This is a genomic window from Actinopolyspora lacussalsi subsp. righensis (assembly GCF_900116555.1).
Taxonomy (GTDB): domain Bacteria; phylum Actinomycetota; class Actinomycetes; order Mycobacteriales; family Pseudonocardiaceae; genus Actinopolyspora; species Actinopolyspora lacussalsi.
The window spans coordinates 55,232-111,515 of sequence record NZ_FPAT01000013.1 but is presented as its reverse complement, the minus strand read 5'-3'; the positions used below and the strand labels follow the sequence as shown (position 1 = coordinate 111,515).

Below are 56,284 nucleotides of genomic sequence, written 5' to 3'. Positions count from 1 at the left end.
GAATGGAAACCCTGGCTCGCTAGTATCTGTAGTGCTACCGGCAGGGTCGTCAATGCCTGGCGAGGCCCAGGAGCGTAGGTTATCAAGTACTTTGCGCACAGTCGTGCCAGCGCCTTGTATTCTAGGCAAGACCTTCATGGCAATAGCTAGGTCTAGTGGGTCAACTGCACCTGAATCACTTGTTGAGAACGATTCAGAACAATCGTTTGCTGCAAGACAAAACATAATAATTTCGTCGCGAACTCGATATCCAAACTGCAACTGAGCAGGCTCAAGAAGTGAATTCACGTGTATTAAGGTTTCAATTATAGACGGAACATCAGGATGTGACACGAGGGGATGCTGAGCAAGCGACACCGCGCGTGGACACCAGTCTTGAGACGCCCAGCGTTTAGCCTGTGCAGGCTCTGTGACTGCCTGAGGGATGGAGGACAAGTCGATTTTTGAAAACTCAATAACAAAAGATCGGTCCAGTACCTTTTTTGAGAACCCGTGTGTGGTCTCATCCATGTTGACAGACCCAACTAGGCACAGGTTGCCAGGCAGACCGACGGAGCTCCAGACATCGTATTCCCCTCCTGCAAGATGAGGGAAAAACGATGAAGAAATAGTTCTCCCCTCCTCCCAGGAACGATCCTCGAGTGTGCTGAGAACCTCGGCCATGTAGTATTCTACGCGGGCTAAATTCATCTCATCGAGAACCACAAAGTATTGCGTGTGCGGGTCATCGGTTGCTTCGCGTGCTATCCGCAGAAGAGGTCCTGGCTGAAAAGATCCATCGATTCGTTCAAAGCCGAGTAGATCGCTACTGTCATTCCAGTCTGGACGAACTGGGATCGTGTAGCACCTACTTCCGGTCGCGTTGGCAACCAGCTTAGTGAGCTGTGTCTTGCCAGTGCCGGATATACCCGCTAGAATTACGAATGGCTTTGTCCGAACTGCGGTAACAAATGCCGACACTTGCCACGGTTCGAAGACGAATCCAATTTTTGACAAGTAGTCGACTACGTGATCGATACCTTCGCTGTATCGTTGTAGAGTGGCTTCTAATAGTTGCTTCGGCTTCGTTGAATGCTGGGACTGTGGCGCCGGTGGCAGATAGTCTTCAGGTGCAGCCGGTTGGTCGGCATAAACGACCGTCATGTGGGTCTCCCTAAGCGCACTGTCATGATGGGTCATACCCCAAATGAACTAATGGAGTGTCTGAAGAAAAAAGCGCTCGAATTTCATTATCGTTGAGTCCTGTGTCATCGATGAACTTGTTAGTAACTTCCTCATCTGTTGGATTGTGATCAAATATGGTATATAGATCTGTAGATCGAAACCACCAAATTGCTGAATCGAGTATTTGTGGTTTATTTTCGCTAGAGTCTGATGACGCGCTAGGCATAAAAAATGATTCGAGATCGTGTGCTTTGGGATTTGCGAAGTAATACTCCTTGGGTTTTGTATTTGGGACTGAGAGGAGCGGGGCTCTACTTCGTTGCTGCCATCGGCTGACAGTGTCAGAGGAACCATTTGAAGGGAACTTTGCCGACCGGTATCCTCGAGTCTTGTCTCGTGTTGATCCGAACGGGATGAAGTATGGGTTATCAACGTCCGATGGAGGGATATCAATAACCCAAAGCGCAAATTCGTTTATGGCGGTAGTGTAGTGGGATGATCTTGTGCCGGTGACAACAGTTTCTGGTGCGGGTTGTGCTGAGTAGCGCGCTTCTGCGATTCTGTTTTGAAGTGCACGTTTGAAGATTAAATAGTCACCGAGATTCGCCGAGGCTGCGCTGGTTCCGAGTCTATCGACAGCTTTCTTCAAACTATGTTTGGCGATATATAGAGGCATCTATATCTCCAGGTCTAACGTGTCTTCGGAGTCTAGGTTTTTCATATGGGATACGGCGTGTTCGCAGTACTCTTTGTTTAGTTCGATTCCTATTGATCGATAACCCTGCTTTCGTGCGAAACTCATGGAAGTGCCGGAACCATTAAATGGGTCGAGGACAATTCCGCCAGGTGGAGTGGTAGTTAAGATTGGAATCCTTACCAGTTCTTCGGAGAAGGCAGCACGGTGCTTTCCTGCACCAGACGAAGGTTTTGCTGCCCACGTGTCCAGAGGGGGTAGAACCCGACCGGATTTCTGTGTACGTCCAACATCTGTCCGATCAAAATAGTACCATCTGCTCTTTGTGAGATGAAATATGTATTCATGCGAAACAGAGCATCGATCTCTAACTTGGTCAGGTACTGGGTTCGATTTTACCCACACATTATCGTTGCGGACCAACCATCCGGCATCTTGCAGAGCTATCGCCAATCGGTGCGGAACTAGGAGCTGCTGTTTAGGTCGGGCCCAGCCTCCGTCACCGGGGCGGTCTTGTGGCCTTAGACCGAAGCGGCGGGCTCCTTGCTTTGTCTCGCCGCTTTTATGGGCCCCTTTTCCGCTCCAATAGGTGTCTCCAATATTGATCCAAAGTGACCCAGTTTCGTTTAGTACATCCCAGCATAGCGAGAATATTTCTGACAGGTTGTCTATAAAGTCCTTGGGGTGACTTTCAAGCCCGAGCTGGCCGTCGATGCCATAGTCACGTTGTCCGTAATAAGGAGGCGAGGTGACTATGCAATCCACCATTAGGTTGGAGTCACGGAGCCGACGAAGCCCAGTTCGAATGTCTTCGTTGAAGATGACAGCTTTTGTGTCGGCATAGTAGGCATGGTCTATCAAGGAAGGTGCGCTGAAGATGGAATCTGGTGTGACGGTAGGATGTAGGGCGCGGTTCGCTGGCGTGTCCTTGAGTTGGCCGTTGGCGATGGACGCGCGTCCAGGGGGGCGGACGGAGGTACCGGATGCGTCCTGGCCAGTAGTGTTCAAAGGCGCCTCCATTGCGGGTTGCTGGTCGTCCACCATTACTCCAGTTCACAACACGTGACTAATCATGCCTCTAGGGGTCGATGCCAGCTGTCGAGGCATTTCGACCGACCTCAGCAGAGCATACGTGGAGGCCACGACATCGTTCCAGGCCAGTGACCTCGGGCCGCGTGAGGCGCGATCGCCGAGCAGTATCGATGCTGGTCAGCGGACTATTTGATCTTGGTCTTCACCATGGCTGTCAAGATGAGTCCTGATGAGAGCTCCGGGCTGGTGCGTCAGAGCAGCCGGTTCCCTTAGCATCTACTCTCGGCGGAGGAGTATGCGCTGAGGCAGCTACCACGTAGGGGCTTCGTCCCAATGCTGTGTGCGGTGGCTCCTCGTCCGATGCGTCTGGGCATGGGGCAATCGCGGAGGTCGAGGGGCTCTCTGGTAACAGGCTTGCTCCCTTGGCTGGGGCTGATCGTTCCTGACCTGACGGGGTGAGGACGTGTGACTTACACGCGGGCTGCAAATCGAAAGGCTTTTCTCGAGTCTGATCCATGCGACCTTGTCGATCATCGTGTACCCAGGCTTTCAAACGTTGTGTCCAACTGTGCGGGTGAACGCCATGCTGCTCGGCTACTACAGCTCACTCGTGATGAGTTCCAGTTTTTCTGCCACGGTGTCGGCCCCGGCGTTGGTGAGCTTCACAAACTTGCCGGGTTTGTTCGCGTAGCCGATCGCGTGGGCGCCGAAGGCGTGCGCGGCCTTGATGTCGCTCGGAGAGTCCCCGATGAGCGTGCAGGCGGCGGGGCTGCTCCCGGTTGCTTCGGCCACACGCCGTAGGAGCCGCGTATCCGGCTTCAGGTGAGCGGCGTCGTCCGGTCGACGTGCCGCGATGGCATCCACCTTGCGGGTAAGCCCGTACTCTGCCAGATAGGCACGCACGGCGGATTCGGCATTGTTGCTGACGATGCACAGCGACCGCCCGGAAGCGTGGCAGCGTTCGATCAGCTCGACAACTCCCGGCGTCGAGGCCGCGTTGGAAACGGCTTCGTTCTCGGCATCGCTGACCACCGCATCGACATCCGGCACGAGTTCGGGGTACTCGGCGGCGATCGATTCCAGTAGATCCAACGGATCACTCGTTTCGCACCGCCGCGCGACGTCGGCATACCCGGCTTGCCGGATCGCATCGAGCGCGCGGGCGGCAACCGTCGAAGCTCCCAGATCCGCGAATACGGCGCAGAGGGGTCCGTCGAAGTCGAGCATGACGCACGAGGTCGCCGCGAGGATCTCGCGCAACCGCTGCTGGTCGGTGCCGTGCTCACTCATGGTTGGATCTCGCGGCTGACGGTGGCCCACATCGACTCGAACCACAGTTGCGACTGCTTGACGTACTGGCTGCCGGTCAACTCCTCGTCCGCGTCCGCGGCGTGTTGGAACAGCGTCGCGTCCTTGCCCATGAGGTCGTAGACCGGTGTGTCCTCTCCTTCCAGCGCAACGACGTGCTCGCGAACCGGGTAGAAACCGAAGAAGATCTCGGAGTTGTTCAGCACGTAGAGCTTGAACAGCGGCGCGGTCGGATGCAGCCGTACCTCGGCGGAAGTCTCCGGCACCAGACCGAACGAGCCGAGCTCTCGCACCGAAGCCATGATCGCCTGGGTGTGCCTGCGCATGATGCCGTCGGCCCGTGCGCGGAAAGCCGGGCTGTCCTCCAAACCGTCGACTTTGCAGGGCAGCGGCATCGGGTTCCGTGTGTCCGGCAACAGCATCCGAATCCGCAGCGACTGCGGCGTCAGCCGCCCCACCCGGATCTTGTCCAGCGGTTCCTGGAGCGCGCCGTGCAGTGTCTCGCCGGAGAACCCGGCGAAGTCGATCGAGATGTGCTCGGCTTCGAAGGCGCGTTCGATGTGTGGGCGCAGCCCGACCGGCCGTTCGGTGCGCTCCCGCACGAACACGCCGCTTCCCTGCCGCGAGGTGACCAGCCCTTCCTCGCGCAGTACCCGTAGAGCCTGCTGCGCCGTCATGCGAGCGACGCCGTATTGTCTGCCCAGCTCGGCGCCGGAGGGCAGCCGGTCCCCTGGCTGATAGGTCCGCGTGAGGATCGCCGCTCGAAGCGCGCTCGCTACCTGCACATAAGGCGGGCGAGGATCGTCGGGATCAAGGCTCATGTGCTCAGGTTAGAGCTCAACCCCGTCTAGTACCTAGCCAGATTGACATGGCTAGCCAGGTTAGCTAGCTTGTTCATGTTGATTGAGTAGCTGCACAGCTTCCGAACGGGGTTGCCTGATGTCAGAAGAGCGCTCTTCTCGCCCGGAGGCGAAGGTTCGAGAGCAAGAGCTGGAAGATTTGGTGGAGCGAGTTCGTACGGTTCGGCGATCGACGCCGCCTCTCCTGGGAGAGAGTGATCCCGAACGGAATCGGCTGGTGAACGACCTCACCCACCAAGTGCGCGAGGTGATGGCACTCAGCGAGTGGTTCGCGGAAGCGCTGGTCTCAGGATGGCTCCGCCCGATCGCCGGGCAACGGGAAGCACGAGCGGAAAGCGTAGTTGTTGAGCGGAGGCGTCATTGTCTTTGAGGCGAGAGTCCACTGAGTCCGTTCCGGGACGGCCGGACGAAACGGATCCGGGAGCGGGCGCGACGACGCCCCAGCCCTGTCGATGTTCCGAGGTGACGGCGACAACGCGTCCCGCCGCGAAGCAGCAGCTCGAAGGTGTGGCGTTCCCGCTGGACCGCGCCAAGCGGTTGTTGATCGTCGATCGCACCTCGTTGATTGGTGAGACGTGGCGCCGGTTCAACCTCGCCGATCTCTACATCGGCGCGCGAACCCCGATCGTGCTCACGATGAGCCGTACCAACCTGTTGCGGCTCAAGGAAACCGTGGATACAGCGGTATCCGAGTTCGTGGTGCGGCCGGAGTCCTCGGCCCTCGCGGACTGAAGCCGCTCCCGGACCAGTCGAGACGAGCTTCGCCACGGAGCTGCACCATGCCGGTTCTTGCTGCCGCAGGCCGCCAACCTTCGCGCACGAAAAAGGCCCAGGCGGAACCCGGAAGTTCCTGGCCTGGGCCTTCACCGTTGGAGCGGGTGACGGGGATCGAACCCGCGTTCTCAGCTTGGGAAGCTGATGTTCTGCCATTGAACTACACCCGCATCGCCCTCAATGCGACGTAATTAAGCCTAGCACGGCGGCCAACGGCGATGTTCACCCACCCACCCGATACGCTGTTTCCGTGTTGCTCAGTGACCGCGACCTGCGTAAAGAGCTCGACGAGGGCCGCCTCGAACTCGATCCGTTCGACGACGCGCTGATCCAGCCGTCGAGCATCGACGTTCGGCTGGACCGGTTCTTCCGGGTCTTCGACAATTCCAAGTACACCCACATCGACCCCTCGCTGCAGCAGGACGACCTGACTTCGCTGGTCGAGCACTCCGACGACGACGCGTTCGTCCTCCATCCGGGCGAGTTCGTGCTCGGCTCCACCTACGAGACGGTTCGCCTTCCCGACGACCTGGCGGGCCGCCTGGAGGGCAAGTCCTCCCTGGGCAGGCTCGGCCTGCTCACCCACTCCACCGCCGGATTCATCGATCCCGGCTTCAGCGGGCACATCACGTTGGAGCTGTCCAACGTCGCGAACCTGCCCATCACCCTCTGGCCGGGCATGAAGATCGGCCAGCTCTGCCTGTTCCGCCTCTCCAGTCCGGCCGAACACCCCTACGGCAGCAAGGCGGCCGGTTCCCGGTACCAGGGCCAGCGCGGCCCCACGCCCTCGCGCGCGCATCTCAACTTCGGCAGGGTCGACACCAGCCGCTGATCCCGATCGAGACCCTTTCGTTACCAGGTCAGACGCAGCTCGCTTCGATTCAGAAACGGTGTGCATCTGAACCCGTCACAGTGGCGAGCGTCACGCTGAATCGTGGAAGTCAAGTGGGCCGAATGTGACTTACGTTGTCGCGTAACCCGTCGTTAACGAGCGATGTGCGACATGGCACATCGGCGATCGGGGGCTCAGGAGTACTTCGATGTCGGTAGATCAGACGAGAGGTCGTTCCACCGATCACCTTGCGCACGTGGTGATGATTGCCGGGGCGGCAGCCCTGGGAGGCTTCCTGTTCGGCTATGACACCTCGGTCATCAACGGTGCGGTGGGAGCCATCCAGGAGAACTTCGGCGTCGGCGCGGCACTGACCGGTGTCACCGTCGCCGCGGCGCTGCTCGGATCGGCACTCGGTGCGGCCATAGCCGGTGGCATAGCCGACCGGATCGGGCGCACCAGGGTGATGCAGGTGGCGGCCGTGCTGTTCATCATCAGTGCCATCGGTTCGGCGCTGCCCTTCACGGTCTGGGACCTCGCCTGGTGGCGAATAGTCGGTGGTGTCGCCGTCGGTATCGCCTCGATGATCGGCCCCGCTTACATCGCGGAGGTCGCGCCCGCCGCGTATCGCGGCAGGCTCGGTTCGCTACAACAACTCGCGATCGTGCTGGGTATCGCGGTTTCCCAGCTGGTCAACTACGCGCTCGCCTCCTCGGCGGGTGGCAGTGCCTCGGCTCAGCTCGGCCCGCTGGACACCTGGCAGTGGATGCTGGCCGTCGAGGCCGTTCCCGCGTTGATCTATCTCGTGCTCGCCTCGGTCATCCCGGAATCCCCGCGGTTCCTCGTCCGTGCGGGCAGGATCGACCAGGCTCGTGGGGTGTTGCAGCGCATCGAGTCCGAGGACGCGGACATCAAGATCGAGGAGATCAGGAACGCGCTCGGTGGCGAGCGCAAGACCAGGCTCAGCGACCTGCGCGGCAAGTTCGGCGTGCTGCCCATCGTCTGGGTGGGTATGGCGATCGCCGCGCTGCAGCAGTTCGTCGGCATCAACGTGATCTTCTACTACTCCTCCACGCTGTGGCAGTCCGTCGGCGTCGAGGAGAGCAACTCGCTGCTGCTGAGTCTGTTCACCTCCATCGTGAACATCATCGGTACGATCGTCGCGATCGCGCTGGTCGACAAGATCGGCCGCAAGCCGCTGCTGGTCGTCGGTTCCCTGGGCATGACCATCGCGCTGACACTGACCGGCTGGGCGTTCAGCTACGCCAACGTCGTCGACGGCGAGACCACGCTGCCCTTCGAGTGGGGTGCCCTCGCGCTGGTCTCGGCGAGTGCCTTCGTGTTCTTCTTCGCGGCATCCTGGGGTGTCGTGATGTGGGTGCTGCTCGGCGAGATGTTCCCGTCGCGCATCCGCGCCGCCGCGCTGGCCCTCGGCACGGCGACCAACTGGATCGCCAACTGGCTGGTCACGGTGACCTTCCCGAGCATGCAGGCCTGGAACCTGCCGGTCACCTACTTCATCTACGCGGCGTTCGCCCTGATCTCGCTGTTCTTCGTGGTGCGCTACCTCAAGGAGACGAAGGGTCGTTCCCTGGAGGAGATGGGCACCAGCTGATCGAGGTCAGCCGTTCGACCTACGGAGTACTCGGCCGGCGGGATCTCCCGCCGGCCCTCGCTCCGGTAGGGGCTGTCCGCTTCGGTGCATCACCGGGAGGGGCGTCGTGTGGACGACGCCCCTCGCTACGTATCCGTGGGTGGACTCCGCGAGTTGGCTCAGCCCCGCGTGTTCGTCCGCCCGTACTCCTCGAAGACCACGTAACCGGTCAGTTCGCCCCGGTCCAGGTTGAGATTCTCGAACGAGCGCAGCACCCCGGTCGTGCTGTCGAACAGCAGCACCTCGGAAACCTCGCCGACGGACGCCGAGCTGGTGAGCCCCACCGCGAACACCGGATCGCCGCGCACCTCGCTCTCACCCCGGAAGCGCACGCCAGGAGTGCGGGCGAGCACCCGCAGCAGCTCCGCACGGACGTCGCGGGGAAGCAGCTCGTGTTTGAACAGCGATACGGCGCTCCGGAACACGTCCCGGGAGTCGTTCCCCCGCACGTTCAGGCACTCCGCGACCCTTTCGGCCCGTTCGGGAACGCACCGCGCCAAATGGACACTGTTCGGGCCGATCCGTTCCTCGCGAGTCCTGCGATGTCCGCTCCAGCCGCTCTGCCGCTTCCAGAAGTTCCGGTCCGAGTCGGAACCGAATTCGGGTGGCCGCGGAACAGTCCGCGTTGTTCCCACGGCCGGCTCCCGCAACCAGGTCTCCCGCTGCCGCGGGTAGTGCGCGCAGTGCTCCACCTCCGAGGAGCACAGCGACCCGGACCACTCGTGGGTGCGGATGTAGCCGAACTCGCCCTCGGCGGTTTCGTAGGGTGCGGTCTCCAACCCGTCCGCCCTGTTGAGCAGCTCGTTGGTGGCCGCTCGCCCGGAAACGTCCGCACCGAGTTCGGTGGCTTCGCGCACCGGCCCGACCTCGGGCGGGCTCTGCTCGGATACGGCCGTCGTGCCGCTCAACAGCGGAACGCTGCCGAGTAGCGCGGCTGCCAGGATCGACGCCGCCACCACTACGAGACGGCGCGGTTTCCCGCCTCGGCGGGTGGGTGACTCGGGCGATGTGGATTCGGTTCCGGCGTGCTCGCGCAGTTCCGCCCGTGCGATCAGATCCGCTGCGCGGGGCCGTTCCGGACCGGACTCGGTGCTTTTGGTCGGGTCGGCGTGGCCGACGAGTTCGCGGACGGCATCGACGTCACGCATGGGACTCCTCCAATGGTTCGATAACTGCCGGGGAGGGAGCTGAAGCGCCGTTTTCCCGGTCCGAAGCGGGGTTTTCCAGGGCTTTCGCCAACCGTCGTCGCGCGCGGAACAGCCGAACCCGTACCGTTCCCCGCGCGCGGCCCAGCACTCGGGCCGCGTCGCCGACGTCGAGGCCCTCCCAACCCACCAGCCGGAGAATCTCCCGGTCGGTCTCGGAAAGCGCGTCCATCGCTCGGTGCACGTCGACGTGCTGTGCCCCGCGCGCCGGGTCCTCCCGCCGGTCGCGCAGCACGTCGTCGCCGGGAAGACTCACCAAGGCGGGTCTCGTCCGGCCCGCTCGGCGGTCGTTGGCCAGTACGCGGCGTGCGATGCCGTACAGCCAGGGCAAGCAGTGTTCCGGTGCCCGGGTGCGACGCCGCCAGGTGATCACGAAGACTTCCTGGGTGAGTTCCTCCGAGGCGCTCGGATCGCGCAGCCTGCGCAGCACGTATCGGCGGACGGCGTCGTAGTGCTCCTCGTAGACAGCGGTGAACCACGCGACTCCCCGTTGGTCGACAGATCCCACATCAATCCCGCCTAGTCGCTGGATGTCGTTTACGCCCTCTCCGTGTCGCGCGACTCGTCGGCGTTACCGCCCGGCGTCGATTTCTCGTGAAATCGTCGTTGTGGTGGGGTGGCGGCGTGGCGGGGAAATTCCGTGGACAGCCCCGACTCGGCCTCGTAGGTTTTCTGCCATGCGGCACACGGTGACGGTCGGCCCGGACTACGAGCTCTGGGTGGAGGAGCGGGGTGATGCGGATGCCCCGCCGCTGCTGCTGATCATGGGGGCGAACTACAGCGGTATGGCCTGGCCCGAGTCGTTCGTGGAGCGTCTGACGAGCAGGTACCGGGTGATCCGCTACGACCACCGTGACACCGGGCGATCGTCGCGGGCCTTCGACGTCGCTCCGTACACGATCGCGGATCTGGCGGAGGACGCGGTGGCGGTGCTCGACGCTCTCGATGTCGACAGCGCACACGTGGTGGGCATGTCGCTGGGCGGCGTCCTGGTTCAGCTGCTGCTGCTCGACCACCCGGAGCGGTTGCGCAGCGCGACCGTCTTCGCGACCTCCGCGCTCGGCGGAGCAGCCCCCGAGTCCGGTGAGCTGCCGGGGCCCGACCCTCGAATCCTGAGCCTGTGGCAGCGGATGGGGGAGCAGCGGGATCCAGCCGATGAGCTCGCCTGGCGCGTCGAGCACTGGCGGATGCTCAACGGCGACGTACTGCCGTTCGATCCCGAGGAGTTCCGAGACCTGGAGCAGCGCCTGGCCGAGCACTCCGGAACCCACGTCGCCGACACCGCACACGCCCGGGCCGAGGTCGGCGGCCTCGACCGTGCGGCCGAGCTGAGTGCGGTGACGACCCCGACACTGGTCATCGAGGCTCCGGCGGATCCGGTCAACCCACCACCGCACGCCGAGCACCTGGAGGCGGTGATCGCGGGCAGCCACCGGATCACCGTTCCCGGCATGGGGCACGCGCTCAGCAGCGCGGTGCTCGAACCGCTGGCCGAGGCGATCCTGCGGCACACGGCGGCGGTGGACCGGGACTCCTGAGTCCGGTGGCCGACGGCGCCGTGCGGACCGGGCGTCGATTTCTCGCGAAATCGCCGGACGGTGGGGTGGTAGTCACGGCCGGTAGAGCACCAGGTCGAACAGCGGGCCGAACCGTTCGGCCGCGCGATCGGCGTTCTCGAACACCGCGAACTGGCTGCGACCGCCCTCCTGCCAGTACAGGACCGCGCCCTCGGCGGTTTCCATTCCCCACAGCAGCACCGAATCCGGGTCGGGGGTGCCGGTGTCGTCCTGCCGGGCGAGGCCGAAAACGTTCGGGATCACGTGAACCTCCTCGAAAGTTAGCCGTTTCACCGAGCACTGTCCGAACGGGAATCGCCCACCGGGAGAAGCTTCGGCGGGATCACCGGATGCGGGAATCCCGCTCACGGATTCCCGCTGGGATCATGGTGTGGGTCACGACCGTGGTCGGGGAGGTCTTTTGCGGTGGTTCGCACCAGCCCCACGTTCCGGCGCCGCAGGCTCGCACGCAGGATCCGGTATCTGCGGGAGCGGGCCGGGCTGACTCAGGAGCACGCGGCCTGCGAGCTGGACATGTCCACCAGCGCGCTGAGCCGCAAGGAGAACGGCGATGTGATCACCTCGGTGCACGAGGCCAGATCCATGATGGACCTCTACGACATCCGGGACCCCGAACTGCTGGACCTGGCCAGAGCCGCCAGGGAACGCGGCTGGTGGCGGGCCTACGGCGTGGAGGATCGCGGCTACGTGGACCTGGAGACCGAGGCGTGCTTCGTTCGGGACTTTCAGGTGACGACTGTGCCCGGTTTGTTGCAGACCGAAGACTACGCGCGAGCGCTTTTCCAGAGTGGTCGCATCGGCGCATCACCGGAGCAGATCCGCAACGATCTCGCTGTTCGAATGATTCGGCGGCAACGTTTGACCGATGTCGAGAATCCGCTCGAACTCCGTGCTGTGGTGGACGAAGCGGCTCTCTGGCGGACTGTCGGGGAACGGAGAGTGATGTACGAACAGGTGGTTCACCTTGCCGAATGCGCGGAGATGCCCACTGTCGAGTTGCAGGTTCTGCCGCTGGGAAGCGGTGCACACTGTGCGATGAACGGTGCGTTCACGCTTCTGGAGTTCGCCGAACCGGCCGATCCGGAAGTGCTCTACGTCGAGTACCCGACGGGCTCGCTGCACGTGGAGAAGGCATCCGAGGTCAGGGCCGGTAGACTCCTGTTTGAGGATCTACGGTCGAGCGCACTAGACTTCCAAGAGTCCGTGAAGCTGATCAAGAAAGTCGCTGAGAAGCTGTGAGGAGGCGCCATGTCGACGGTGGACGTCTCCAACGATGGATGGCGGAAGAGTAGTCGCAGCGGCAACAACGGTGCTGGGGGGAACTGCGTCGAGGTCGCCTTCGCGGGGCCCGCCGTGGCGGTGCGGGACTCCAAGGTGCCGGACGGGGCGGTGCTCGCCTTCGATCAGCGAGCTTGGGCGTCCTTCCTCGCCAGCCTGCGCTGAGAACCGCTGCGCTGAGAACCGCAGCGGTGGCGGGTTTTCCGCTCGCCGCCTCAGTCCTCCAGCAGTTCGGCGGGATCGAACCGGAGCGGGAACGGCTCCCGCGTCTCGAAGGTGTCACCCGCCAGCGCCTTGGCGTGCACCTCGTAGTCGCCGTGGTCACCGAGCCGGAGCAGTGTGATCTCGGCGTGGTTCTTGGTGTAGGAGACCTCCACCCGCATGAAGTACTCGATGCCCGCCTCGGCGCACATGGCGGGTTTGTCGATCCGGTCGGCCACGCGGCTGGACGGCGAGACGCACTCGCCGACGAGTAGCGCCCGAGTGCCAGGTATCCATATCCGTCCCCGCGCGGGTTCGTTCAGAACCGCGAAATCGGGCTGGATCCAGCGATTGATGCCCAGCTGAACGTTCAGCGTCGGGTAAACTCGGCACCCCAATTCTCTGGCCGGGGGTTCCATGAGGGTAAGCATTCGGTAAGCGGCGTATGTGTTGGCCGAACCTTCGTAGGGGCTCACGATCAGGTGTCCGTCCTGGCACTCGTACTTCACCGGTGGCATTCCGGGAATCGGCAGGTACCGGTCGGCGAGATCGGGGGTCCACACGCCGCGCAGCTCGACGAGTGGGTCGAACGCGCCGGTGTCGCGGGCAGGTGCGGCCACAGGTATCACCCCTTCGGCCACCACGGTACTCATACCCCGAGCCTGCCGCGAGCGGTCGACGGTGTGGGGTAGCGCGACGATCTTTCACCCCATCGGGGAGGGCGGCAGCGACACGGCTTTTCCTGCCAGCTCGTCCAGCAGCGTCTCGGCCACCCGCTCCTCGGGGACGGCCACCCCGTGCTCCCGCACGGCCGCCGCGAGCTCGGGATCCCACGGGGTGTCCGGCACGGAGCCGGTGTCCGGTCCGCCGCGTCGTGATCCGGACCGCTGGAACCGCCTCGGGGAGCGGTCACCCGGCGCCACCACAAGAGACGTTACCGACACCTCCGGTGCCCGTGGTCGATTTCCCGCGAAACGTGCGGAACGCCGGGCGAACCCGGGAGGTCGTTTCCGGCGACGGGCATCCGACCGCTCGGCCGGGATCGCCGTGGGGGCTACGGCCTCGGGCGGAGGTTCTCCCAGGCCCAGGATCCGAGTGTGGTCGGCGTGGTGGTGACCGGATCACGCCGCTGCTCGGGCGTGAAGTTCTCGCGCATCCCCGCCGACATGCCGACGATTCCCTCGATCCGTCGCTCGGACAGTCCCACCGCCGACAGCGAGGCGCGGAGCCGGTCGTCGGAGATCCGTTCGGGAACCACGTCGTGTCCCAGCACCTCTCCCAGTATCCCGGCCACCTGCGAGAAGGTCAGGTCCTCGGGGCCGTGCACGGCCCGCACCCGCTGTCCGGACCATGCGTCCGACAGCAACCTGGCGGCCGCGACCTCGCCGATGTCCCGTGGATCGACCCACGCCATCGGGAAGTCGAGCGGCCACGGTGTTCGCAGCACTCCGGCACGGATCTCATCAGCCTGCGTGAGCAGGTTGGTGAAGAAGTAACCGCACCGCAGCTGCGACACACTCGCACCGGTTTCGTTCAACGACCGTTCCGCCCGCGCGAGCCCGTCGATCTCGCCGACTCCGGAGCCCTTCTCGGCACCGATGCTGCTGACGAACACCGTTCTGCCGATGCCGTTCTCGGTGACGGCTCGGGCGGCGTTGGCCCCCATACGCGCATGGCCCGCGATCGGGTCGTCGTCCGAGTCCGGCGGGTTGATCCAGAGCAGGCGTTCGGCTCCCCGTGTGGCCCGAACCACCGCTTCGGCATCCCCCTGGTCACAACGGTGGACCTCGACCAGCTCGCGGGTCGCCCGGTCGAGGTTGCCGGGTTCACGCAGCAGCACCCTCGGTCGAACCCCCGCCTGGACGAGTACGCGCACCACGCGGGAGCCGATCTTTCCCGTGGGAGTGGTTACGACAGTGGTCATGGGCACCTCCGGGACTGCTGGACAGCGATTCCGCGGCGGAGTATGCCCGGTGGGACCGACAACGACGGCTTTCGCGGGGCGGCGTCGATTTCTCGCGAAATGTACGCGGGGAGGGACGGGGCCCGCTCACGAAACGGGGCCGGACTCCCGAATGGGAATCCGGCCCCGTTCACCGAACGACAGCCCCTGGCCGGGAAGTCGTGCCCGAGCGGGGAACGTCACCCCCCGCAGGGGCAGTACGGCCTCGGTCAGCCGCTGGACTCGGCGCTCGCCGCGACGTCGTCCGAGTCCTGGGCCTCGTCACCGCCGGAACCGTCACCGTCGGTGCCGCGCTTGACCGACTGCAGCAGCAGCTGCGCCACGTCGACGACCTCGACGTTCTCCGAGGCGACCTGCTCGTTCTGCCGCGTGGTCATCCCGTCGGTGAGCATGACCTTGCAGAACGGGCAGCCGGTGGCGACCTTCGACGAGGCGGTGCCCAGTGCCTCGTCCACCCGGTCGAGGTTGATCCGCTTGCCGGTGCGCTCCTCCATCCACATCCGGGCGCCGCCCGCGCCGCAGCACATCGCGCGGTCGGCGTGGCGGGGCATCTCGCGGAACGAGGCGCCCGAGGCGTTGACCAGGTCACGCGGAGGTTCGTAGACCTTGTTGTGCCTGCCGATGTAGCACGGGTCGTGGTAGGTGACGTCCTCGGTGACCGGGGCCACCGGGACCAGCCGCTTCTCCCGCACCAGCCGGTTGAGCAGCTGCGTGTGGTGCACCACCTCGTAGTTGCCGCCCAGCTGGCCGTACTCGTTGGCCAGGCTGTTGAAGCAGTGCGCGCAGGTGGCGACGATCTTGCGCTTGCCGGGCTCGCGGTTCTCGAACACCGAGTTCAGCGTTTCCACGTTCTGCTCGGCCAGCGTCTGGAACAGGAACTCGTTGCCCGCGCGTCGCGCCGGGTCACCGGTGCAGCCCTCGTCCGGGCCGAGCACGGTGTACTTCACGCCCGCGATGTGCAGCAGTTCGGCGACCGCCTGCGTGGTCTTCTTCGCGCGGTCCTCGAACGCGCCCGCGCAACCGACCCAGAACAGGTACTCGACGTCCTCGTCGAGTTCACCGTCGAAGACCGGGACCTCGAAGTCGAGGTCCTTGGCCCAGGCCAGCCGGTCCTTGTTGTTCTGGCCCCACGGGTTGCCCTTGTTCTCCAGGTTCTTGAACATCCCGCCCAGCTCGGTGGGGAAGTTCGACTCGATCATCACCTGGTAGCGCCGCATGTCGACGATGTGGTCGACGTGCTCGATGTCCACCGGGCACTGCTCGACGCAGGCACCGCAGCTGGTGCAGGCCCACAGCACCTCGGGGTCGATGATCCCGGCTTCCTCGGGGCCGCCCACCAGCGGTTTCTCCGACTCGGCCAGCGCGAGGGCGTCGATCTTGCCCATACGCTCGTCCGCGTCGTCACCGGTGATGCCTGCCTCCTCACCGGTCATCGGGTCCTTCTTGCCGCCCTCCAGCAGGTAGGGCGCCTTGGCGTAGGCGTGGTCGCGCAGGCTGGTGATCAGCATCTTCGGCGACAGCGGCTTGGCCGTGTTCCAGGCCGGGCACTGCGACTGGCAACGCCCGCACTCGGTGCAGGTGGTGAAGTCCAGCCAGCCCTTCCAGGAGAAGTCCTCCACCTGGCCTGCCCCGAAGGTGTCGCTGTCCGGTTCGGCCTCCTCGAAGTCGATCGGGGCGCCGTTGCTCATCATCGGCTTCAGCGCGCCCAGCGCGGTGCGCTCGGGATCGCGCTTGAAGTAGATGTTGAAGAACGCGGTGAACCGGTGCCAGGCCACGCCCATGGTGATGTTCGAGGCGATGACGATGACCCAGATCATCGCCGAGAGGATCTTGAACGCGGCGAACAGCGAGACCGCGAACGCGCTGGCGGGCAGTATGCTGCCCAGCGCGAAGCTCACCGGTGCCGACCACACCGGGGCGTGGAACAGGTCGGAGGAGACCTTGAACGAGCGCAGGCCCATGATGCCCACGCCTTCCAGCACCACCACGGCTTCGACGAAGTAGGCCTGCCAGAAGTTGGAGCCCGCGAACCGGGAGACCCTGCCCGCGCGGCGCGGGTGGTTGAGCTGACGTATGGCGCTGAGCCAGATGCCGCCGAGGATGGTGGTCACGCCCAGGATCTCGACGATCAGGTTCCAGGGGCCGAACGATCCCAGCCACGGGATCTCGAACGGGGCGTGGAAGACTTCGCCGTAGGCGACCAGCACGCTCAGGCTGAGTCCGCCGAAGCCCAGCATGACGAACCAGTGGGCCACTCCTACGTGGCTCCACTTGAGCATCCTGGTGTGCCCGAGGACTTCCTTGAGCATGTTGGAGAATCGGGTACCGAACGGCCCCTTGCGGTTCGGATCCGGTTGTCCGAGCCGGATGGATCGCACCATCCGTCGAACGGTCCTGACCACCATGACCACCGCGACCGCGGTCACGGCAAGACAGATCAGGCCCAGGACGAGCTGCAGGGCTACCATGCTCGTGGCCTCCTGTTCGCGGGTTTGGACGCTGAGCTTAGCCTCTATTACTCGTCGGTAACCATAGGGGCGTCGCTCGTGGTGGGAACAGTCGGTGATTGTGCGAGACGGCGACACGAAAGACTAGCCGGGCGTGGGGTCGTCCGCTTGCCGTCAGCGCGGAATCCGGGGAAGCGTAACAGAACGCTACGCTGTGCTGTTCGCGCTGCGCAGCGTGGGTGTGCTTGACTCTTCGCCGCTCGTCGGGGCCGTGCCGACCGAGGCCGCGGTGGCGGCGCGACGGCGCTGTCGAGCCCGAATGGGTCGAGGTCATGGCGGGTGCGATTTTCGCCACTCTCGTGGCCCGAGTCCGGCTTTGATCGATCCAGTCGGAACCATCGTGGTGCGGTCCGGTGGCGCCGTTGGGGTGAAACGGCCCCGTCATGACCGGTGCTTCGGTATCATTTTCGGATACCGCGCCGGGGTGTGATCACCGCGCCGCGTGGTGAGACCTCGGGAACGGCCAGTCGGGAGGCGTGATGTCCGGACCAGAAGCGAGTGGCCCGGATGCGAGCGGCCCGAACGAGCGGGGAGTGCGCGCCTCGGACGCCGAGCGGGAGGCGGTCGCCGAGCGACTGCGCCTCGCGATGAACGAGGGCAGGCTCGACATGGCCGAGTTCGACGAGCGGGTCGGGCAGGCCTACGCGGCGGTGGCCCGCGCCGAGCTGGAACCGCTGACGCGGGATCTTCCGACCCCCTCCGAGCCCGCTCGGCGGACGCGCTCGGTAGCTCCGGAAACCGAGGAGGACGAGGGCGAGCGACCGGCCGGACGGAAACGCGGGCAGCCCCGGAGCCGGGGCGCCGAGTGGCGGGACTGGGCGGGGACCTCCTTCGTGCTCGTCGGTATCTGGCTGATCACCTCGATCGCGTCCGGTGGCCCCAACTTCTTCTGGCCGATCTTTCCGATGGGCATCTGGGCCGTGATCCTGCTGTCCTCGATGATCTTCGGCTCCGGTGAGGAAAAGCGCGGCGGTCGGTAGCCCTGAACGGACACATCGACACTCCGGATCGGCGGCGGTATATTAAAGAAGTAGTACAGTCGTTCAAATTTCGGGCGGTTCGCGGTAGCCGCGACGATCCGTACGGGAGTTCGGAGGTCAGTTGGCCTACATCGTGTTGGTGGCGGCGATCCTGTCGGAAGTGATCGGCACCATATCGCTGCGGTTCGTCGACGGGCTGAGCAGGCCGCTTCCCCTGGTGCTGGTGGTGCTCGGGTACGGCTCCGCGTTCGTGGCGCTGGCGAACGTGCTCAAGATGGGCATCCCCGTCGGGGTCGCCTACGCCATCTGGTCGGCCGCGGGAGTGGCACTCGTGGTGCTGATCGGCGCGTTGTTCCTGAACGAGACCATGACCCTGACCCAGATCGCGGGGATCCTGCTGATCATCGGTGGTGTGGTCGCGCTGGAGGCGGGAGGCGCGCATTGACCCACGACGGCAATCCGACCGAGCACTCCGACGGGCGTCGCGCCAAGGGCGAGCGCAGACGCAGGGCGATCATCGACGCCACCCTGCGCGTGATCGAGCGGGACGGCATCGCGGGGGTCAGTCACCGCAACATCGCTCGGGAGGCGGCCGTGCCACCGGCTTCGGTCGTCTACTACTTCGAGAGCATCGACGGGGTGCTGATCGCGGCCCTGCTGGAGAGCTGCGAGACGATGATCTCCGAGTTGCGCGAACTCACCGAACACGTGGTCGACGACCCCGAAGGGTGGGTCACCGCCACCGCCGAGATGCTCTCCCGCATGGTCCGGGAGCAGCGCGGCCGGACACTGGCCGAGTACGAGCTCTACCTGCTCGCCGCACGCAGGCCCGCGCTGCGCCCGGCCGCCCGCCGCTGGATCGAGGTGGCCACCGGATACGTGCACGACACGGGGACGAGCGACACCGGCGCGGTACGCGCGCTGCCCGCCGCCATCGACGGGCTGCTGATGCAGGCCCTGATCGCCGAGGAACCGCCCGGCCCCGAGGAGTTCCGCCCGGCGCTGGCCCACCTGGTTCCCGAGCGCTGACGTCCGGAGAAGCGGTTACTCGCCTTGCCCGCTCCGCTGCGAGCGCAGCGCGTGAAGGATCGGTTTGAGTTCCGGATCCAGCTCCGCGTGAGCCATCGCCTCGGCCAGCGCGTTCTCGTAGACGGGGACGGCCTCGCCGAGGGTCTTGAGGCCGTGTTCGGTGATACCGGTGTAGACACCTCGGCGGTCGAGTTCGCACAACCGACGCTCGGTCAGTCCGGAACGTTCCAACCGGGCGACGAGGCGACTGACGGAGCTCTGGTTCAGGTAGACCGCCTCGGTCAGTTCCTGCATTCGCATCTCGCCGTCGTCGCTCGCGGCGCACGCCGCGAGCGCGAGGAACTCGGACAGGCCGAGAGCGCAGTGCCGGTGCAGTGCCTTTTCGATCAGCCCGTCGACCTGTGCGTGCAGTGCGACCAGGCGGGTCCACTGCTTTCCCTCGACGGAGAGCCCTCGTAGCGGGGTCGTGGCGGGGCTGAAGCCCTCCTGCTGCGCTTCGGTCATGACCCACTCCTTTCGCTGCCGGGAGCCGGGAGGTGCTGTTCACCTCCCGGCTCCCGGCGGCACTTGTCATGTTCCGGACAAGCACCCATCACCGTTAATAGTACATGATATGTACATACAACCAGTTATCCAACAACGGTGAACAATTACCCGGATTCGTTTCGCCGCCCGCCTCGCCGAGGGTTGCGGCGTGTCGCGTGAACGGGCATGTCTTTCGGAGCCGTGGTTTGCTCATACGGGATCATTTCCACCGTCGTTCCGGGGCTTGGTCCCCCATGTGTAGCTCGCGCCAAGCGGTGAAGGGAGTCAGGGCGTTGTCGACGGACCAGTGTCGGGTCGACAACCCCTGCCACTTCTCCGGCGGTTTCGCGAACAGGTCGTAGGAATCGAGGTAGTTGAAGCCGTTCCGGGCCGCTTCGTGGCGATCGACGGCGGAGACCACGTGGGTGATGTTGGAGTACAGGGCGCTGGTGTAGCACAGGGCGCAGGGTTCGCCGGAGGCGATGAGCACGCATCCGGCCGGCCGGAAGCGGTTCCGGGAGCCGCACGCGTCGCGTAGTGCCACGACCTCGGCGTGGGCCAAGGGGTCGCGATCGGCCATGACCCGGTTGACTCCGGAGCCGACGATGCCGTGTTCGGGGTCGACGACCAGCGCCGCGAACGGCACTCCGCCGTCGTGCACGTTGGCCAGGGACAGCTCGACGGCTTGGTGGACGTAGTCGGTGAGCTGGTCGGCATCCAGCGTTGTGGTGGGCATGGTGCCCTCCTCGTCGGTGTGGTGCGCTGGAGGTCACGCGGGGGCGGGTTCGGAGGTTTCGGCGAGCTTGGGGCTGGAAGCCAGCTTGAGCCCGACGACGCCCGCGATGATCACGGCGAGCCACAGGATCCGCGTCGGTGTCAGTGCTTGGTCGAACAGGAAGGCACTGACCACCGTTGCCCCGGAGGAGCCGATACCCGCCCAGATCGCGTAACCGATACCGACGTCGATGCTTTTGAGCGCCAGCGTGAGTGTGAAGACGGTCAGCAGGAAGAACACGCCCGCGGAGATCGACCAGTTCAACTTGGTGAATCCCTGGCTGCCGCCGGTGCTCACGGCGTAGCCGATCTCGAAGAGCCCGGCGATCAGCAGGACGATCCAGGGTCGGGCACTACCGGATGACGTGGCGGCCGGGGTGGTTTCGGAATGCGTTGTTGTCGCGGTCATTTTCTCACGTCCCATTACTCGTTCGTGGATTGTCGGTCGGTTCTGAAATCTCGTCAGGCGGATCCGCTGAGTTCCAGGCCCACCACACCGACGATGACGGTGGCGATGCCCAGGAGTTTGCGCCAGTCCAGGCGTTCCTTGAACAACACGGTGCCGAGCAGCACGATCCCGACCGAGCCCAGACCGGTCCAGATGGCGTAGCCGACCCCGACGTCGATGCTGATCAGCGCCATGCTCAGGAAGAAGGTTCCTCCCGCGCCGATGACGAGAGTGAGAATGGAATATCCCAGGCGGGTGAATCCCTGTGAGGCGTTGGCACACAACGCGAAGGCGATTTCGAAGACCGTGGCGATCGCGAGATAAACCCATGCCATGACGATTCCTCTTTTCGTTACGTGAGACGGATGGCCGTTGCTGTCGGCGTTCTGGTCCGCGTGGGGACGTGGGGTCAGGAAGTGGCACTGAGCGTGCTGGACAGGGCCGTGCGCAACCGCTCCTTGTCGGGTACGCCGTTGATCCGGTGCTCGCCGATGATCACGGTCGGGACAGCGGTGATTCCCACTTCGTCGCGGGCGTGCTCCAGCGCCTTCCGGTGGGTTTCGGCGTAGCGCCGGTCGGTGAGAGCCCGACCGAATTCCGTGCTGTCCAACCCGAGTTCCGCGGCGAGCTCGGTCAGGACGTCGATACGTCCGATATCGAGATCCCGTTGGAAGAAGGCACGCAGCACCCGGTCGTTGTAGTCCTGCCCGAGCCCGTGTTCGCGGGCGTACTGGTATCCCTCGAACGCGGTGTGACTGTAGGGCTGCGGCGAGATCGAGGGCAGTGTGATCTCCACACCCTCGCGTCGGGCCATCGGGTAGACCGCACGCTGCCAGATCGCGGGCAGGTAGTCGTCTTCCGGCCGGAGCGTCTCGGCAGGGTAGGGGCGAAGTTCGAACGGGTGCCATTCGATGTCGACGCCGTACTCGGCGGCGACAGTGGTGATGTCCTCCTTGGCCAGTAGGCAGAACGGGCATACGTAGTCGAAGTAGACATCCATCGTGGCCATCGTCGGCTCCTCGTTTCCCGGCGGACCATGAACTTGCATTTAAATTGTATGCACATCAATGTATCTGTCAACAAAAATCTGCCTCGGTGGGAACCCTGCTGAACATCGGGGTCGGGGCCGCACTGGTACGCCCCTGTCCGGAACGTTCGGCAAGCGGTTGTCCGCCGCGTCGGAGATTTCTGAGCTCGACGACCCTGACGAGCGTGTTTGACCAGGTCGTTCGGGCCGAACGATCCGAGTGCTCCTGGTGCCGCGAGTCGAACGCATCGCGGGAGAAGAACGCGCGACCATCTACTCACGTCCCTGTCCCCGAAGCGGAGCCGGATGGGATTCAGCACCGCGAACCCCATCCGACTCGACGAGTCAGGTCAGAGCCTGCAGGCCTCCAGCCGTGTCACCAGGATCTCGGTGGCCCCCACCTCGGCGAGCTTGTCCATCACGTCCTGCACGTCCGCTCTGGGCACCATCGCCCGTACCGCTACCCAGCCGGGTTCGGTGAGGCTGGAGATGGTGGGCGACTCCTTGCCCGGCGTGATCGCCGTCGCCGTCTCCAGTGCCGAATCCGGACAGTTGTAGTCCATCACCACGTAGGAACGGGCGTCGAGCACTCCTCGCAGCCGTTGCCCCAGCACCTCGACGGCGTGCTCGCGCTCCTCACCCAGGGAGGCGCCCGCGCCGCGAACCAGCACCGCCTGCGAGCGCAGGATCGGTTCGCCGAGGGTTGTCAGCCCCGCCGCGCGCAGCGAGGAGCCCGTCTCGACCACGTCGGCGATCGCGTCGGCCAGCCCGAGTTCCACGGCGGTCTCCACGGCCCCGTCCAGTTCGACCGGCTCGATGCGGATGCCGTGCCGCGCCGCCGCCTGCTCGGCGAGTTTCGGGAACGAGGTTGCCACCCGTTTGCCGTCCAACTCGGGAACCGAGGTGATCGGACCGTCGTTGGCGACCGCGAAGTAGAACCGGGAGCTGCCGAATCCGAGCCGCAGCAGTTCGGTGGTGCTCTCCGCCGTGCCCGCGCCCGCCAGCAGGTCCTGCCCGGTGATACCGACGTCGAGCACCCCGGCGCCCACGTTGCGCGCGATGTCGCTGGCCCGCCAGAAGATGAATCGCACGTTGTTGCCCCTGTCCTCGGCGAACAGGGCGCGATGCTCGCGATGAAGCCGGTAGCCCGCCTCCTCGAGTAGCTGGGTGGTCGGACCGTGCAGCGATCCCTTGTTCGGGACGGCGACGCGCAACATCAGGCATCCTCAATACGGCGTATGGCCTCCGGGAACGATTCTAATGGTTGCCTCCCCGACGGGGTTCCGGCGCATCCCGCCCCACGGGCTCCGCTGTCCGTCAGGGCTGTCCGTCAGGGCTGTCCGTCGAGGCTGTCCGTCGGGTTCCGGAACCGCTCCGGACTCCGACGGGTGGGTGCCCCGGATTCGCACTTTCGGAGTCTCCGGGGCCGTTCCGGGTAAATCACCGATACCCTGCCGCCGCGGTCGGCGGTAATTTGACCTCGTCGGGTGACCGGGCAAGCCCCTGAGATCCAAGCCCCCGAGATCGGAGTGATGACGATGCGCACGGGACTCGCGGTGGGTGGCGCCGTACTGGTTCTGCTGGGTGGAGCCGTGCTCTCCTGGGGAGGTCCCTCGGACACCCGGACCGGCTCGCCCTCCGGTGTGTCGGCCGTGGAGCTGCGTTCGGGCCCGGGCGCGGTGAAGATCAACTACGAGGCCGGTGCCGAACCGAGGGTCCGCGAGGAACGCGACGGCTGGTGGGGCGGCTGGGGGCGGAACTCCGAGACGAATTACCGGGTCGACGACGGCAGGCTCGTGCTCGAGACCGATTGCGGCTGGGGCTGCGACGTCGAGTACGAGGTGACGCTGCCCCGACGCGTTCCGGTGACCGGCGGACTCGGTTCCGGTTCGCTGGAGGTCACCGGGATGTCCTCGACCGACGTGCGGGTGGGCTCGGGGGCGCTGGAGCTGCGCGGCATCGACGGGGAGGTGCGTGCCGAGACCGGTTCCGGCGGTATCGAACTCACCGACATCGGCGGCCCCGTCAACGTATCGACCGGCAGTGGACAAATAGAGGGGGAGGGCATCGACTCCGCCGACGTCACGACGCGGACCAGCTCGGGCGGGATCTCGCTGGAGCTGTCCGATCCGCGTTCGGTGCGTGCCGACACCGGTTCCGGCGGCATCGAACTCACCGTTCCCGCGAACAGCTACAGCGTCCGTGCCGACACCGGCAGTGGCTCCACCGACATCGAGGTCGCCCGGGACGCCGACGCCGAACGCTCGCTGCGGCTTTCCACCGGCAGCGGCTCCATCGAGGTCGAGAGCTCCTGAGCGAGCCGACTCGTCGTAACTCCACCCGCTCCCTGCCGGAGGGGCTGTTTCCTCCCGGGGGCGCCCGTTGTTCCCGGGGCACCCGCGTGTCCTCGGGGACCGTCCGCGTGCTCCCGGGGGAGTGATTGCCCGCTCGGGTAGCTGGGCATCCCCCGGACGTGGCCGGTCCGGTCCCGTCAGCCCCGCGGGCAGGTGACCCCCTGGGGCAGACCCCCGGGCAGGCGAGTGCCCGTCGGTGCCGTTCGCGGAACAGCCTCCCGGCTCGTCGGGTCGTCCGGCGTCGGCTCGTCGATTCGTCGGAAACGGGATAGCGCCCGGTGTTCCTGCCGCCCCGGCTGCGGGGGCCGCCGCGAGAGCCGCCCCGGCGACACGAATCACACCCGTCACGACGGGGTTCTCGGGAACACTCGTGGCTGGTCACGCGTTGCTCGGGCAGGAACCTTGAGCCGCTACGACTCAAAGCTGGTTTGACGGATCGGATTCGGTTCGAGTACTACTTGAGTCAGTAGGGCTCAGGAGTTATAAGTCCTAAGCAGAGAACCAATACGCTGGAGGAGACTTCAATGGGGCGAGCGGTCGGTATCGACCTCGGGACGACAAACTCCGTCGTTTCCGTCCTGGAGGGCGGTGAGTCCACGGTCATCGCCAACTCCGAGGGTGCGCGCACGACGCCTTCGGTCGTCGCGTTCGCGAAGAACGGCGAGGTGCTCACGGGGCAGCCCGCCAAGAACCAGGCGGTGACCAACGTCGACCGCACCATCCGGTCGGTCAAGCGTCACATGGGCACCGACTGGAAGACCACCATCGATGACAAGGAGTACACCCCGCAGGAGATCAGCGCGCGTGTGCTGATGAAGCTCAAGCGGGACGCCGAGTCCTACCTCGGCGAGGACGTCACCGAGGCGGTCATCACCGTTCCGGCGTACTTCGAGGACGCCCAGCGGCAGGCCACCAAGGAAGCGGGCCAGATCGCCGGACTGGACGTGCTCCGCATCGTCAACGAGCCGACCGCGGCCGCGCTGGCCTACGGTCTGGACAAGGGCGAGAAGGAACAGCGCATCCTGGTCTTCGACCTCGGCGGCGGCACCTTCGACGTGTCCCTGCTCGAGATCGGCGAGGGCGTGGTCGAGGTCCGCGCCACCAGTGGTGACAACCACCTCGGCGGTGACGACTGGGACGAGCGCATCGTCGAGTGGCTGGTCGAGAAGTTCAAGAGCGCCAACGGCATCGACCTGACCAAGGACAAGATGGCGCTGCAGCGGATCAAGGAAGCCGCCGAGAAGGCCAAGATCGAGCTGTCCAGCTCCGCGCAGAGCAACATCAACCTGCCCTACATCACCGTCGACGCGGACAAGAACCCGCTCTTCCTCGACGAGACCCTGACCAGGGCCGAGTTCGAGCGGATCACCTCGGACCTGCTGGAGCGCACGCGCAAGCCGTTCGAGTCCGTGCTGCGTGACGCAGGCATCAAGGTCGGCGACATCGACCACGTGGTGCTGGTGGGCGGTTCCACCCGCATGCCCGCCGTCACCAACCTGGTCAAGGAGCTGACCGGCGGCCAGGAGCCGAACAAGGGCGTCAACCCGGACGAGGTCGTCGCGGTCGGCGCCGGGCTGCAGGCCGGTGTGCTGCGTGGCGACGTCAAGGACGTGCTGCTGCTCGACGTCACCCCGCTGTCCCTGGGCATCGAGACCAAGGGCGGCATCATGACCAAGCTGATCGAGCGCAACACCACCATCCCGACGAAGCGCTCGGAGACCTTCACCACCGCCGATGACAACCAGCCCTCGGTGCAGATCCAGGTCTTCCAGGGCGAGCGCGAGATGGCCGCGGAGAACAAGAAGCTCGGCATGTTCGAGCTGACCGGCCTGCCGCCCGCGCCGCGTGGCGTGCCGCAGATCGAGGTCACCTTCGACATCGACGCCAACGGCATCGTGCACGTCAACGCCAAGGACCAGGGCACCGGCAAGGAACAGTCGATGACCATCACCGGCGGCTCCGCGCTGCCGAAGGACGACATCGACCAGATGGTCAAGGACGCCGAGGCCCACGCCGAGGAGGACAAGAAGAAGCGCGAGGAGGCCGAGACCCGCAACCAGGCGGAGTCGATGGTCCACCAGACCGAGAAGGTCCTCTCGGACAACGACGAGAAGCTGCCCGACGAGACCAAGCAGAAGGTCCGCGGCGCCATCGACGAGGTCAACGAGGCGCTGAAGGGCGAGGACTCCGACGCCATCAAGTCGGCGGTGGAGAAGCTGGCCACCGAGTCGCAGTCGCTGGGTCAGGCCCTCTACAGCGAGGGCGACGCGAGCGCCGCCGCCGGTGCCGCCGGTGACGAGACCGGGCAGGCCGCGGGCTCCTCCGAGTCCTCCAGCGCTGAGGACGTGGTGGACGCCGAGGTCGTCGACGACGAGGACGAGAAGAAGAAGTGACTCCGAACAAGCCAGAACAGGACCGGGGGCCGCAGCAGGCCTCCGGCGCACAGGACGAAGGCGAGCAGGAGCCCGTCGTGGTGCGGGACCGGCGCAGGATCGACCCGGAAACGGGCGATCTCCGGTCCTCGGACGACAGCCAGTCGGATGCCGGTGAGGTGACCGACAGCATGTCCGGATCGTTGGACGACGAGCTGGCCAAGGTGGCGGCCGAGGCCGACGCGGTGGAAACCGCGGCGGAGGCCGAGGCACCCACTTCGGACGCGGAGACCGAGCTGCGTCGGCAGGTGGAGGAACTCACCGCGGACGTCAAGCGTGTGCAGGCCGAGTACGCCAACTACCGCAAGCGCGTCGAGCGCGACCGGGACTCGGTGATCAACAACGCGAAGGCGTCCGTGGCGGAGTCACTGCTCACCGTGCTGGACGATCTCGAGCGCGCCGAGTCGCACGGCGATCTCACCGGCCCGTTCAAGGCCGTCGCGGACAAGCTCAACGCCGCGCTGGCCGACGCCGGACTGGAGGGCTTCGGCCAGGAGGGCGACGAGTTCGACCCGAGCGTGCACGAGGCGGTCCAGCACGAGACCTCCGCCGAGGTCTCCGGGCCCACGGTGACGACGGTGCTGCGCCGTGGTTACCGCTTCGGTGAGCGGGTGCTGCGTCCGGCGATGGTCGGAGTCACCGACTACGAGCCCGACGGGAACGGTGCCGAGCCGGAATCGCAGGGCGAGACATCCGAACAAGGCTGATTCACGAGACTGCTTAGGAACCGCCGTGTTCAGTAACCGTTACGGGCTCGCACCCGCGTTCTCGCGAGGAGGTTCACCGCTTTCCGGTGAACCGTCGTGGCGCACGTCAACGGATCGAGACGGAAGGAGGGGCGTCCGGTGAGTGCCAGGGAATGGCTGGACAAGGATTTCTACGCCGAACTGGGCGTCTCCTCCGACGCTTCGGCCGACGACATCAAGAAGGCGTACCGGAAGCTGGCCAGGGAGAACCATCCCGACGCCAACCCGGGGGACACCAAGGCCGAGAACAAGTTCAAGGCCGTCTCCGAGGCCTACGGCGTGCTCTCCGATCCGGAGAAACGCAAACAGTACGACGAGGCCCGCAGGCTGTTCGCCTCCGGAGGCGGCGGCCAGGGTGGCTTCGGCGGTTTCGGCGGCGGCTTCGGTGGCCAGCCCGGTGGTGCTGGTGGCCCCGGCTTCGACGTCGGTGACCTGTTCGGTGGCCCCGGTGGCCAGGCCGGTGGCGGGATCGGCGATCTGTTCGGTGGGCTGTTCGGCAACCGCAGAGGTGGTGCCGGCACGGCCAGCAGAGCGAGCAGAGGGTCCGATGTGGAGACCGAGGTCCGCATCGACTTCACCGAGGCGGTGAAGGGCGCGACCGTCCCGTTGCGCCTTTCCAGTCCCACCACGTGCTCCACCTGCCACGGCTCCGGTGCCCGGCCGGGCACCAGCCCCCGGAAGTGCTCGACCTGCTCGGGGCAGGGGGCGGTCACCCGCAACCAGGGCGCGTTCGCGTTCAGCGAGCCGTGCCCGGACTGCCGCGGTCGTGGCAGGGTCGTCGACAACCCCTGCCAGGAGTGCCGCGGCGAGGGCGTCAGCACCAGGACCAGGACGCTGACCGTGCGGATCCCGCAGGGCGTCTCCGACGGGCAGCGAATCCGGTTGGCGCATCAGGGTGAGCCCGGCCGCAACGGTGGCAACTCGGGCGACCTCTACGTCGTCGTGCACGTCAATTCGCACCAGGTGTTCGGCAGGTCGGGGCACGATCTCACGATCACCGTGCCGGTGACCTTCCCCGAACTGGCGTTGGGCGCTACGTTGACCGTGCCGACCCTGGAGAGCAAGGTGTCCGTGAAGGTGCCCGCGGGCACCAACAGCGGCCGTACCCTCCGGGTGCGCGGCAAGGGCATCGGCAGGAAGGACGGCAGCAGCGGGGATCTGCTGGTGACGTTGCAGGTAGCCGTTCCGAACAAGTTGGACGGCAAGGCCGCCGAGGCGTTGCGGTCCTACGCGGAGGCGACGGAGCAGCACGACCCCAGAGCCGAGCTGAACGAGCTGGTCCGGAGGGCGGAATGACCGCGCGTGAGTCTCCAGCGGAATCCGGCGGTATGGCCGGATTCCCGCCAGGTGCGTCCGAGGACACCCCGGTTTTCGTGATATCCGTGGCAGCGGAGCTGTCCGGGCTGCACGCCCAGACGCTGCGCAGCTACGACCGGCTCGGCCTGGTTTCGCCGGGCCGGACCCCCGCGGGTGGTCGGCGTTACTCCGCGCGCGACATCGCGGTGCTCCGCGAGGTGCAGCGGCTCTCCCAGGAGGAGGGCGTGAACCTCGCGGGCATCAAGCGCATCATCGAGTTGGAGAATCAGGTCGACGCACTGCGCGACAAGATCAAGGAACTCTCCGAGGAGGTCGCCGCTGCCTACGCGGCCGCCGAGCAGGCGGCCGCGCGGGTGCACGCCTCCTACCGGCGCGACCTGGTGCCGGTGCGGCAGGAGACGGCGCTGGTGGTCTGGAAGCCGGAGCGGCGCAGGCGCTGACCGTCGAGGACCTCGCGGCTGACGGTTTCGCGGCTCGCCTCGGTAAGCTCACCGAGCCGCGAGGCCGTCAGGAGCACTGCATGAACACCTCGGCACGGCTGAACTCGCCCGCTTTCAGATCCTGCTCGCCGATGGTGAAGTACAGGCTGCCCATGTCCCCCCAACACCAGTCCATCCGGTCGTCGGTATCCAGCTGGGCCAGCAGGAGGTCCTCGCCGGAAGGGGAGAACACGGACCCCTGCACCAGGTTCGGCCAACCGCCGATCAAGTGATCCTGCTGGTTGTCCATGCCGTGTATCTCCTCGTACGCGTCCACGTACTTCTCGCTCACTTCACCGCCATCCCGCTCGTCCTCGAACGGATCGGGAATGGTGAGGACGGTTTTTCCGTACAGCGCCCGTTCACGATGACGCTGCACGCTCCTGGGAGGAGTGCTCCGCACCGCCGTTTCCGGGTCGGCGAGTACGACCCGACAGCTCTCGTATTCGCCCGCCGCCACCGAGTCGCTGGACAGCAGGTTCTCGACGTAGAACAGGTTGAGTGCCCCGTGCCGCGGCAGTGGTAGTTCGGGGTTGAGTGGTGCGATGGTGGTGAGGTCGAGCACGGCGAGCAGTTCGAGTGCTCTCGATTCGTGTTCCGGCCACGTCGTGTCCGGTGGTAGTAGTGCGTCGCCGCCGAAGCGGGAGACCCCCAGTGGTGCTCCCGCTTCGCTGTCGGTGCTGAGTGCGACGGAGGTGGCGGCCTGGGCCGTGATGCGTTCGGCCTCGGTGGTGCCCACGTGTTCGGTCAGGGTGTGTCGGACGCGCTCGCGTTGTCGTTCGATTCCGGACATGCGCGCACTCTCGCACCGACCCCCGACAACGGGTCGGTGGATCATCCGCCGCCGCGTCCTGGGAATCCCGCGAGCACTCAGTCCAGAGTGAACGGATCGTAGTGGATCCGTTCCAGCGGGGTGCCCGCCACCATCATGCCGGAGACCGTGTTCCGGATCATTTCCGGCGAGCCGCTGACCAGCACGTCGTGATCCTGCCACGCGCCGTAGCGGGTCACGGCCTCCGCCAGCGTGCCGTGCTCGGCTCCCTGGGCGGAGGGATCGTTCTCCAGCACCGGGATCACCTTCAGCCACGGGTTGCTCATGGCGACCTGCCGCAGGTTGCGCAGCTCGTACAGGTCGTCCCGGGTTCTTCCCCCGTAGAACAGGTGAACCTCGGGGTTGTTGCCGTACTGCGCCAGGTCCTGGATGATCGACCGCATCGGCGCCAGCCCGGTGCCGCCCGCGAGCATAACCACGTCGCGCTCGGAGTCACGATCCACGCCGAGCCTGCCCATCGGTGAGCCCATGCGCCACTGGTCGCCGAGCTGGGCGTGTCCCACGATGGCGCGGCTCACCCAACCCGTCGGCACGGCACGTACGTGGAACTCCATCGTGCCGTCATCGGAGGGTGGGTTGGCCGGTGACAGGTAGCGCCACAGCCTGGGGCGCTGCGGCACCTCGACGCTGACGTACTGGCCCGGCTGATACGGCACGGGATGTTCCGGTCTGATGCGCACCATGGCGACGTCCCAGCTCAGCCGTTCGTGCTGTACGACCTCGCCGTTGTACCAGGCGGGACCGTCGTCCTTGGATGCCGCGTCGGTCATGGTCGTGGCCATCACCGCGTAGGCCTCGCCCCACGCCCGTTCCACGGCATCGTTCCAGGCGTCGCCCGCGTACTTCTTGATCGCTGCCAGCAGCGCGGTCCCGACCGCCTCGTAGTGCTCGGCGACCACGCCGAACTTGCGATGGTCCCTGCCGAGCTGCTGCAGGAACGGGGTGAGCTCGTCCGGCCGGTCCACCATCTGCACCACGTGCACCAGCGCACGCAGCAGCCTGCTCCGCTGCACTTCCATGTTCACCGGGAACAGTTCCCGGGTGGCGGGAGCCAGACTGAACAGCATGCTGTAGAAGAACCGCGACACGTCCTCGGCTTGCGGTTCCACCACGGCCCAGCTGTCCCGGATCAGCCGAACCGTGTCGTTCACGTCGGTCGGGCGCTCGCGATCAGCTGAACCGCCGGGGCGCTCGGGGTGTAAAGCGGCGTTGGCTGTCATGGTTCGGGCGATTCTCTCCACATAGGCGGCCGTGTCGGTCCGGCACGGTGTCCGTATACCTGGTATCCGTATACATGTCCCCCGACTGTCCGAAACTCTAACCCCTTTTTGGGCTTGTGTGACCCTTGATGCCACCTTCGAGTGGTTGTTTAATACTCATCGTCATGAGAGCTCACACACTCGTGTTCAATCCGTTTTGACCCACTTGCATCCATATCGCGGCGTGACACGGTGAGGCGCGTGATCGCGGACTGGTTACCTTCCCCCGAATCCCGCCGTCCCACCGGCATGGCGACGGCGGATCTGTTGGAGCTCGAACTCGCGGATTCGTCACCGAGCGTCTCCGATCGGACGCACACCGAGTCGTCCTCCGGTGGGCAGAGCCGCTACGACGACGGTCCGACGCGGCCCCGACTGCGTCCCGTTCGCCCCTTTCAGTCCACTTCGGACTCCACGGCCGAATCGCGGCGGCCGGAGGATCCCTTCGCGCCGAACGAGCGGAGCGCCATGCCCGGCTCGGCGGGTGAGCACCTGCTGCAGAGCGCCTACGAGACCGAGCGCCGTGCCCACAAGTTCTACAACGACCAGGTGCTCGATCACCTCAACGAGCGGATGAAGGAGTTCATCGTCTCGATGAGCATGGCCTTCATCGCCACCGCGGACGGACACGGCGAGTGCGACTCCAGCCTCCGGGCAGGCCCCAAGGGATTCATCGAGGTGCTGGGGGATCGCCACGTGGCCTATCCCGAGTACCGGGGCAACGGAGTCATGGCGAGTCTGGGAAACATCAGCGAGAACCCGCACGTCGGTATCCTGCTGATCGATTTCGTCGACGAGTTGATCGGGCTGCACGTCAACGGCAAGGCCAGGATCCTGGAGGATTCCGACCTCAGAGCCATCCACCCCGGGCTCCGCTCGGATTTCGAACGCGGCCGCAAACCGGAACGTTGGGTGGTCGTGCAGGTCGAGGAGGCCTACATCCACTGCCGCAAGCACATCCCGCGAATGGCCCCCGTGTCGCGGGAACGCTCGTGGGGGACCGACGACGTCAAGCGCAAGGGCGGGGACTACTTCGCGGCGAAGGGAACGGCGCGCCCCTGGCACGAAACGCAGCCCCAGCACGACTGAGCCAGATGTCGGCTCGGTTCGCCCGGCGGCGCCGGTGGCGCGGCGATTTCGCGAGAAATTGACATCGCCGGGACCGCGCCGTCGCGCTGGGTGTCAACGCTGGGCGTAAACGCTGGGCGTCGATTTCTCGCGAAATGTAAGAGGGTGCGATTCCGGTCGAAGGACCGCCTGCCCGCGCGTGGTACGACACCGTCACACTGGGGATGTCGGCGATGGGAGGGCGAGCTCGTGACCGAGGACATTCCGGACGGGGCAGGCGAGGTGGCCTCCGAGTCGTGGGGTTCGGCCGGTGCCGAGCGCGAACAGGCGGCTGCCGAGGTCGAGCGTGAACTCGCCATGATGTTCCGCCGTGCCCGCAAGATGTCGTTGGAGGTGGCCGCCGAGGTCCACCCCGAGCTCGACCCCGCCTCCTACAGCCTGTTGCTCATGGTCGCCGACGCTGGTTCCATGCGCGCCATCGAGATGGCCGAGCGCATCGGTCTGGACAAGTCCACCGTCAGCAGGCAGATAGCCAACCTGGAGCGGTTGGATCTGCTGCGCCGCGCCCCCGACCCCCAGGACGGCAGGGCCAGGCTGATCCAGCTCTCCGAGTCCGGCAGGCAACGACTGGACGGGGCGCGGCAGCGTCGTTCCCGCCATCTGCGGGAGGACTTCGTGCAGTGGTCCAACGACGATCTGCACCAGTTCGCGAGACTGCTCGGCAAGCTCAACGCGATGTACTGACCCAGCTTCCTCGCCTCACCGTATCGGATGGTCGTTCGACCGTCCCTTCCGAGGACTGCCGCGGTTCGGTCGCGCACTTCGAGTGTGACCTCCCTCTCCACCCCGTCAATCAAGTTGCTTACTGAAACTAAGGATCCTTATGGTTGGTTGTACCAACCAAAGGAATGCCCGATGGGATCGCACTTCGAATCCTGCGAGCGGTTGCTGGAACCGCTCCGCAAGTTGCTGGGGATGAGGCAGCTCGCGCTGCAGCGGGCGCAGCACGGCAACGAACTGAGCACGTCGGGGACCGGTCTGTTGTCCGAGCTGGTCCACGGTGGCGAGTCGAGGGCCTCCGATCTGGCGCACCACCGGGTCGTGGACACCTCAGTGGTGAGCAGACAGCTCGCTCAGCTCGAACAGGAGGGGCTGATCGAGCGCAGACCCGATCCGACCGACCGCAGGGTCTCGTTGCTGCGAGCCACCGAGCGGGGGCGGGCCGCACTCGAGGAGCGCGAGCGGCAGAAGGCGCGCTGGCTCAGCGAGGCGGTGCTCGACGACTGGGACGAGAGTCGGCTCGCCGAACTGGACGAACTGCTCCGCGCCCTTTCGGACGACTTGCTGAGCGCTTCCAGACAGCTGCTCGCGACCCCGGAAGACCTCGCGACCCCGGAAGGCACGGCCGAGGAAGGAAATCGATGAGCACCTCGAACGTCGCGGGAGCCGGGTCGGGGCTCGCTTCGTCCGGCGATGCCGCCGACGGCCGGGCCCCAGCGCGGGACACCTCGTCCACCGGCGCCGGTGACCAGGGAGGACTCGGCGGCCCGATGACGCACCGCCAGGTGCTCAAGGCACTGACCGGGCTGCTGCTGGCCCTGCTGGTGGCGATCCTGAGCTCCACGATCGTGTCCAACGCGCTGCCCAGGATCACCGCGGAGCTCAACGGTACGCAGGGCCAGTACACCTGGGTGGTCACGGCCATGCTGCTGACCTCCACGGCCACCACCCCGATCTGGGGCAAGCTCTCGGACCTGTTCAGCAAGAAACTGCTGTACCAGCTCTCGATCACCATCTTCACGATCGGTTCGGTGCTCGGCGGTTTCTCGCAGTCGATGGGGATGCTCATCGGTTTCCGCGCCATCCAGGGCATCGGTATGGGCGGGATGCAGGCGTTGATCCAGGTGGTGCTCGCCGCGATGGTCGCGCCGCGCGACCGCGGTCGCTACACCGGCTACATCGGTGCCACCTTCGCCGTGGCCACCACCAGTGGACCGTTGGTCGGTGGACTCATCGTGGATTCGCCGCTCGGGTGGCGCTGGTGTTTCTGGGTGACAGCGCCGATCGCGGTGATCGCGTTCCTGGTGCTGGGACGAGTCCTGCGGTTGCCGGTGATCAAGCGCGATGTCTCCATCGACTGGTTCGGCGCGCTGTTCCTCGTCGGCGGAGTGAGCCTGCTGCTGGCGTGGGTGTCGTTGGCGGGCAAGCAGTTCGACTGGCTTTCCTGGGCCACGTTCGGGTTCGTGGCGGGCGGTGTGCTCGCCGTGATACTCGCGGTGTTCGTGGAGACCAGGGTTCGCGAGCCGATAGTGCCGCTGGGAATGTTCCGCAATCCCACGGTCTCGCTGGCGATCGTCGCCATGGTCGCCGTCGGCACGGCCATGTTCGGCGGTGCGGTCTTCCTCGCGCAGTACTTCCAGCTCGGGCGCGGCTACACCCCCACCGAGGCAGGACTGATGACGCTGCCGATGGTGCTCGGCCTGTTCGTCTCCTCGACGGTGACCGGACAGATCATCTCCCGGGTCACCGGCAAGATCAAACCGTTCCTGATCGGGGGCGGTCTGGTGCTGACCCTGGGGATGGGACTGCTGAGCACGATCGACTCGGACACGCCGCTGCCGCTCGTGGACGTCTACCTCGCCCTCATGGGAATCGGGGTCGGCGCCCTGATGCAGAACCTCGTGCTCGCGGTGCAGAACAGCGTCGATATCAAGGACATGGGCTCGGTCACCTCGGTGGTGACCTTCTTCCGCACCCTCGGCGGGTCCGCCGGGGTCTCGGTGCTCGGCGCCGTGCTGGGCAGCAGGGTCAGCGAGTACGCCCGGGAGGGGATGGCGGAACTGCCCGGACCGGCCCCCTCGCTGAGCGGCGGGAACGGCAGCGTCTCGCTGGACATCAACAGTCTGCCCGCCCCGATCGAGGCGATCCTGCACGACTCCTACGGCAGGGCCATCGGGGACCTGTTCCTGATCACCGCCTGCGTCTCGGTGGTGACGCTGCTCGCCGTGCTGTTCATTCGCGAGGTGCCGCTGCGCACCACCGTCGAGAAGCACGACCAACCGGCGGAGGGCGGCAAGCACCGGGCTGTGGAGAACTTGAGCAAATCTGTGGATAACTCGTCGAGTGGTGGTGACGGATCGGTGGCCGGTTCACCGAGTTCGGCGCAGCCGATCACCCGCGAAGGCCACATATCGGAGGCAGTGGAGCGCCCTGTGAACACATCGGTCGACCCTGTGGACAACTCTGTGGAAAGGTCTGTGGAAAACCTTGGGGAGAACTCGACGGGTGGCAGGTCAGCCGCATTGTCGAACAACGGGTTCGGAGCGAACGTGCACGGCGCGAACGGCGCCAGTCTGGCCGGTTCGCTCTACCCGGACGACGGTGCTCCCACCGTGTACGGCGTGGTCCGAGGTCCGGGTGGGGTCCCCCTGTCGGGGGTGGTGCTCACGCTCACCGACTCGGTGGGAAATCAGGTCGATCGCACCCACTCGGATGACCAGGGAAACTATCGGGTGAACCCCGCCGGTGGCGGCACCTATGTGCTGATCGCCGCGGCCGACGACTATCAACCCGCGGCGGCCATGGTCGCGGTATCCGGGCGCACGGTGCGCCACGACGTCGAGCTCTCCGGCGGTGGTGGACTGTCCGGCATGGTCCACAGTGGTCCGGTACCGGTGCCGGACGCCACGGTGGTGCTCACCGACGTGCGCGGCTCCGTGGTGGCCGCCGCGCGCACGGGCGGTGGGGGCGGCTACGAGTTCAACGATCTGGTCGGCGGTTCCTACGCCCTGACCGTCACCGCCGAGGGATACCAGCCCACCAGTACCGAGGTGGCGCTGTCCGAGGGGCAGCGCGCCACGCTGGACGTGTCGCTGGAGTCGGGTGCCGAGGTGCGCGGCGTGATCCGCTCGGCCCGGCTCGGGCACGCCGTGCCGGAGGCTCAGGTGACCCTGCTGGACGCCTCGGGCGGCGTGGTCGCGGCCACGGTCACCGGTCCGGACGGGGAGTACCGGTTCACCGACCTCTCGCACGGCGACTACACCGTGATCGCCACCGGTTACGCGCCGACCGCGAACAACCTCAGCGTGCGGGACGAGCACGTCGAGCACGACATCGCCCTCGGCCTGGAGTAGCGGGCGGGGTCGGCCCGCCGCGGGTGGCCGGTCCCGTGGGCCGATCGCCGACGGCGCGTTCACCGACCGCGCGTTCACCGACGGCGCGATTCTTCGAACCAGACCGGCGGATCCGGCTACTCCCGGCTCCGCGGTTTCACGCAGGGGAGGACACTCCGATGAGCCTCGGCCAGGGCGAGGTCAGCGAACGGCACGATCCGGCACCGAGCGGAGCGGTCACAGTGCGGGCCCGCACGCTCGGTGGTTGGCCGCTGCCGGAAGCGGTGCTCACGGTCACCGACGCCTCGGGGACCCAGGTGGGACGCGCTCCCGCCGACTCGGCGGGGGAAGCCACGGTGCAGGCGCTGCCGTCGGGACGCTACACGGCGATCGTCACGGCACTGGGGCACCAGCCGCTCGCGCGCACCGCGATGGTGCGGCAGGGCAACGTCGTCGAGCTGGACGGGGTGGAGCTCTCCCCGGTGGGAGGCGGTGACGAGCTGCCCGAGCCCGGATTGTGGCACATCGATCCGGCGCACTCCGCCATCCGCGCCACCGCGAAGCACCTGGGGATCAGCAGCATCCACGGTCGGTTCAACGAGTTCGGTGGTGAGATCCGGATAGCCAGGCCGGTGGAGTCCTCCTCGGTCGACGTCCGGATCGACGCCGCGACCGTGGACACCGGAAACGCGCAGCGCGACGAGCACCTGCGCAGCGGTGACTTCCTCGACGTCGCGAACCACCCCCGGATCGGCTTCACCTCCACCGGGATATCGCGCGGGCACGACCACTGGGATCTCGACGGCGAACTGACGCTGTGCGGGGTCACCCGTCCGGTGCGGTTGGAGACCAGGTTCACCGGGGTGGGGGCCGACCCGTGGGGCGGCACCAGGGCCTCCGCCTCGGCGAGCACCATCCTGCGGCGCGAGGACTTCGCGATGACCTTCAACCAGTCGCTGAGCACCGGAATCGCCGCGATCGGCACCACGCTGCGGATCGAGCTCGACGTGCAGGCGGTGTTCGCCGAGGGCGCGAGCTGAGCGGGCCGGGTCTCTCGCGGTCTCCGGGATGATGTTTCACGCGAAACAATGCCGTCGCTCCGTCCCGAGGGGCCCCGCCGCGCGGTGGTGCGCGGCGCCGTGCTCCGAGCATCGTTGACTTCGAGTGCGCTGGAAGATCCAGACTCGTCCGCGTGCCGCCCTCGGGGCGCGAACTCCCGACGGAGTTTCCCGACGGAGTTTCCCGACGGGGTTCGCCGTGCCCGGCGGTTTCGCCTGTTGGCTTCGTGGACGAGATTCGGAGAGCGCATGATCCTGGTGACTTCGGCGACCGGCAACATCGGTCGCTGCCTGGTACGTGACCTGCACGAGGCGGGATTCGCGGTGCGGGCGACCACCCGTGATCCCGGCGGGGCGGAGTTCCCCGACGGGGTCGAGGCCGTATCCGGTGACCTCGAAGATCCGGACTCGCTCCGGGACGCCTTCGCGGGGGTGACTGGGTTCTTCCTGCTCGGTTCGCCCGGCGACGTTCCGGCGATACTGCACCGGGCCGCCGAGGCAGGAGTGCGGCGGGTGGTGCTGGTCTCCTCGCTGCTCGCCGAGACGCACCCGGAGTCCTTCATCGGCAGTGGGGCGCTGGCCGGGGAGAAGGCCCTGCGGGACAGCGGGCTCGACTGGACAGTGCTGCGGCCGTGGGAGTTCATGTCCAACGCGTTCCGATGGACCCCCTCGATCACCGAGCACGGCAGCGTGTACGCCCACGAGAACCCGGAGGGCTCGCAGGTCGTCGATCCCGCCGACATCGCCGCGGTCGCGGCTCGGGCGCTCACCGAGTCGGACCATGAACAGCGGATCCACTCGCTGACGGGGCCCGAGAAGCTCACCGTCGCGCAGCGGGTGGCCGTGCTGGCAGAGGAACTGGGGCGCCCCGTCGAATTCGTGGAGCTGAGCACCGAACAGGCCCGGCGACGGATGCTGGAGTACATGCCCGCCGGGATCGTCGAGGACATGCTCGCCACGGATGGCGGGGATCCGGGGCTGCCGGACACGGTTCGGCGGATCACGGGAAGGTCCGCGCGTACTTTCCGGCAGTGGGCCCGGGAGCACATCGCCGCCTTCGGCTGATCGAAGTTTTCCGATCAGGTTGTCGGGAAGCCCGCGGTGAGGTCGGGCTCGTGACATCGATCGCCCTCGGGGGACCTCTCGCGCGAGACGTCCCCGAATTCGTGGTGGCCCCCGGTTCGAGCGTTTCGGGCGAGTGCGGATGACGCGAGTCGGGTCGTGTCTGTATAGTTGAGTCATACAGGCTCAACTTTGTTTCCATAGTCGCTGTGGTGCGGCTGTTACGTCGGGCGGCCTTCGGGGTATGGCGGGAAGACATGCCCTCGCCGGGGCGACGAAGCCGCTACGAGAGAGGTGAGGAATGGACGCGTTCAACCCGACGACCAAGACCCAACAGGCGATCTCCGCCGCGGCGCAGGCCGCGACGATGGCGGGCAATCCCGACATCGCCCCCGCACACCTGCTGGGTGCGCTGCTGGCGCAGCGCGACGGACTCACCCCCTCGCTGCTCTCGGCGGTGGGCGCCGATCCGGCACGGGTGCGCGAGGAGTGCGAACAGCTCGCCAACGGGCTGCCTTCGGCGAGTGGCTCCACGGTGTCCACGCCGCAACTGTCCCGCGAGTCGATCAAGGCCCTCACCCACAGCCAGCAGCTGGCGACGGAGCTCGGCGACGAGTACGTCTCCACCGAGCACCTGCTCGTCGGGCTGTCCGCCGAGGGCGGGCAGGTCGGTGAGCTGCTCAACCGCTACGGCGCGACCCCCGAAGCGCTCAAGGACGCCTTCACCAAGGTGCGCGGCTCGGCACGCGTCACCAGCCCCGATCCGGAGGGCACCTACAACGCGCTGGAGCAGTACGGCCTCGACCTGACCGACCGCGCGCGCAACGGCGATCTCGATCCGGTCATCGGCAGGGACGCCGAGATTCGCAGGGTCGTGCAGGTGCTCTCCCGGCGCACCAAGAACAACCCGGTGCTCATCGGCGAGCCCGGCGTGGGCAAGACCGCGATCGTCGAGGGCCTGGCACAGCGGATCATCGCCGGGGACGTGCCCGAGTCGCTGCGCGACAAGCGGGTCGTCGCGCTGGACATGGGCTCGATGGTCGCCGGCGCCAAGTACCGCGGCGAGTTCGAGGAGCGGCTCAAGGCGGTGCTCAAGGAGATCACCGAGTCCGAGGGGCAGGTGATCACCTTCATCGACGAGCTGCACACCATCGTCGGTGCCGGTGCCACCGGTGAGGGCGCCATGGACGCCGGGAACATGATCAAGCCGATGCTGGCGCGCGGCGAGCTGCGCATGGTCGGCGCGACCACGCTGGACGAGTACCGCAAGCACATCGAGACCGACGCCGCGCTGGAGCGCAGGTTCCAGCAGGTCATGACCGGTGAACCCACGCCGGACGACACCGTGGCGATCCTGCGCGGCCTCAAGGAGCGCTACGAGGTGCACCACGGCGTGCGGATCACCGACGGCGCGCTGGTGGCCGCCGCCACGCTCTCCGACCGCTACATCACCGACCGGTTCCTGCCGGACAAGGCCATCGACCTGGTCGACGAGGCCGCCTCCCGGCTGCGGATGGAGATCGACTCCCGGCCGGTGGAGATCGACGAGGTCGAGCGCGCCGTCCGCAGGCTGGAGATCGAGGAGATGGCGCTGTCCAACGAGGACGACCCCTCCTCGCGGGAGCGCCTCGACTCGCTGCGCCAGGAGTTGGCCGACCAGCGGGAACGGCTGTCCGAGCTGACCGCCCGCTGGCAGCGCGAGAAGGAGTCCATCGACAAGGTCCGCGACCTCAAGAGCAGGCTGGAGTCGGTGCGGGGCGAGTCCGAACGCGCCGAGCGCGACGGTGACCTGGGCAAGGCCGCCGAGCTGCGCTACGGACGCATCCCCCAGCTGGAGAAGGAGCTGGAGCAGGCCACCGAGGAGCAGAACCGCTCCAAGGCGATGCTGCAGGAGGAGGTCACCCCAGACGACGTCGCCGAGGTGGTCAGCTCGTGGACCGGGATCCCGGCGGGCAGACTGCTGGAGGGCGAGACCGAGAAACTGCTGCGCATGGAGGACGCCGTCGGGGCGCGCGTCGTCGGCCAGCAGGAGGCGGTGCGTGCGGTCTCGGACGCGGTGCGCCGTGCCCGTGCCGGGGTGGCCGACCCGGACCGCCCCACCGGTTCCTTCCTGTTCCTCGGCCCGACCGGTGTCGGCAAGACCGAGCTGGCCAAGGCGCTGGCCGAGTTCCTGTTCGACGACGAGCGCGCGATGGTGCGCATCGACATGAGCGAGTACTCCGAGAAGCACTCGGTGGCACGCCTCGTGGGCGCGCCGCCCGGTTACGTCGGCTACGACCAGGGCGGACAACTCACCGAGACGATACGCAGGCGGCCCTACTCGGTGGTGCTGCTCGACGAGGTGGAGAAGGCGCACCAGGACGTGTTCGACGTGCTGCTGCAGGTGCTCGACGACGGCAGGCTCACCGACGGCCAGGGACGCACCGTGGACTTCCGCAACACCATCCTGGTGATGACCTCCAACCTGGGTTCGCAGGCCATCGCGAATCCCGACCTGTCGGAGTCCGAGCGGGACGAGGCCGTCATGTCGGTGGTGCGCAGCCAGTTCAAGCCGGAGTTCCTGAACCGGCTGGACGGCACACTGGTCTTCCACGCGCTGTCCACCCAACAGCTGACCTCCATCGTGGACATCCAGGTGGACCGACTGGCCAGGCGGCTGGCGCAGCGGCGGTTGACCCTGGACGTGCGGCAACCCGCGCGGGAATGGCTGGCGGTGCACGGTTTCGACCCGGTGTTCGGCGCCCGGCCACTGCGGCGGCTGGTGGAGTCGGCCATCGGTGACGAGCTGTCCCGCAAGCTGCTGGCCGGTGACATCAAGGACGGTGACAAGGTCACGGTCGATGCGGCCACCGAGGACAACGGGCTGACCGTGAACTCGGAGTGAGTTCCTCGCGGAGTTCTGCCGCCGCTGGGCTGCCGGGATGGTCGCTTTGCGGAACCTCTGGCACGGCTCTCGCCGCGGGTGCCCCGACATCGGGTAGCGATCTACACAACGTCGGGGGCGTCCTCGCGAGAGCCGCACCGGAGAACCCGCGGCGGTGCCGATGGCCAGGGTGGTCGGAGCTCTGCCTGCGAGGGTGGTTGGAGTTCGCCCCGCGTCGATGGCGCGGCGATTTCGTGGGAAATCGACACGGCCCGAGCGGGGTTCCCGCTACTGGGCGGCTGCGCTGTTACGGGGTGGCCGCGTTGCCGGCTCGGGTTCCGTCCACCGGCGAGCCGTCGGTGGAAGATTCCTCCGGAGTCGCTTCCCGGCGGGGCGATTCGGTGCCGAACCTGCGCAGTCGCAAGCTGTTGGTGACCACGAACAGCGAGGACAGCGCCATGGCCGCCGCGGCGATCAGCGGGTTGAGCAGTCCGAGAGCAGCCAGGGGAAGGGCGGCCAGGTTGTAGCCGAAGGCCCAGGCCAGATTGCCCCGGATGGTGCGCAGCGTCCGGCGGGCCAGCGTGATCGACTCGGGGACGACCTCCAGCCGGTCCCGCACGAGCAGCAGATCGGCCGCGTCCAGCGCCACATCGGTACCGGAGATGACGGCGATCCCGAGATCGGCACCGGCGAGTGCGGGAGCGTCGTTGATCCCGTCGCCGACCATGGCCACGGTGCGGCCCTGCTCCCGCAGTCCCGCGATGGTGGCGGCCTTGTCGGCGGGCAGTACCTCGGCCAGCGTCTCGTCGATGCCCACCCGTTCGGCGACCGCTCGCACCGTGGCGGTGTTGTCACCGGAGAGCAGCACCGTGCGCAGCCCGAGCCGGTGCAGCTCACCGACCATGCGAGCCGCCGAGGGCTTTACCGTGTCGGTCAGGGCGAAGATCCCCCGCGCTTGGCCGTCCACAGCCACGGCGACCGTGGTGCGCCCCTGGCTCTCCCACGCCACACGCCTGGCTTCGAGCTCCTCGGGCAGTTCGCTGCCGCGCTCCCGCAGCAGCCTTGCCGAACCCACCAGCACGGAACGGCCCGCCACCGTCCCGGCCGCGCCCAGTCCGGAGAGGCTGGTGAAGTCCGTGACCGGCTCCGGCTGTCCGAGCTCGTTCCCGGCCAGCGAGCTGATCGCCCGCGCCACGGCGTGTTCGCAGGCGTCCTCCACGGCGCCCGCGAGCCGCAGTACCGTGGCGGTGTCGGTGTCCGCGGTGGTGCGCAGGTCGACCACGGCCATCCTGCCGGTGGTCAGGGTGCCGGTCTTGTCCAGCACCACGGTGTCGATCGCCCGGGCGGACTCCAGGGCCCGGTGCCCCTTGATGAAGATTCCCAGCTGCGCACCGCGCCCCGTGGCCGCCAGCAGCGCGGTGGGGGTGGCCAGCCCCAGCGCACAGGGACAGGCGATGATCAGCACGGTCAGCGCGGCGCTGAATGCCCGCTCCGGAGGGGCGTCGAGCAGCCACCAGCTCAGCAGGGTAAGCGCGGCCAGCACGCCGACGGCGGGCACGAACCAGCCGGAGATCCGATCGGCCAGCCGCTGCGTCCGGGCCTTGTCGTGCTGCGCCCGCTCGACCAGCCCCCGCAGCCGGGCGAGTTGGGTCTCCTCGCCGACGCGCGTTGCCCGCACCACCAGTCGGCCGCTCGTGAGGATGGTGCCTCCCACGACCGCGTCACCCGCCGAAGCCTCGACGGGGACCGGTTCGCCGCTCATCGCGCTGGTGTCCACGGTGCCGTGCCCGCGCAGCACCTCGCCGTCGGTGGCCACGGTCTCACCGGGGCGGACCGTGAAGTGGTCCTCGCGCCGCAGTCGCTCGACCGGCACCCGACTCTCGTTGCCGTCCCGGTCCAGCACCGCGACGTCCTTGGCACCGAGCGCGGCCAGCGCGTGCAGCGCACCGCCCGCCCGCTGTTTGGCCTTGGCCTCGAGCAGCCGTCCGGCGAGCATGAAAATGGTGACCGCCGCGGCCACGTCCAGGTAGACCGATCCGGCGGGTTCCAGCAGCAGTCCCGTCAGACCCTGGTCACCGGCGGTGGTTCCTCGATAGGCGAAGATCGTGTAGCCCGACCAGCAGGCGGACACCAGGATGCCGATGGAGACCAGGGTGTCCATGGAGGTGGTTCCGTGGCGGGCCTGCACCAGGGCCTGGCGATGGAAGGGCCAGGCACACCAGGTGGCGACCGGCAGTGTCAAAGCCAGCAACACCCACGACCACCCCGGGAACCGCAGTGAGGGGGTCAGGGCCAGCGTGATCGACAGGTCGGCCAGCGGCACCCCGCACAGCAGCGCCACCACCAGGCGGCGCCACAGGTAGCGGACCCGGTCGGCCGGGTCACCGTCCTGCTGGCTGTCGGGCCGGATCACCTCCGCGCCGTATCCCGCCGTCTCGACCTGCCGCAGCAACCGTTCCACCGCCACACCGCTCGGTGCCTCGACGGTGGCCTTCTCGGTGGCGTAATTGACGCTGGCCGACACGCCGTCGAGCTTGTTGAGCTTGCGCTGCACCCGCGTCGCGCACGCGGCGCAGGTCATCCCCGTGACTGCCAGGTCCACCGAGTAGCCCTCGGAGTGCGACTCCTCGGACGGTGCCACCGAAGTCATCGGCTCCCCCGCTCCGGCCGGTCGTGCCACGTGTTCCCGGTGCCGTACTCGGCCGCGGCGGGATCCGCCGGGGCGGCCTCGCCGGTGGAACCGCCCGGGGAGTGCGGCCCCGTGCCCTGGTATGAATCAGTGCCCTGGTGCGATCCCGAACCCTGTTGCGATCCCGAACCCTGTCGTGATCCTGAGCCCTGGTGCAGCCGGGCGAGCATGGCGTTGTAGTCGGCCAGCGCCTGCTCGTCGGCGTCCACATCGGCGGAGTCGCGCAGCGCGGGGGCCGACCCCGAGGCGGTGTGGGCCAGCGCGCTGCGGCGCGCGGACTCCAACCACGTGCCGAAGCCCGCTTCCGGGCCGCGCGAGCGCAGCCACACCCCGACGGTGATCAGCGCCAGCACGGCCATGGTGGCGTCACCGAAGAACCACATGATCGCTCCGGCGAGGTGCTGGTCGTCCAGCAGCGTCGGTCCCCAGTCGGGGCGGGCCAGGCGATAGCCCGGCGCGATGGGGTTGGGAGCCATCATCAGCACCACACCGACCAGGGTGTCCGGCAGCATTCCCGCCATCAGCAGCACCACGCGCAGCGGATGGGGGAAGCGCCGCCACCGGAGCGGTTCACTGCCGAGAACGGGAAGGAAGAGCAGGTAACCACTGGTCAGGTACAGCACGATCTCGAAGTGCCGCAGCCACTCGTGCTCCAGTCGCAGCTGCGCGAACACCGTCAGGTGAGTGACCACCAGCACGACGGTGTAATACACGAAAGAGGTCGCCGGGTGAGTGAGCGCGTTCACGGTTCCGCTTCGCAGCGCGTTCTCCAGGCGCCGTGACGCGGTGGTTCCGCTCGCCGCGACCCAGAGCTCCAGCGGACGCCCCACGATCAGCAGGATCGGCACCGCCATGATCAGCACCAGGTGCTGGACCATGTGCACCCAGGTCAGGGCTTCGCTGTAGACGCCGATCGCGCTGTTGACGGCCACGACCAGTGCGAGCAGCCCGCCCAGGAAGGCCGCGGCGCGGCGGATCGGCCAGCGGCCGAGGTGTCGGTACCGGAGCAGTCCCGCGAGGTAGGTCACGGCCAGCAGCACCACGAGTATGTCCCAGGGTGAGAGCTGCCAACTGGTCAGCGCGTTCGACCAGGTCAGGGGATCCACCGCCGACATCCTCCTCGTTTTCCGCTACATGACCGCGAACATGTAGGCCATGCTCGCCGCCATCACCGCCAGCGTCACCCGCACTCCCACGGTGGAATGCGCGACCAGCCCCACCACCGGCCCCGCCGTGGGGTCGGGCGCGGGTTCGGCCGTCAGCGGTGTCACCCCGTGCTCGTGCTGCCGGACGGGTTCCGCCGCCGGGGTGGACGTGGTGGCGACGGTGGCCGGAACCCGGTGGTTGAACACCGGAAGTCGGTCCCATGCTCCCACGCCGTAGGCCACCGCCTGGCAGGTCAGGTAGACCACGAACACCCAGTTCAGCCAGTCCGGGCGTGCCGTCGGCGCCAGCAGCATGTAGGACATCGCCGCCATGTCCACCGTGGACAAGAACCACAGCGGGTTGAGCGCACCCTCGCGGACGCGGAAAGTGACGGTTATGGCGGCCTGTGTGAGTGTCACGAGAACGAACAGGGCCAGCCCGACCCGGTACAGCTCCGGGTTCGTCATGCGGGGGAACAGATACATCAGGGCCATCCCCGCCGCCATGACCGTGTGGCCCGCGTGCCATGCGCGGTGTTGCCCGGACATCGCGATCAGGTGGCCGGCGTGCACCAAGATCACCACGAAAAGTGCCAGTGCCCACACGATTCGTAGCCACATGGGTAAAAGTGGCATGTGCATTGCCGCCATCTCACCGTGCATGCCCGTTTCCGTTTCTCGACCGTCGAGTCGTGGGACGAACCGTGTTCGCCGTGCACGTCGTCCGGAGGGGCCGTTCGGTTCCCGGGGGCGCCCGAAGTCGCACCGGAAGTGGACAACGTCACACCGGCCCGGCGATTTCCGGGCGGGGTCCGGTCGAGTTCGGTCAGCGGTGTCCGGAAACGGCGGCCGAGGTGACCTCGATGATCCTCGCGACGCCGACGGGCGGTCGACTCTCGTGCATCGTGATCGCGTCGCCCGCGGCCAGGTGCCGCCACTGCTCCGGGCTGAGCGGGGCGAGCCGGACCGTGGCGCTGTGCCCCGGTGGCAGTTCGGCGAGCCCTTCCGACCAGAGCCCCGCGACGTTGAGAGGCCGCTCACTTCCGGGAGCGCGGTTACCGATGTTCCAAAGCGGTCGGAGTCGTCCGTCGCCGGGAACCGGGGTTCGTCGTCCGCCCTCACTGGTCGGCAGCAGGCTCAGCCGTGCCCGGACCGTGCCGTGTCGCGTCTCGTGATCGCGCAGCACACACCACGCGGCTGTATCCGTGAGCCTCAGTTGTCGTGCGCTCTCGGTGAGCATCCGCCAGAAGTCGACGGGGACCGGATGTGACTCGCCGATCCGCAGCAGCAGGTCGAGTGCCAGTTCCCAGTCCCCAGCCCGCTGACAGTCCCGAACGTCGTCCGGGAGTGCCCCGTTCTCGGCCCGCGCGTGTTCCGGCAACAGCTCGGTAGCCCGGCGGATGAGCGTGAAGGCGTCGTGCACCCCGAACATCCTTCCCGGCACGGCGTACTCACAGCTACGGTCCCCTCACCCGGCCGTCGATTTCTCGCGAAATCGACGCCGCCGGTGTCACTCCCCCCGGAGTGCGATGGCGAGCAGATCGCGGGCCGGGCCGCGTAGCGGCGTCCCTTCGGGCCAGACCGCGCGCAGGCTCCGGGTCAGATCGAGTTCGGCGACCCCGAGCCGCACGAGCGTTCCCGCGGCGAGTTCGGTGCTCACGGCACGGGCGCTGAGTACGGCGGGACCGATCCCGCCGGTCACGGCCGCCTTGATCGCGGTGGTGGAGGAGACCTCCAGCAGTGGCTCGGCGGTTTCGAGCCCGGCGTGTTCCCGCAGCGCCCGTTCCAGCGCCCAGCGGGTTCCGGAGCCGCGTTCCCGGCTGACCAACGAGGTGGCGGCCAGCTCGTCGGCCCTCGGCTCACGTCGGCGGTTGGCCCAGGGGTGCGCCGGCGCGACGACCAGCGCCAGTTCGTCCCTGGCGACCTCACGCGCGGACAGTCCACTCGCCACTTCCGGGCTCTCGACGAATCCGATGTCGGCCGTACCGGCCAGCACACTCGTCGCGACCTCCGCCGAGTTGCCCGAGTCCAGCGCGACAACGGTCTCCGGATCGGAGGCCCGCAGCGCGATCAACCAGCGGGGCAACAGGTACTCGGCCACCGTCAGGCTCGCCGCGATCCGGACGTGGCCGTGGTGATCGGCCCGCAGGGCGGCGATGCCCGCGGCCAGGTCCGAGGCGGCTTCGACAGTGGCCTGCGCCCAGCTCGCCACGAGTTCTCCCGCCGTGGTCAGCCGGGTTCCGCGCGCGCGACGTTCGAGCAGGGCGGTGCCGACATCGGCCTCCAACTGCCGCAGCCGCGCGCTGGCGGCGGGTTGGGACATGCCGTGCGAGCCTGCCGCCTGCCCGATACTGCCGAGTTCGGCCACGCTCAGCAGCAACTCGTAACCGGTCAGATCGCGTACCGACCGGGGTAACGGCCGAGAAGACATAGGCACAGCTTATGCACTCCCAATCGACGAGGGACTACTCGGCCGCGACGAATCGAACGAGGGTGGAAGCATGACCGGCACCGCCCTCGCCGAGGAACCCGCGACGTCGCGACGCTTCGTCCCGTTGCGCGAACTCGATCATCCGGCCCGGGTCTTCGCCCGACTCGGTCCCAACTGGTTCGCCTCCGTGATGGGTACCGGCATCGTGGCCAACGCCGCCGCGACCCTGCCGGTGTGGTTGCCCGGGGTGCGCGCCGCGGCCACCGTGGTCTGGGCGTTCGGTGCGCTGCTGCTCCTCGCGCTCTGCGCCGCGTGGGCGGTGCACTGGACCCGCCACACCGGGACGGCGCGTGGTCACGCCCACGATCCGGTCATGGCCCAGTTCTGGGGCGCTCCTCCGATGGCGCTGATGACGGTCGGTGCGGGCACCCTGCTGCTGGGCAGGGACTGGATCGGGCTCGCCCCGGCACTGACCGTGAACTGGATACTGTGGACGGCCGGAACCCTTCTCGGGCTGTTCACCACCGCGTGGATCCCCTACCGGATGATGACCACGCACGACATAACGCGTGACAGTGCCTTCGGCGGCTGGCTGATGCCCGTGGTTCCTCCCATGGTCTCGGCCGCCAACGGCGCACTGCTCGTCGAGCACCTGCCGGCGGGACAGCCCCGCCTGGCCATGCTGCTGGGCTGCTACGCGATGTTCGGCATCAGCCTGTTCGCGACGCTGTTCATCGTTCCGCAGCTCTGGCAGCGCCTGCTGCGCCACAAGACCGGTGCCGCCGCGACCGTACCCACGGTGTGGATCGTGCTCGGCCCACTCGGGCAGTCCGTCACGGCGGTCAACCTGCTGGCCCGTCCGGCCGGGAGCGTCCTGCCGGCGCCCTACGGGGCGGCCGCCGACGCCCTCGGTCTGTTCTACGGGGTGGCCGCCTGGGGATTCGCCCTCGTCTGGCTGACGCTGGCCGCCGCGCTCACCGTCCGCGCCGCCCGTTCCGGGCTGCCCTTCGCGCTGACCTGGTGGAGCTTCACCTTCCCGGTGGGCACCGTCGTCACCGGCACCAGCGGCCTGGCCGCCCGCACCGGTTCGCTGCTGTTCACCGTTGTCGCCGTGGCGCTCTACCTGCTGTTGGTGCTCGCGTGGCTCACCGTGGCCGTGCGCACGGCACACGGCAGCTACCGCGGTGGGCTGTTCTGACCGACAGCCGGGACCCACCGGGGGTCTGATCGGGGCCGGGGCGTCGATTTCTCGCGAAATCGCCGCGCCGGGCGTCCGGGCGGTGTTACCGGCTTCGGCCCCGCTGGTGGCGTTCGGCCTTGGCTCTGTTGCCGCAGATCGCCATCGAGCACCACCGGCGTCGTCGGGTCGGCGAGGGGTCCAGGAAGAGCCACGAGCACCGGCCGCACACACCGATCAGCGACCGCTGCTCGCTCAGCAGCAGTTCCGCGCTCGCCAGCGCGGTCCGGTGGGCCACCAGGCGCGGCCCGAGGCGAGCGGTGTCGAACACCCAGGTATGTCGGGTGCGGAACAGCTCCGTGGGTTCCGCCTCCCGTTGCGCGGTCAGGATGTCGGCCTTGACCCTGTCCCGGACGGCCCGCTCGCATCGAACCCGCTCCACCCCCGCGAGCAGGAAGGTGTGCAGCGCCTCGCGCTGTTCGCGCAGTTCCACCAGCGCCCCGTCCGTTTCCGCCCGGTCCTCCGCCGCGCGGCTCAGCAGGTACTCGTGCTCCTCCGATTCGAGCAGCCCGATCGCGTGTGCCCAGTCGGCCGCGTCGGTGAACTCGCGCAGGTACTCCACGTCGCGGCTTCTGGTGCGGCCTCCGACCGTGTTGACGAAGACCAGCGCCGGATGATCACCGATCAACGAGTCAGCCGTCCAGTCGGCCATTTTTCCTCCGCGAGTGTGTCGCCGGTCGGGTTGACAGCTGGGTGCGCCGCGGCAACCATACTAACCATAAAATCCAACAAAGGGGTTAGTTATGTTCGAGACGTCGGACCGCGAGTCGTGGAACCCGCCCGAGGTGTTCGAGTTCCGTGGTCAGGAGATCCGCTACGGAGTCATGGGAGAGGGAGACCCCGTGGTCCTGCTGCACGGCACGCCGTTCTCCTCGGTGGTCTGGCGACGGGTCGCGCCGCAACTCGCCCGCGACCACCGGGTGCACTACTTCGACCTGCTCGGCTACGGCCGCTCGGAGAAGAAAGCGGGGCAGGACGTCTCACTGGGGGTGCAGAACGGGCTCTTCGCCGCGCTGCTCGACCACTGGGAACTCGATTCCCCGCACGTGGTCGGGCACGACTTCGGCGGGACCACCGCGCTGCGCACCCATCTGCTCGACGGCCGCGACTACCGCTCGATGACGTTGATCGACCCGGTGGCGCTCAGTCCGCACGGTTCGGAGCTCGTGCGAACGGCCCGGCGCCACGAGGACGCGTTCGGCGAGCTCCCCGCCTACATCCACGAGGCGGTCCTGCGCGCCTACATCGGCGGAGCGGTGTGCCGCTCGCTGTCCGAGCGGGAGATGCGGTACTACCTCGAACCCTGGTCGGGGGAGCGGGGGCAGGCCGCGTTCTATCGCCAGATCGCCCAGATGCACGACAGCCACACCGACGAGATCCAGGACCGCTACGACGAGATCCGCTGTCCGGTCACCCTCCTGTGGGGCGAGCGGGACGCGTGGATTCCGCTGGAGAGAGGTCGGGAGTTGGCCGCACGCATGCCGCACACCGAGTTCGGCGTCGTCCCCGAGGCGGGACACCTGGTTCCCGACGACGCTCCGGAAGCGGTCGTGGCCGCGGTGCTCGATTCGTCGCGTCGATAGCGGAAGCGGTACCGCTCGGCAGGCGGTCCGAGGACGTGATCGCGGCATCGGAGGTGATCAGGAGTACGTCCGGGGAGGACGCGGGTTCGAGGGGCTCGCGCCCGCCGTCTACCGGATTTCCCGCCCCGAACTACTTCCCGTCGAGCTCCGCGACGAGACGTGCGGGAGCCCGTAGCCGGAAGGACTCCTCGACCAGCTCCGCGGCCTCGGCGCGATCGACACCATCGAGTCGGACGAGCAGCATCGGTCGACCGTTGTAGTGGGAGTTCGTGAAGAACTTTTCGGGTTCGGCTTCGAGCAACGCTTCTTTCTCCTCGACCGAACCGACCCACACCACGAGCGCTTCCGGCTCGTCGCGAACCCAGCTGAACCCTCGTGGTTTCGTCCGCCACGACGGTTGCCCGCCGTAGGAGGGCTGTTCGTAAGCGCCCGGCAGACCGCGAACGATTTCGCGGATCTCGTCGATGGTGACCATGACCGCAGCCTGCCCTACCGCGCCGTTCGTGTCTCGCGGTCGTCCGTGACCGGCGCGTGGTCAACGACTCCTGCCGCTGCCGATCCCGGCCAGCACGGTGAACGCTCCCGCTGCCACGGCGAACACGATCGTGGCGTTGTCCAGTCCGAACAACGTGGTCAGGTAGCCGAGCAGGATGCTGGAGCCTCCCGCGGACAGGTAGGCGACCACGTAGATCATCGCCGAGGTGCCCGCGCGCTGCTCGGGCCTCGCCAGGGCGCTGAGCATCCGGAAACCGCCCATGAACATCAGTCCCCAGCCCGCACCCAGCACGACTGAGCCGCCGAACAGCAGCATGGCGCTTCCGAGGACCACCGCCGTCGCCACGGCGGCCAGGCCGAGCAGCAGTAGCGGAACGGCCAGCCGCACCGCGCGTGTGCCGTGCCATCCCGAAGCCAGCACCTGCGCTACGCTGCCGACCCCGGCCAGCACCGTGACTGTCAGCCCGCCGACGAAGTGGGAGTTGCTCCCGACCAGTCCGCTCGCCACCGACGGCCCCAGCGACATGAACATCCCGCCGATGGTCCACGCCGCCAGCATCGTGGTGGCCAGCAGCGCGAACGTCCTGCCCTGTCCCGCGGGCACGATCGGCCGCTGCGGACGCGGTATCCGGCGCGGCTCACCACGTCGGCCGGTCACGGGTTCCGGCATCGCCACCGCCCCGAGGAGCAGTAGCACCAGTGCGGCGATCAGCACGAGATAGCTCAGCTCGGTGGGAGCGGGAGCGAACTGCACCAGCGCCCCTGCCATCACCGACCCGACGGCCATGCCTCCCGACGCGGCGATTCCGTTCACCAGCGGTCCGCGTCCGCTGCCCGGCGGTTGGAAGTCCAGCAGCGTGGCACTGACCGCGCTGGTGACGGAGCCGGTGGCCAGTCCCTGCAGAATCCGACCGGCGCACAGCCACCCGACGCCCGGTGCGAACGCCAGTACGAGCAGCGAGACCGTTTCGAGCGCTATAGCTCCCAGCAGCACGGGGCGTCGTCCCAGGTGGTCCGACAGGGAACCGAACAACAGCAGCGCTGCCAGGATCCCGACCATGTAGACGGCGAAGACGAGCGTCAGCACCGTGCTGGAGAAGCCCCATTCCCGTTGATAGATGGCATACATCGGGGAAGGGGCGGTGGAAGCCATCAGAAACACCGCGAGAATCGCTCCCGCCAGCGCGAAAGAGGTGCCGGATCGTTGTCGGCGACCGCGTGCGTGCTTCGTGCCTGGTGGGGCCGTCGTGGCGCTTGGCTCGGGCGGCATGATTCTCCTCACCGGAGCGAGTTATTCCGCGCGGAGCAACACGACCCCGGAGCGGATCATTCCGCTCCGAGGTACGCTGTGGTCATGACCACAACCCAGCACGCCGTGGACTACGACGAACGCGTGATCAGCGCGGCTCGCGAGGTGTTCGCGCAGCAGGGATTCGCCGCCCCGGTCTCCGAGATAGCCGAGCTCGCCGGGGTCGGGGTGGCCAGCATCTACCGGCGTTACCCGAACAAGCGACGCCTGGCCGAGCGAGTTCGGATCGCCGCCATGAGTCGTGTCATCGCCGAGGCGGAGTCCGCCGGGGAGACCGAGCCCGACGATCCCTGGGCCGCTTTCGTGCGGTTCGTGCGGGGGTGTCTGCGCGCGCACACCGGGATCGGCGTCGTGCTGCCGCCCTACGAGGAGTCCGAGGACGTCTCCGAGGAGCTCACCCGGCTGCGGCGACGCATGATCGAGCACATCGAGGAACTGGTGGTCACGGCCCAGCGTGCGGGGCAGCTGCGCGGTGATCTGCGCTCGGCCGATGTGTTTCTGCTGTTCAAGCACCTCAATCCGCCGCTTGCCACCGAGGAGGACCGCCGTGCCGAGCTGCGGCAGCGCTACCTCGAACTGCTGCTTCCCGGACTCCGCGAGCGGACGGACCGGCTACCGGGGGACGCGCCCGACTGGGACGAACTCTTCCGGATGTGCGTTCCCGGTGGACAGTGATACTCCGGCTCGACCCGGCCGGTCCGGCCCACGTCTTTTCGGGTGTTCTCCCGGCGCGTTACGCGATTCGGGGAGCAGGTGATCTTCGCACCGCTCCGTCGGCCGACTACCCTGCGCGTGTGGGCATACCTGCATGGGTCTGGTTCGCCGTGGCGGCGGTCGCGACAGCGGCGGGCGTCACGCTGCTGATCACCGACCACGCGCGGCGAACGGCGAAGAACCGGGAAAGAAGACGTTGGGCGGCGCTGCGTGGCTGGCAGTTCGCCGAGTTCGACCAAGTGTTGCCGACCAAGTGGCAGCGGGGTCTGCTGCCGCAGTACAACGGGGCGGTGGCCACCGACATCGTGGCCGGGTCCACCTTCACCGCCGACGGGAGGCGCCAGGTCTCGGTGCTCGACCTCGTTGTCGGCGGCAGGACGGTGGCGGTGCTGCTCGGGCTCCGCTGCCGCCGGTCGGCCGCCACCACGCTCGAACTGTGGTTGCCGGAGGTGCCGGTTCCGCCGGAGTCCGAACTCGACCTGCTCGGCCCGGTAGGCTCGCGCTACGCGTTCGTGGGTGACGTCGCCACGGCTCGGCCGCTGGTCACTCCGGACGTGGTCGACGCCGTCGAGGAGTTCGGCGACGACGTGACCGTGGCCTGGGCGGAGAACGACTGGGTGCTGGCGGCGCTGGAACCCGCCGCGGCCGAACCGGAACAGCTGGAGAGCGCGCTGCGGGCGTTGGGCCGGTTCGCCGATCTGCTCGATCCGTTCGAAGTGGACCCCAACGGCGAGACACCCAGTGCGGAGCGTCCCGACGACGAGATAATCCCGAGCCCCACCACCGAGGACGACACCGCTTGAGCCGAACCCCGCCGCACCGCGGGCGCCCCTCGTGATGGTGCGGTGTACCCGGGTGCGGGAGGACGTGGTTGGGCACCGCCACGTGTCCGACCCGCACTGCCCGTCGATTTCGCGAGAAATCGCCGGGCCGGAGCACCTCACGCACCGGGGTCCCTCGCCCAGCCGCGCCGCGATTTCGCGAGAAATCGACGCCGCGGGTGGCTCCGCACGCCCTCGTGCGGGGCCGGGGCGGAAGCACGCCGGAAGACCCGGGACTTCGCCGACCCAGTCTTCACCCCCGAGTCTTCCGTGGACCGACCGGAGAACTTCGGTGGTGGAGGGCATCGGGGAAACTCGCGGGTAGGGTCCGAAACATGTCTACCGCTCTCGTAACCGGTGCTACCGCCGGTATCGGCCGGGCTTTCGCCCGCAGGCTCGCAGCAGAGGGCTACGATCTGGTGCTCGTCGCCCGTGATTCCGAACGGCTGGCCTCGCTGGCCGAGTACCTGGGGGATCGCTACGGTACCGTCACCGAGCGGTTGCCCGCGGATCTCACCCGGGACGAGGAACTCGCGGAGGTCGAACGTCGCCTCGGCGACGCGACCAGGCCGATCGACCTGCTGGTCAACAACGCGGGTTTCGGCACCTCCGGTGCTTTCTGGGACACCGACCCCGAGACGTTGCGGCAGCAGGTGGATCTCAACGTCACGGCCGTGCTGCGGCTGACCCGCGCCGTTGTTCCGGTGATGCGCGACCTCGGCCGGGGCGACGTGATCAATCTGTCCAGTGTGGCTGGATTCTTCGCCATGTCCGGTTCCACCTACTCGGCGACCAAGGCCTATGTCACCACGTTCTCCGAGGGGCTTTCCGCCTCGCTCGCGGGCACCGGAGTACGAGTCATGGCGCTCTGCCCCGGCTTCACCCGCACCGAGTTCCACCAGCGCGCCCGGCTGGAGATGAGCTCGTTGCCGAAGGCGTTCTGGCTGGACGCCGACACCCTCGTGCACGAGGCGCTGCGCGATCTGCGCCGCGGCCGCACCGTGTCGATTCCGGGAGCTCAGTACAAGGCCGTGGTAGCCCTCGGCAAGCTGATACCGAACCGGTTGCAGCGGTTCGTCGTCAGCCACGCCGCGCCGGGGCGCACCTGACCCGAGTCCCGGTCCGACGATTTCGGCTCGGTGTGGTTCCGGCGTGGCCACGCCGAGTCGTATTCCTCCGGGAACAACGCCGAAAAATGAAAATGTGTCACGTAGTGCTCGCTCGGACGGGGTAACACCACGGGCCGGAAGTGCTGCTACTTTCTTCGCGGTGACACCCTGTCCGGAAGACACCGGTGTTCGGTTTCGGATGAGCGTCCCGGGAGATGTCGTCGATCACCGACAACGAACACGGTTTTTCGGAAAGTGGCAGTCCTGTCAGCAGTCATTCGGAAACGAGTTCACCGAGAACCGGAGACACGACATGTCAAACCGAGCGGCATTGGGATCCTCCCTTCCAGCGACCGGTATCGAGAATGCCTACGAACGATTCGCGCCGTTGGCCGAAAAGTACTGGGGTCCCGATCTGCACAACGGATACTGGTTCGACGGTGCGGACGACAGTTCACTGGAGGAGGCCACCGCCAGGCTGGCGGAACTCGTGATCGACAAGCTGCGCGTGTCGTCCGGGGACCGGGTGCTGGACGTGGGGTGCGGTAACGGCCGTCCCACCGTAGCGGCGGGGGCCCGTACCGGTGCCGACATCACCGGTATCGACGTCAACCGTCGTGCGCTGCGAGAGGCCGCCACCCACGCCAGTTCGAACGGTGTTTCGCACTACGTTTCCTTCGAGTACGCCGACGCGCTCAACCCACCGTTCCGCACCGAGAGTTTCGACGCGGTGATGTCCGTCGAGTCCTCGCCGCACTTCGAAACGGGCGAGCTGTTGTCCAGCATGGCCCGGTTGCTGCGCCCCGGCGGACTTCTGGTGCTGGAAACGCCCTACGCGCGAGTTCGAATGACCGAGCGGCTGCGCGCCCGCACCGCCGAGTACTACGAACTGATCCAGGCGGTGTCGCTGGACACGTTGCAACGTTACTTCGAACTCGCTCATGCCGCGGGACTGGCGCCGGTGGAGTTCCTCGACATCACCGAGAACACCGCCCCCACCTGGCCGACGGCGCTACGTCGGTTGCGGGACGACTGGGGCGAGATCGAGCGTTCGCTAGGCTCCGAACTGCCGGAGCGTGCGATCGCCACGACAAGCGCGTGGCGCGAACTCCCCGAGCTGGGAATCATGATCCTCACGTTGCGTCGGGACGACGCGCTGTCCGCCTCCCGGGGGGCGTGATCCCGAGGTGTGTGACCCCGAGGCGTGTGGCGGGCCTTGCGCGCCGGATCCCGAGTCGGCGATCCTGGTCCGTGATTTCCGTGTCGCGGCCGCGCGGGCCGAGCGGGACCGGCGACGCCGTTCGGGTGGGAGTTCGCTGGTCGCTCTCCTCCGGTGA

At 67.0% G+C, this 56,284-nt stretch carries 55 protein-coding genes and 1 tRNA gene (1 of these 56 only partly in view); 27 read left to right on the top strand and 29 right to left on the bottom strand.

Annotation, left to right across the window (positions count from 1 at the left end):
- From BM394_RS19770 to BM394_RS19755, 5 genes are all read right to left on the bottom strand, one after another.
- Positions 1–1,143, bottom strand: partial view of an McrB family protein gene (locus BM394_RS19770; RefSeq protein WP_175530186.1) — the 5' portion only. The gene continues 69 nt to the left of window position 1, outside the view; 1,143 of the gene's 1,212 nt are visible here — the first part of the coding sequence; its start codon is at positions 1,141–1,143; the stop codon falls past the left edge of the window.
- 22 nt (positions 1,144–1,165) lie between these two features.
- Positions 1,166–1,840: a hypothetical protein gene (locus BM394_RS22565; RefSeq protein ID WP_139235273.1), complete on the bottom strand. Its 675-nt coding sequence runs from the start codon at positions 1,838–1,840 to the stop codon at positions 1,166–1,168.
- Positions 1,841–2,626 (bottom strand): DNA-methyltransferase, encoded by a 786-nt coding sequence (locus BM394_RS23795; RefSeq protein ID WP_342752760.1) that lies wholly within the window; start codon positions 2,624–2,626, stop codon positions 1,841–1,843. It lies immediately after the preceding gene.
- A gap of 861 nt (positions 2,627–3,487) precedes the next feature.
- On the bottom strand, positions 3,488–4,150 hold the full coding sequence (locus tag BM394_RS19760; protein WP_175530185.1) for an HAD family hydrolase: 663 nt from the start codon (positions 4,148–4,150) through the stop codon (positions 3,488–3,490).
- A 26-nt stretch (positions 4,151–4,176) separates the two neighbouring features.
- Positions 4,177–5,019: a GntR family transcriptional regulator gene (locus BM394_RS19755; protein ID WP_092980717.1), complete on the bottom strand. Its 843-nt coding sequence runs from the start codon at positions 5,017–5,019 to the stop codon at positions 4,177–4,179.
- Between the two features lie 501 nt (positions 5,020–5,520).
- Here BM394_RS19755 and BM394_RS19750 point away from each other — a divergent pair.
- Positions 5,521–5,790 (top strand): hypothetical protein, encoded by a 270-nt coding sequence (locus tag BM394_RS19750; protein WP_092980715.1) that lies wholly within the window; start codon positions 5,521–5,523, stop codon positions 5,788–5,790.
- A 138-nt stretch (positions 5,791–5,928) separates the two neighbouring features.
- On the opposite strand, the gene BM394_RS19745 is transcribed toward BM394_RS19750, so the two are convergent.
- Positions 5,929–6,002 (bottom strand) — tRNA-Gly (locus tag BM394_RS19745).
- An 80-nt stretch (positions 6,003–6,082) separates the two neighbouring features.
- Here BM394_RS19745 and dcd point away from each other — a divergent pair.
- Entirely contained in the window at positions 6,083–6,664 is a 582-nt protein-coding gene (gene dcd / locus BM394_RS19740) for a dCTP deaminase (protein WP_092980713.1), read from the top strand.
- Positions 6,665–6,872: 208 nt separating this feature from the next.
- Complete coding sequence (locus BM394_RS19735) at positions 6,873–8,279, top strand: sugar porter family MFS transporter (protein WP_092980711.1); 1,407 nt, start codon at positions 6,873–6,875, stop codon at positions 8,277–8,279.
- Positions 8,280–8,437: 158 nt separating this feature from the next.
- On the opposite strand, the gene BM394_RS19730 is transcribed toward BM394_RS19735, so the two are convergent.
- Positions 8,438–9,466, bottom strand: coding sequence for a hypothetical protein (locus BM394_RS19730; protein ID WP_092980709.1), 1,029 nt, complete (start codon positions 9,464–9,466; stop codon positions 8,438–8,440).
- Positions 9,459–10,031, bottom strand: coding sequence for an RNA polymerase sigma factor (locus BM394_RS19725; protein ID WP_092980706.1), 573 nt, complete (start codon positions 10,029–10,031; stop codon positions 9,459–9,461). Before BM394_RS19725 ends, BM394_RS19730 begins: the two co-directional genes overlap by 8 nt.
- A gap of 169 nt (positions 10,032–10,200) precedes the next feature.
- Here BM394_RS19725 and BM394_RS19720 point away from each other — a divergent pair, with 169 nt between their 5' ends.
- Complete coding sequence (locus tag BM394_RS19720) at positions 10,201–11,061, top strand: alpha/beta fold hydrolase (RefSeq protein ID WP_092980703.1); 861 nt, start codon at positions 10,201–10,203, stop codon at positions 11,059–11,061.
- A gap of 72 nt (positions 11,062–11,133) precedes the next feature.
- On the opposite strand, the gene BM394_RS19715 is transcribed toward BM394_RS19720, so the two are convergent.
- Positions 11,134–11,343: a hypothetical protein gene (locus BM394_RS19715; protein ID WP_092980843.1), complete on the bottom strand. Its 210-nt coding sequence runs from the start codon at positions 11,341–11,343 to the stop codon at positions 11,134–11,136.
- 162 nt (positions 11,344–11,505) lie between these two features.
- On the opposite strand from BM394_RS19715, the gene BM394_RS19710 reads away from it, so the two are divergent.
- Both BM394_RS19710 and BM394_RS19705 read left to right on the top strand, forming a co-directional pair.
- Complete coding sequence (locus BM394_RS19710) at positions 11,506–12,339, top strand: helix-turn-helix domain-containing protein (RefSeq protein ID WP_092602135.1); 834 nt, start codon at positions 11,506–11,508, stop codon at positions 12,337–12,339.
- A gap of 9 nt (positions 12,340–12,348) precedes the next feature.
- The gene (locus BM394_RS19705) at positions 12,349–12,543 is read left to right on the top strand and encodes a DUF397 domain-containing protein (protein WP_170837467.1); all 195 of its coding nucleotides are present in this window, start codon (positions 12,349–12,351) and stop codon (positions 12,541–12,543) included.
- A gap of 50 nt (positions 12,544–12,593) precedes the next feature.
- Here BM394_RS19705 and BM394_RS19700 read toward each other — a convergent pair whose 3' ends face one another.
- From BM394_RS19700 to BM394_RS19685, 4 genes are all read right to left on the bottom strand, one after another.
- On the bottom strand, positions 12,594–13,232 hold the full coding sequence (locus BM394_RS19700) for a Uma2 family endonuclease (protein WP_175530184.1): 639 nt from the start codon (positions 13,230–13,232) through the stop codon (positions 12,594–12,596).
- A 51-nt stretch (positions 13,233–13,283) separates the two neighbouring features.
- Complete coding sequence (locus BM394_RS23085; RefSeq protein ID WP_281246465.1) at positions 13,284–13,502, bottom strand: DUF2399 domain-containing protein; 219 nt, start codon at positions 13,500–13,502, stop codon at positions 13,284–13,286.
- Positions 13,503–13,633: 131 nt separating this feature from the next.
- On the bottom strand, positions 13,634–14,503 hold the full coding sequence (locus tag BM394_RS19690; RefSeq protein WP_092980691.1) for an NmrA family NAD(P)-binding protein: 870 nt from the start codon (positions 14,501–14,503) through the stop codon (positions 13,634–13,636).
- Between the two features lie 248 nt (positions 14,504–14,751).
- The gene (locus BM394_RS19685) at positions 14,752–17,010 is read right to left on the bottom strand and encodes a (Fe-S)-binding protein (RefSeq protein ID WP_092980689.1); all 2,259 of its coding nucleotides are present in this window, start codon (positions 17,008–17,010) and stop codon (positions 14,752–14,754) included.
- A gap of 518 nt (positions 17,011–17,528) precedes the next feature.
- Here BM394_RS19685 and BM394_RS19680 point away from each other — a divergent pair.
- From BM394_RS19680 to BM394_RS19670, 3 genes are all read left to right on the top strand, one after another.
- The gene (locus tag BM394_RS19680; protein ID WP_092980685.1) at positions 17,529–18,029 is read left to right on the top strand and encodes a DUF1707 domain-containing protein; all 501 of its coding nucleotides are present in this window, start codon (positions 17,529–17,531) and stop codon (positions 18,027–18,029) included.
- A gap of 121 nt (positions 18,030–18,150) precedes the next feature.
- Positions 18,151–18,474, top strand: a complete 324-nt coding sequence (locus BM394_RS19675; protein WP_092929643.1) for a DMT family transporter — start codon at positions 18,151–18,153, stop codon at positions 18,472–18,474.
- Positions 18,471–19,058 (top strand): TetR/AcrR family transcriptional regulator, encoded by a 588-nt coding sequence (locus BM394_RS19670; protein WP_092980682.1) that lies wholly within the window; start codon positions 18,471–18,473, stop codon positions 19,056–19,058. The genes BM394_RS19675 and BM394_RS19670 overlap by 4 nt, the downstream gene beginning before the upstream one ends.
- A gap of 15 nt (positions 19,059–19,073) precedes the next feature.
- On the opposite strand, the gene BM394_RS19665 is transcribed toward BM394_RS19670, so the two are convergent.
- The 6 genes from BM394_RS19665 to hisG form a co-directional block, all read right to left on the bottom strand.
- Positions 19,074–19,562, bottom strand: coding sequence for a MarR family winged helix-turn-helix transcriptional regulator (locus BM394_RS19665; RefSeq protein ID WP_092980680.1), 489 nt, complete (start codon positions 19,560–19,562; stop codon positions 19,074–19,076).
- A 241-nt stretch (positions 19,563–19,803) separates the two neighbouring features.
- The gene (locus BM394_RS19660; RefSeq protein ID WP_092980678.1) at positions 19,804–20,319 is read right to left on the bottom strand and encodes a nucleoside deaminase; all 516 of its coding nucleotides are present in this window, start codon (positions 20,317–20,319) and stop codon (positions 19,804–19,806) included.
- A 33-nt stretch (positions 20,320–20,352) separates the two neighbouring features.
- Positions 20,353–20,766 (bottom strand): DMT family transporter, encoded by a 414-nt coding sequence (locus BM394_RS19655; RefSeq protein ID WP_092980840.1) that lies wholly within the window; start codon positions 20,764–20,766, stop codon positions 20,353–20,355.
- 53 nt (positions 20,767–20,819) lie between these two features.
- Positions 20,820–21,140, bottom strand: a complete 321-nt coding sequence (locus tag BM394_RS19650; RefSeq protein ID WP_092980676.1) for a DMT family transporter — start codon at positions 21,138–21,140, stop codon at positions 20,820–20,822.
- Between the two features lie 74 nt (positions 21,141–21,214).
- Positions 21,215–21,814: a DsbA family oxidoreductase gene (locus BM394_RS19645; RefSeq protein WP_092980674.1), complete on the bottom strand. Its 600-nt coding sequence runs from the start codon at positions 21,812–21,814 to the stop codon at positions 21,215–21,217.
- Positions 21,815–22,182: 368 nt separating this feature from the next.
- Positions 22,183–23,049, bottom strand: a complete 867-nt coding sequence (gene hisG / locus BM394_RS19640; protein ID WP_092980672.1) for an ATP phosphoribosyltransferase — start codon at positions 23,047–23,049, stop codon at positions 22,183–22,185.
- Positions 23,050–23,319: 270 nt separating this feature from the next.
- Here hisG and BM394_RS19635 point away from each other — a divergent pair, with 270 nt between their 5' ends.
- The 5 genes from BM394_RS19635 (at position 23,320) to BM394_RS19615 (ending at position 29,121) form a co-directional block, all read left to right on the top strand.
- Positions 23,320–24,147 carry a DUF4097 family beta strand repeat-containing protein gene (locus BM394_RS19635; RefSeq protein ID WP_217643604.1) on the top strand — a complete coding sequence of 276 codons (828 nt, stop codon included), beginning with the start codon at positions 23,320–23,322 and terminating at the stop codon, positions 24,145–24,147.
- A gap of 563 nt (positions 24,148–24,710) precedes the next feature.
- Positions 24,711–26,579, top strand: coding sequence for a molecular chaperone DnaK (gene dnaK, locus BM394_RS19630; RefSeq protein ID WP_092980670.1), 1,869 nt, complete (start codon positions 24,711–24,713; stop codon positions 26,577–26,579).
- Between the two features lie 80 nt (positions 26,580–26,659).
- Positions 26,660–27,325, top strand: coding sequence for a nucleotide exchange factor GrpE (gene grpE, locus BM394_RS19625; protein ID WP_092980836.1), 666 nt, complete (start codon positions 26,660–26,662; stop codon positions 27,323–27,325).
- A gap of 138 nt (positions 27,326–27,463) precedes the next feature.
- A complete protein-coding gene (dnaJ, locus tag BM394_RS19620; protein ID WP_092929733.1) occupies positions 27,464–28,660 on the top strand; it encodes a molecular chaperone DnaJ in 1,197 nt (398 codons plus the stop codon).
- Positions 28,657–29,121: a heat shock protein transcriptional repressor HspR gene (locus BM394_RS19615; RefSeq protein ID WP_092929651.1), complete on the top strand. Its 465-nt coding sequence runs from the start codon at positions 28,657–28,659 to the stop codon at positions 29,119–29,121. Before dnaJ ends, BM394_RS19615 begins: the two co-directional genes overlap by 4 nt.
- A 67-nt stretch (positions 29,122–29,188) precedes the next feature.
- Here BM394_RS19615 and BM394_RS19610 read toward each other — a convergent pair whose 3' ends face one another.
- The gene (locus BM394_RS19610; protein WP_175530183.1) at positions 29,189–29,953 is read right to left on the bottom strand and encodes a YwqG family protein; all 765 of its coding nucleotides are present in this window, start codon (positions 29,951–29,953) and stop codon (positions 29,189–29,191) included.
- A 77-nt stretch (positions 29,954–30,030) separates the two neighbouring features.
- Complete coding sequence (locus tag BM394_RS19605) at positions 30,031–31,212, bottom strand: globin domain-containing protein (protein ID WP_092980666.1); 1,182 nt, start codon at positions 31,210–31,212, stop codon at positions 30,031–30,033.
- Between the two features lie 240 nt (positions 31,213–31,452).
- On the opposite strand from BM394_RS19605, the gene BM394_RS19600 reads away from it, so the two are divergent.
- From BM394_RS19600 to clpB, 7 genes are all read left to right on the top strand, one after another.
- Positions 31,453–32,340 carry a pyridoxamine 5'-phosphate oxidase family protein gene (locus tag BM394_RS19600; RefSeq protein WP_245780321.1) on the top strand — a complete coding sequence of 296 codons (888 nt, stop codon included), beginning with the start codon at positions 31,453–31,455 and terminating at the stop codon, positions 32,338–32,340.
- A gap of 228 nt (positions 32,341–32,568) precedes the next feature.
- The gene (locus tag BM394_RS19595; protein ID WP_245780320.1) at positions 32,569–33,063 is read left to right on the top strand and encodes a MarR family winged helix-turn-helix transcriptional regulator; all 495 of its coding nucleotides are present in this window, start codon (positions 32,569–32,571) and stop codon (positions 33,061–33,063) included.
- A gap of 171 nt (positions 33,064–33,234) precedes the next feature.
- Positions 33,235–33,744 carry a MarR family winged helix-turn-helix transcriptional regulator gene (locus BM394_RS19590; protein ID WP_092980662.1) on the top strand — a complete coding sequence of 170 codons (510 nt, stop codon included), beginning with the start codon at positions 33,235–33,237 and terminating at the stop codon, positions 33,742–33,744.
- Positions 33,741–36,452 carry an MFS transporter gene (locus BM394_RS19585; protein ID WP_092980660.1) on the top strand — a complete coding sequence of 904 codons (2,712 nt, stop codon included), beginning with the start codon at positions 33,741–33,743 and terminating at the stop codon, positions 36,450–36,452. The genes BM394_RS19590 and BM394_RS19585 overlap by 4 nt, the downstream gene beginning before the upstream one ends.
- 158 nt (positions 36,453–36,610) lie before the next feature.
- On the top strand, positions 36,611–37,471 hold the full coding sequence (locus BM394_RS19580; protein WP_092980657.1) for a YceI family protein: 861 nt from the start codon (positions 36,611–36,613) through the stop codon (positions 37,469–37,471).
- Between the two features lie 267 nt (positions 37,472–37,738).
- Complete coding sequence (locus BM394_RS19575) at positions 37,739–38,554, top strand: NAD(P)H-binding protein (RefSeq protein ID WP_175530182.1); 816 nt, start codon at positions 37,739–37,741, stop codon at positions 38,552–38,554.
- Positions 38,555–38,852: 298 nt separating this feature from the next.
- The gene (clpB, locus tag BM394_RS19570) at positions 38,853–41,435 is read left to right on the top strand and encodes an ATP-dependent chaperone ClpB (RefSeq protein ID WP_092980652.1); all 2,583 of its coding nucleotides are present in this window, start codon (positions 38,853–38,855) and stop codon (positions 41,433–41,435) included.
- Positions 41,436–41,721: 286 nt separating this feature from the next.
- Here the strand turns inward: clpB and BM394_RS19565 are convergent, their stop codons facing one another.
- From BM394_RS19565 to BM394_RS19545, 5 genes are all read right to left on the bottom strand, one after another.
- Complete coding sequence (locus tag BM394_RS19565) at positions 41,722–44,064, bottom strand: heavy metal translocating P-type ATPase (RefSeq protein ID WP_092980832.1); 2,343 nt, start codon at positions 44,062–44,064, stop codon at positions 41,722–41,724.
- Positions 44,061–45,209 carry a cytochrome c oxidase assembly protein gene (locus BM394_RS19560; RefSeq protein ID WP_245780319.1) on the bottom strand — a complete coding sequence of 383 codons (1,149 nt, stop codon included), beginning with the start codon at positions 45,207–45,209 and terminating at the stop codon, positions 44,061–44,063. Before BM394_RS19560 ends, BM394_RS19565 begins: the two co-directional genes overlap by 4 nt.
- Before the next feature lie 24 nt (positions 45,210–45,233).
- A complete protein-coding gene (locus BM394_RS19555; protein ID WP_245780318.1) occupies positions 45,234–45,890 on the bottom strand; it encodes a DUF5134 domain-containing protein in 657 nt (218 codons plus the stop codon).
- A gap of 184 nt (positions 45,891–46,074) precedes the next feature.
- The gene (locus BM394_RS19550) at positions 46,075–46,680 is read right to left on the bottom strand and encodes a hypothetical protein (RefSeq protein ID WP_092980646.1); all 606 of its coding nucleotides are present in this window, start codon (positions 46,678–46,680) and stop codon (positions 46,075–46,077) included.
- Between the two features lie 78 nt (positions 46,681–46,758).
- Positions 46,759–47,679, bottom strand: a complete 921-nt coding sequence (locus BM394_RS19545; protein ID WP_092980643.1) for a LysR family transcriptional regulator — start codon at positions 47,677–47,679, stop codon at positions 46,759–46,761.
- A 70-nt stretch (positions 47,680–47,749) separates the two neighbouring features.
- On the opposite strand from BM394_RS19545, the gene BM394_RS19540 reads away from it, so the two are divergent.
- The gene (locus BM394_RS19540) at positions 47,750–48,877 is read left to right on the top strand and encodes a TDT family transporter (protein ID WP_092980641.1); all 1,128 of its coding nucleotides are present in this window, start codon (positions 47,750–47,752) and stop codon (positions 48,875–48,877) included.
- Positions 48,878–48,962: 85 nt separating this feature from the next.
- Here the strand turns inward: BM394_RS19540 and BM394_RS19535 are convergent, their stop codons facing one another.
- A complete protein-coding gene (locus BM394_RS19535; RefSeq protein ID WP_092980639.1) occupies positions 48,963–49,568 on the bottom strand; it encodes a CGNR zinc finger domain-containing protein in 606 nt (201 codons plus the stop codon).
- Positions 49,569–49,659: 91 nt separating this feature from the next.
- Between BM394_RS19535 and BM394_RS19530 the strand changes: the two genes are divergently transcribed.
- Complete coding sequence (locus BM394_RS19530; protein WP_092980636.1) at positions 49,660–50,499, top strand: alpha/beta fold hydrolase; 840 nt, start codon at positions 49,660–49,662, stop codon at positions 50,497–50,499.
- Positions 50,500–50,629: 130 nt separating this feature from the next.
- Here BM394_RS19530 and BM394_RS19525 read toward each other — a convergent pair whose 3' ends face one another.
- Positions 50,630–50,974 (bottom strand): MmcQ/YjbR family DNA-binding protein, encoded by a 345-nt coding sequence (locus BM394_RS19525; RefSeq protein WP_092980633.1) that lies wholly within the window; start codon positions 50,972–50,974, stop codon positions 50,630–50,632.
- 60 nt (positions 50,975–51,034) lie between these two features.
- Entirely contained in the window at positions 51,035–52,264 is a 1,230-nt protein-coding gene (locus BM394_RS19520) for an MFS transporter (protein ID WP_092980631.1), read from the bottom strand.
- Between the two features lie 84 nt (positions 52,265–52,348).
- Between BM394_RS19520 and BM394_RS19515 the strand changes: the two genes are divergently transcribed.
- From BM394_RS19515 to BM394_RS19500, 4 genes are all read left to right on the top strand, one after another.
- Positions 52,349–52,978, top strand: coding sequence for a TetR/AcrR family transcriptional regulator (locus tag BM394_RS19515; RefSeq protein ID WP_092980629.1), 630 nt, complete (start codon positions 52,349–52,351; stop codon positions 52,976–52,978).
- Positions 52,979–53,097: 119 nt separating this feature from the next.
- Positions 53,098–53,820 carry a type III secretion system chaperone family protein gene (locus tag BM394_RS19510; protein ID WP_245755626.1) on the top strand — a complete coding sequence of 241 codons (723 nt, stop codon included), beginning with the start codon at positions 53,098–53,100 and terminating at the stop codon, positions 53,818–53,820.
- 353 nt (positions 53,821–54,173) lie between these two features.
- Entirely contained in the window at positions 54,174–54,947 is a 774-nt protein-coding gene (locus BM394_RS19505; RefSeq protein ID WP_092928811.1) for an SDR family NAD(P)-dependent oxidoreductase, read from the top strand.
- 313 nt (positions 54,948–55,260) lie between these two features.
- Entirely contained in the window at positions 55,261–56,127 is an 867-nt protein-coding gene (locus tag BM394_RS19500) for an SAM-dependent methyltransferase (RefSeq protein ID WP_092980826.1), read from the top strand.
- Positions 56,128–56,284 lie beyond the last annotated feature (157 nt).

Coding starts and splice junctions, on each gene's coding strand:
- BM394_RS19655 (WP_092980840.1), bottom strand. CDS start 20,766: ATGACCGCGACAACAACGCATTCCGAAACCACCCCGGCCGCCACGTCA.
- hisG (WP_092980672.1), bottom strand. CDS start 23,049: ATGTTGCGCGTCGCCGTCCCGAACAAGGGATCGCTGCACGGTCCGACC.
- BM394_RS19520 (WP_092980631.1), bottom strand. CDS start 52,264: ATGCCGCCCGAGCCAAGCGCCACGACGGCCCCACCAGGCACGAAGCAC.
- dnaK (WP_092980670.1), top strand. CDS start 24,711: ATGGGGCGAGCGGTCGGTATCGACCTCGGGACGACAAACTCCGTCGTT.
- BM394_RS19585 (WP_092980660.1), top strand. CDS start 33,741: ATGAGCACCTCGAACGTCGCGGGAGCCGGGTCGGGGCTCGCTTCGTCC.
- BM394_RS19705 (WP_170837467.1), top strand. CDS start 12,349: ATGTCGACGGTGGACGTCTCCAACGATGGATGGCGGAAGAGTAGTCGC.
- BM394_RS19525 (WP_092980633.1), bottom strand. CDS start 50,974: ATGGTCACCATCGACGAGATCCGCGAAATCGTTCGCGGTCTGCCGGGC.
- BM394_RS19540 (WP_092980641.1), top strand. CDS start 47,750: ATGACCGGCACCGCCCTCGCCGAGGAACCCGCGACGTCGCGACGCTTC.
- BM394_RS19720 (WP_092980703.1), top strand. CDS start 10,201: ATGCGGCACACGGTGACGGTCGGCCCGGACTACGAGCTCTGGGTGGAG.
- BM394_RS22565 (WP_139235273.1), bottom strand. CDS start 1,840: ATGCCTCTATATATCGCCAAACATAGTTTGAAGAAAGCTGTCGATAGA.
- BM394_RS19505 (WP_092928811.1), top strand. CDS start 54,174: ATGTCTACCGCTCTCGTAACCGGTGCTACCGCCGGTATCGGCCGGGCT.
- BM394_RS19500 (WP_092980826.1), top strand. CDS start 55,261: ATGTCAAACCGAGCGGCATTGGGATCCTCCCTTCCAGCGACCGGTATC.
- BM394_RS19610 (WP_175530183.1), bottom strand. CDS start 29,953: ATGTCCGGAATCGAACGACAACGCGAGCGCGTCCGACACACCCTGACC.
- BM394_RS19615 (WP_092929651.1), top strand. CDS start 28,657: ATGACCGCGCGTGAGTCTCCAGCGGAATCCGGCGGTATGGCCGGATTC.
- BM394_RS19545 (WP_092980643.1), bottom strand. CDS start 47,679: ATGTCTTCTCGGCCGTTACCCCGGTCGGTACGCGATCTGACCGGTTAC.
- BM394_RS19645 (WP_092980674.1), bottom strand. CDS start 21,814: ATGGCCACGATGGATGTCTACTTCGACTACGTATGCCCGTTCTGCCTA.
- BM394_RS23795 (WP_342752760.1), bottom strand. CDS start 2,626: ATGGTGGATTGCATAGTCACCTCGCCTCCTTATTACGGACAACGTGAC.
- BM394_RS19530 (WP_092980636.1), top strand. CDS start 49,660: ATGTTCGAGACGTCGGACCGCGAGTCGTGGAACCCGCCCGAGGTGTTC.
- BM394_RS19575 (WP_175530182.1), top strand. CDS start 37,739: ATGATCCTGGTGACTTCGGCGACCGGCAACATCGGTCGCTGCCTGGTA.
- BM394_RS19565 (WP_092980832.1), bottom strand. CDS start 44,064: ATGACTTCGGTGGCACCGTCCGAGGAGTCGCACTCCGAGGGCTACTCG.
- BM394_RS19590 (WP_092980662.1), top strand. CDS start 33,235: ATGGGATCGCACTTCGAATCCTGCGAGCGGTTGCTGGAACCGCTCCGC.
- BM394_RS19660 (WP_092980678.1), bottom strand. CDS start 20,319: ATGCCCACCACAACGCTGGATGCCGACCAGCTCACCGACTACGTCCAC.
- BM394_RS19680 (WP_092980685.1), top strand. CDS start 17,529: ATGTCCGGACCAGAAGCGAGTGGCCCGGATGCGAGCGGCCCGAACGAG.
- BM394_RS19730 (WP_092980709.1), bottom strand. CDS start 9,466: ATGCGTGACGTCGATGCCGTCCGCGAACTCGTCGGCCACGCCGACCCG.
- BM394_RS19535 (WP_092980639.1), bottom strand. CDS start 49,568: ATGGCCGACTGGACGGCTGACTCGTTGATCGGTGATCATCCGGCGCTG.
- BM394_RS19580 (WP_092980657.1), top strand. CDS start 36,611: ATGAGCCTCGGCCAGGGCGAGGTCAGCGAACGGCACGATCCGGCACCG.
- BM394_RS19550 (WP_092980646.1), bottom strand. CDS start 46,680: ATGTTCGGGGTGCACGACGCCTTCACGCTCATCCGCCGGGCTACCGAG.
- clpB (WP_092980652.1), top strand. CDS start 38,853: ATGGACGCGTTCAACCCGACGACCAAGACCCAACAGGCGATCTCCGCC.
- BM394_RS19665 (WP_092980680.1), bottom strand. CDS start 19,562: ATGACCGAAGCGCAGCAGGAGGGCTTCAGCCCCGCCACGACCCCGCTA.
- BM394_RS19685 (WP_092980689.1), bottom strand. CDS start 17,010: ATGGTAGCCCTGCAGCTCGTCCTGGGCCTGATCTGTCTTGCCGTGACC.
- BM394_RS19515 (WP_092980629.1), top strand. CDS start 52,349: ATGACCACAACCCAGCACGCCGTGGACTACGACGAACGCGTGATCAGC.
- BM394_RS19605 (WP_092980666.1), bottom strand. CDS start 31,212: ATGACAGCCAACGCCGCTTTACACCCCGAGCGCCCCGGCGGTTCAGCT.
- BM394_RS19555 (WP_245780318.1), bottom strand. CDS start 45,890: ATGCACATGCCACTTTTACCCATGTGGCTACGAATCGTGTGGGCACTG.
- BM394_RS19755 (WP_092980717.1), bottom strand. CDS start 5,019: ATGAGCCTTGATCCCGACGATCCTCGCCCGCCTTATGTGCAGGTAGCG.
- BM394_RS19650 (WP_092980676.1), bottom strand. CDS start 21,140: ATGGCATGGGTTTATCTCGCGATCGCCACGGTCTTCGAAATCGCCTTC.
- BM394_RS19690 (WP_092980691.1), bottom strand. CDS start 14,503: ATGACCACTGTCGTAACCACTCCCACGGGAAAGATCGGCTCCCGCGTG.
- BM394_RS19735 (WP_092980711.1), top strand. CDS start 6,873: ATGTCGGTAGATCAGACGAGAGGTCGTTCCACCGATCACCTTGCGCAC.
- BM394_RS19700 (WP_175530184.1), bottom strand. CDS start 13,232: ATGAGTACCGTGGTGGCCGAAGGGGTGATACCTGTGGCCGCACCTGCC.